The following is a 54,012-nucleotide window of genomic DNA, read 5'->3' as shown; positions in this document are numbered from 1 at the left end:
ACTGGCGACGCACCGCCATGCGCTACGACCGATGCGCCCACACCTTGTTCCCAGTCTTCACACTCGCCGCAAACCTACATTCTGACTCAATCAGCGAGTCCTGAGCTTAGGCACCCAAAACAGACATGCGCGCTCAACACACTGCTCGAACACACCAGCTAACGCACTTCCAATCCTTGGCCGTCGCGCTAGAGTATGTATGCTACACAATACTTGTTGGTTGACAACGATCGCAAGCGATATGAAAATTTATCCTTATACAAATCTACTTCATCGTACAGTCTTCATGCGGACTGCAGCTTGTGAGCAGGGTCGTAAAAACCGCGAACATAGCGCTTAGTAGAAAATTACAGTTTGGGCAGCCCGAGGAATGGTGCTGCTGGACAGGATTGAACTGTCGACCTCTCCCTTACCAAGGGAGTGCTCTACCACTGAGCTACAGCAGCACCCCAGAGGTTCCTGCCACAGCCCTGCCCCCCGTTCAAGGCCCGAGCTTCACACGTTACCACAGTCCGAAGTCAGGCGGCGCCCAAAAAGGCCGCGATGAAGCGCCATTCAGCCTCTCGGCATTGCGCACAGATCAGAAAGATGCAGCTTGACTGGTATACCTCGCCGGCGTGCACGTTAATGAATGTGCACAGGTCTGGAGACGACGGCACACGCCGGCATGGTCGCGCGAACCTGCATCTGAGCCAGCGTCGCCGCATATGCTCCCATCTCCGTGTCTCTTGTTGGCGCCGCAATGGGTAGGCTTTCTTACTGATTGATGGTTTGGAGCGACGCGGGTAGGTGTGATTTTGGGTATGTCGGCGGTGCTGCGACGGCCACCCGACACCGCCGTTCGTTCTGACGCTCGCTCAGAAGCGCCGCCTGTTGCCGTAGTTTCCGCCTTCGCACGGGATCCCGCGGGTGGACGATCGCCGCGTGTTGAGCGGCATCATCTACGTGGTCGGTCACGGCCTGCAGTGGCGCAAGGCGCCTGCGGCCTACGGCCCGCACAAGACGCTCTGCAACCGTTTCGTCCGATGGAGCCGGATGGGCGTATTCGCCCGGTTCTTCGCGGCGCTGGCCGCCGAGGGCGCCCCGCCAGCACCGCTGATGATCGATGCTCCCACCTCAAGGCGCATCGCACTGCCGCCGGCCTCCTCAAAAAAGGGGCTTGTCGCCGCTGCATCAGCCGAACCAAGGGCGGCCTGAACTCCAAGCCCCACGTCGTCGACGGTCAGGGGCGCCCGTAATCCTCCAACTGAGAGAGAGCTAGCCGAGCGCCACCGCGGAGCGCCGACGCTACCAAAACTCCCGCGCCCTCCGAGCCAAGGTGGACGTCCGCCGCCTCACCATACGTTACGGCCGATGCGCTCACAGTGGCGCGCGAACACAATGGCCGCAGCCAACACACGCTGGCTCAATCAGTGAGTCCTGAGGCTTACAATACAGGCTGCCGTGTCGAGGGAGGCAATGACGGGTCGTGGGCCGCGGCTAAAGAGTGCGTCTGATGGAAACTCGCTGGCCAGTGTGCACATATTAGTGTGCGCAACCAGGGCCTGACCCGGGACCGGACCAGGAGACGAAACCCATGCCCAGCGACCTCACGCGCCGCCCGCTCGCGCTTGCCGCCGCCCTGGCGACCGGCCTTCTCTTCAGCCCTTCCTGGGCGCCCGCCGCGGCCCAGGAGCGCGTCGTCAACGTCTACAACTGGACCGACTACATCGATCCGGCGGTGCTCGAGAAGTTCACGGCGGAGACCGGCATCCGCGTCCGCTACGACACGTTCGACAGCCTCGAGACGCTCGAGGCAAAGCTCTCTGCGGGACGCTCCGGCTATGACGTGATCGCGCCGACCAACGAGCCCACCTTCTCGCGCCTGATCGCCGCGGGCGCGCTGATGCCGCTCGACAAGGCGAAGATCCCCTCCGCCGCCGGGCTCGATCCGACGCTGATGCAGCGGCTTCGGAGCTCCGATCCCGACAACCGCCACGGCGTGATCTATCTCTGGGGAACGATCGGGCTCGGTCTGAATGTCGAGCGCATCCGCGCGCTCGCCCCCAACGCGCCGCTCGACAGCTGGGACCTTCTGTTCAAGCCCGAGCACGCGCGCGCCATCGCCCGCTGCGGCATCACCATCATGGACAGCCAGACCGACGTGATCCCCTCGGTGCTGCGCTATCTCGGCCTGAACCAGGACAGCACGGGCAGCGATGATCTCCGCCGCGTCGAGCAGACGCTGCTCGGCATCCGCCCGCATGTGCGCAGCTTCGCCTCGGGCGGCGCGCTCGAGCAGCTCGCAACCGGCGAGACCTGCCTCGCGCTGACCTACTCGGGCGATGTGATCCAGGCGAGCGCGCGCGCGGTGGAGGCGAACCGCGGCGTCGCGGTGCGCTACGTCGCGCCGAAGGAAGGCGCGCAGCTCTGGTTCGACGTGCTTGCCATCCCCCGCGACGCGCCGAACGCGGACAACGCGCATGCATTCATCAACTTCGTGCTGAAGCCGGAGAACATCGCCGCGATCACCAACGAGGTGCGCTACCCCAACGCCGTCCCGGCCTCGAAGCCGATGATCGACCAGGCCATTACCTCCGACCCGAACGTCTATCCGCGCGAGGAGGATTTCGAGCGGTTCTTCACCGTCTCCGGCGTGCCGCAGACGGCCGACCGCGCGCGCAACCGCACCTGGGCGAGATTCAAGGCGGGACGCTGAGCGTGGGGCGCCGTTAGGGGATCATGCCGCCGGGGAACGGTCCCGCGCCGCGGGGGCCGGGGGGGCAGAAAGGCACCGAGCCGTGGCGTGACCCCGAGGCGGAGCCGTATCTCCGCCTGCGCGGGCTGACGCGCCGCTTCGGCGAGGTCACCGCCGTCGCCGACATCGATCTCGACATCTATCGCGGCGAGCTCTTCGCCCTGCTCGGCGGTTCGGGCTCGGGCAAGTCGACGCTGCTCCGCATGCTCGCAGGGTTCGAGCGGCCCGATGCCGGGACGATCACGCTCGACGGGCAGGACCTCGCCGCCATGCCGCCCTATGAGCGGCCGGTGAACATGATGTTCCAGTCCTACGCGCTGTTCCCGCACATGACGGTTGCGCAGAACATCGGCTACGGGCTGAAGCAGGAGGGGCTCGGCCGGTCGGAGATCGCCGCGCGCGTGGCCGAGGCGCTCGAGCTCGTGCAGCTCAAGGGGCTCGACGCCCGCCGCCCGCATGCGCTCTCCGGCGGGCAGCGCCAGCGCGTCGCGCTCGCGCGAAGCCTGGTGAAGCGGCCCAAGCTCCTGCTTCTCGACGAGCCGCTCGGCGCGCTCGACAAGTCGCTTCGCGAGGCGACGCAGTTCGAGCTCGTCAACATCCAGGAGCGTACCGGCACGACCTTCATCATGGTCACGCATGACCAGGAGGAGGCGATGACGATGGCCACCCGCATCGCGGTGATGACCGACGGGCGGCTCGCGCAGGTGGGCACGCCGGCGGAGGTGTACGAATATCCGACGAGCCGCTTCGTCGCCTCCTTCCTCGGCACGGCGAACATCTTCGAGGGGCTGGTCAAGCGCGCCGATGCGACCGGCGCGCTCGTCGAAAGCACCGCCTTCGATGCCTGGTTCGAGAGCGACTCGGATCCGCCCAAGCCTGAAGGCGGGCGCGTCTTCGTCGCGGTGCGGCCGGAGAAGATGCGCATCGAGACGGCGGCTGCAGAGACCCAGCCGCACGGCGCCAACCGCCTCTCCGGCACGGTGCGCGACATCGCCTACTATGGCGACTTCGTCATGTACGTCGTTGCCTTGCCGGACGGTTCGGTCGTGCGCGTCTCTCGGCCGACGGAGACGCGCATCACGGAGCTGCCGATCACCTGGAATGACCCGGTGACGGTGACCTGGCCCTCCTTCGCGACCGTCGTGCTCGCGCAATGAACGGCGGGGGCGGCGCCAGCATCGCCTCGGGCCGGCTCGCGCGCCTCGTCGTGCTGGCGCTGCCGTATCTGTGGCTCCTGCTGTTCTTCCTCCTGCCGTTCCTGATCGTTGCGAAGATCGCGCTTTCCGAGATCGCTGTCGGCATCCCGCCCTACGCGCCGATCCTCCGCTGGACGGAGGAGAACGTCCTGACGGTGGTGCTGAACTTCGGCTCCTTCGCCACTCTGCTCGAGGACGGTTTCTACCTCGATGCCTATCTGCGCTCGCTTCGCGTGGCGGGCATCTCCGCGCTTCTCTGCCTGCTCGTTGGCTACCCCATGGCGTACGCGATCGCGCGCGCGCCCGAGCACCGGCGGAACCTGCTCCTCCTTCTGGTGGTGCTGCCGTTCTGGACGAGCTTCCTGCTTCGCGTCATGGCTTGGATCGGCATCCTGCAGGACCAGGGCGTTCTGAACGCGCTGCTTCTCTCGCTTGGGCTGATCTCCGAACCGTTGCGCCTGCTCTATACCGAAGGCGCCGTCTATGTCGGGATCGTCTACTGCTACCTGCCCTTCATGGTGCTCCCGCTCTACGCGACGCTCGCCAAGCTCGACCCCGTGCTGCTCGAGGCGGCGGCGGATCTGGGCGCGAGGCCCTTCCGCGCCTTCCTGACGGTGACGCTGCCGCTGTCGATGCCGGGAATCCTCGCCGGCTGCATGCTGGTGTTCATCCCCGCCGTCGGTGAGTTCGTGATCCCCGAGCTTCTTGGTGGCCCCGCGGCGCAGCTCGCCGGGCGGGTGCTTTGGGTCGAGTTCTTCCAGAACCGGGACTGGCCGATGGCCTCGGCCCTCGCGGTGGCGCTGCTCGTGCTGCTCGTGGTGCCGATCGCGGCGTTCCAGCGCCATGCCGCAAGGCGCGGCAGGGCATGAGCCGGCGTCTGCCCTGGCTCGGGCTCGCGCTCGGCGCGGGCTACGCCTTCCTCTACCTGCCGATCGCGCTTCTCGTTCTGCTCTCCTTCAACGACAGCCGCCTGGTGACGAGCTGGACCGGCTTCTCCTTCCGTTGGTACACCGCGCTCTGGAACAACGACCAGCTCGTCGGTGCCGCGATCCTGTCGCTCCGCATCGCCGCTGTCAGCGCCACCGGCGCGCTGGTGCTCGGAACGCTCGCCGGCTTCGCGCTCGCCCGGCTCGGCGCCTTCCGCGGGCGCACCCTGTTCGGGGCGATGGTCGCTTCACCCCTGGTGATGCCGGAGGTGATCACGGGGCTGTCCCTGCTTCTCCTCTTCGTCGCACTCGCCGCGGTGACCGGCTGGCCGGGCGAGCGCGGGGTGACGACGATCACCATCGCCCACATCACCTTCGCCACCGCCTATGTTGCCGTCGTCGTCCAGTCCCGGCTGGCGGATTTCGACGAGAGCCTCGAGGAGGCGGCGATGGACCTCGGCGCCAGGCCCTGGACCGTGTTCGCGACCATCACCCTGCCTCTGATCGCGCCTGCCCTGGCCTCTGGCTGGCTGCTTGCCTTCACCCTCTCGCTCGACGACCTGGTGATCGCCTCCTTCACCTCCGGGCCCGGGGCGACGACGCTGCCCATGGTGGTGTTCTCCGCGATGAGACTCGGTCTCACGCCGGAACTTTTTGCCCTGGCCACGATCATCATCGCGATGGTTTCCGTCTGCCTCGTTCTCGCCCTGCGTTTGGGGCGGGTTGCAAGCGCCGCGGCGCGCGTCTAGGAAATCGCCTGTCCTGAAAAATGTTGGGGCGGCGCCGGGGCGCTTGCCGCGGAGATCGAACATGTCCGTACCTGCCGCACCGTCGCTGACCGCTGAGCGTCTCGACCGCATCAGCCCGTCGCAGACGATCGCAATCAGCCAGAAGGCCCGCGCGCTCCAGGCCGCCGGCCGCAACGTGATCAGCCTGTCGGCCGGCGAGCCCGATTTCGATACGCCCGAGAACATCAAGCGTGCCGCCATCGCCGCGATCGAGAAGGGCGACACGAAGTACACCGACGTCGCCGGCACCAAGGCGCTGCGCGAGGCCGTCAGCCTCAAGTTCAAGCGCGACAACGGGCTCGACTACGCGCCCGACGAGATCATCGTCTCGACCGGCGGCAAGCAGGTCATCTTCAACGCCATGCTGGCGACGATGAACGCCGGCGACGAGGCCATCATCCCGACCCCCTGCTGGGTCAGCTACCCCGACATTGTTCAGCTTGCCGAAGGCAAGCCGGTGTTCGTGCCCTGCCCGCAGAACAACGGCTTCAAGCTGCGGGCGGAGGACCTCGAGGCGGCGATCACGCCGAGGACGCGCTGGTTCATCCTGAACAACCCCTGCAACCCGACGGGGGCCGCCTACTCGGCGGAGGAACTGAAGGCCATCACGGAAGTACTGATGCGCCATCCGCATGTCTGGATCTTCACCGACGACATCTACGAGCACCTCGCCTATGACGGGTTCAAGCCGGCCACCATCGTCGGCGTCGAGCCGCGGCTGAAGGACCGCACGCTCACGATGAACGGCTGCTCCAAGGGTTATGCGATGACCGGCTGGCGCATCGGCTTCGCCGGCGGCCCGAAGGCGCTGATCAAGGCGATGGACAAGCTGCAGAGCCAGTCCACCTCCTCGACCTCCTCGATCAGCCAGGCGGCCGCCGTCGAGGCCCTGACCGGGCAGCAGGACAGCATCAAGGTGATGGTCGAGGCCTACAAGGCGCGGCGCGACATGGTGGTCGACGCGCTGAACGCCTGCCCGGGCATCGTCTGCCGCAAGCCCGAAGGCGCGTTCTACGTGTTCGCCGGAATCCATGGCTGCCTCGGCAAGACCTCCGCCGGCGGCAGGACGATCGAGAATGACGAGGATTTCGTGACGGCGCTTCTCGAGGAGGAGGGGGTCGCTGCCGTGCACGGCTCGGCCTTCGTCGCGCCCGGACATTTCCGCATCAGCTACGCCACCGATACGGAGAGCCTTCGCGAGGCCTGCGCCCGCATCAAGCGCTTCTGTGAAGGGCTTCGCTGAGTACACCGCGTGCCCGGGCCACACCGGCCCGGGAACCGAACCGCCTGGAGACGACAGGATCATGGCCCACGCTGTGCCGGCGCTCGCCGAACGCCTGAAGGACGTCGAGGTCGCCGCGTCCGTCATCATGACGACGAAGGCCCGCGCGCTCACGGCCGCCGGCCATACCGTGATCAGCCTCGCCGTGGGCGAGCCGGACTTCGACACGCCCGCCCACGCGATCGAGGCGGCGCACAAGGCGGCGCTTGCCGGCGACACGCACTACCCGCCGCAGGACGGCGCGCCGGCGCTGAAGCAGGCGGTGCAGCGCAAGTTCAAGCGCGACAACGGGCTCGACTACGCGCTCGACGAGATCATGGTCGCCAATGGCGGCAAGCAGATCATCATGAACGCCTTCCTGGCCACGATCGACCAGGGCGACGAGGTGGTGATCCCGTCTCCGTACTGGATCAGCTACGCCGACCAGGCGAAGCTCGCAGGCGGCAAGCCCGTGTTCGTGCCCTGCCCGCAGAACAACGGTTTCAAGCTGCGCGCGGAGGACCTCGAGGCGGCGATCACGCCGCGCACCAAGTGGCTCGTGCTCAACAGCCCGAACAACCCCTCCGGCGCGGCGCTCTCTGCGGACGAGCTGCGCCAGATCGGCGCTGTGCTCGAGCGGCACCCGCAGGTGTGGGTGCTGTCTGACGACATGTATGAGCACATGGTCTATGGCGACTTCACCTTCTCGACGCTCGCCCAGGTGTGCCCGCAGCTCAAGGACCGGGTGCTGACGGTCAACGGCACCTCGAAGACCTACGCGATGACGGGTTGGCGCGTCGGCTTCTGCGGCGGGCCGAAGCCGCTCGTGAAGGCGATGGTGAACATGCAGGGACAGCTCACCAGCGGCATCTGCACGGTGGCGCAGGCTGCGGCGGCGGCGGCGCTCGATGGGCCGCAGGAGCTCGTGAAGGAACGCGCAGCGATGTATCTCGAACGGCGCGAGCTCGTCGTCGCCGAGCTGAACAAGGCCAGGGGCGTCGTCTGCCACCGCCCCGAGGGCGCGTTCTACGTCTATCCCAACATCGCCGGCTGCCTGGGCAAGACCTCGGCGGGGGGCAAGACCATCAGGACCGATCTCGACTTCGTCCTCACGCTGCTCGAGGAGCAGCACGTCGCGGCCGTGCATGGCGGCGCCTACGGGATGAGCCCCTATTTCCGCGTCTCCTACGCAACAGGCACCGAGCAGCTTCGCGAGGCATGCCGCCGCATCCAGGCCTTCTGTGCTGCACTTGCCTGACATGGTCGCGCCGACCAGCGTGATCCGCCCCGGCCGCGACGGCGACGCGGCCGGCTTTATCGCGCTGATCGGCGCCTGCTGGGGCGAGTATCCCGGCTGCGTGCTCGATGTCGACAACGAGGCGCCCGAGCTCCGCTCTCTCGCGAGCCATGTCGCGGCGCGCGGCGGGGCGCTCTGGACGGCGGAGATGTCCGGCGCCGTCGTCGGCATGGTCGCGACGGTGCCGCTGAACCACGACGAGTCGTGGGAAATCTCGCGCATGTACGTGGCGCAGAGCCACCGGGGCACGGGGCTCGCGAGCGAGCTTCTCCGGACCGCCGAGCGGCACGCCCGCGAGGCCGGCGCCAGGCGCATGATCCTCTGGACCGACACGCGGTTCGAGGCGGCGCACAAGTTCTATGAGAAGCACTCCTACGTGCGGGCGGGCTCGATCCGCGTGCTCGACGACCGTTCCCGCTCGCTCGAGTTCCGCTACGCCAAGCCGATCACCGGCACGATCGTCGAGATGCTCGACCCGGCCGCGGCCGTCTCGGCAGAGCGGCGGCTCGCCGAGGTTCTGAAGGCCTGCGTCGATGACGGGGCCGTGGTGGGCTTCCTCGCGCCTCTGCCGATCGAGAAGGCGCGAGCGTTCTGGCGCGAACGCGGCTCGGAGGTCGCGGCCGCCAAGCGCGTGATCCTCGCCGCCTGGGTGGATGGCGAGATCGGCGGGTGCCTGCAACTCGACCTCGACGTGCCGGAGAACCAGACGCACCGCGCCGAGGTGCGGCAGCTCCTCGTGCACCCGGAGTTCCGTCGTCGTGGCGTGGGGCGCGAGCTGATGGCGCGGATCGACCAGGCGGCGCTCGCGCATGGGCGGCGCATCCTCGTCCTCCGGACATGGCCCGGCGGGCCGGCCGAGACGATCGTCCGTTCCCTTGGCTGGGCCTTCGTCGGCGTGATCCCGGGCTACGCGATCCGCCCGACGGGCGAGCCGGTGGACGAAGGCTATTGGTGGAAGCGGATCGAGTAGTGGGGTTCGCTCAGCCGAAAAAGCGCGCGAAGGCCTCGAGCACCGCCTCTGGCGCCTCTTCGGCGAGGTAGTGGCCCGAGGCGACCGGTTCGGCGAGGCGGAGGTCGTTCGCGTAGCCGCGCCAGATCGCCGGCACGTCGTACCAGCCGCCGACGCGGCCCTTCGCACCCCAGAGCACGGCGAGCGGGGCGGTGATGCGGGCCCCAGCGGCGCGGCTCTCGCGGTCATGCACGAGGTCGATCGTCGCCGCGGCGCGGTAGTCCTCGCAAATCGCGGTGATCGTACCGGGGCGGTCGAGTGCCGCGAGATAGTCGGCCAATGCTTCCGGGCTGAAGAAATCCGGCGGCACGCCGTGCTTGCCGCTGTGGCTCAGGAGCCAGAAGCGCGGGTCGGCCGCGATCATCGTCTCTGGCAAGGGGGCAGGCTGGGCGAGGAAGAACCAGTGGTAGTAGCCCATGGCGAAGGCCATGTCGGTGTGCTCGAAATGCTCGAGCGTGGGGATGATGTCGAGCAGGGCGACCTTCTCGACCGCCTGCGGGTGGTCGAGGCAGAGGCGATGCGACACGCGCGCGCCCCGGTCATGCCCCGCGAGAAGGAAGCGGGGATGGCCGACCTGCCGCATCAGAGCGACCATGTCGGCGGCCATCGCCCGCTTGGCGTAGGCGGCATGGTCAGCCGAAGGCGGCGGCTTGGACGAGAAGCCATAGCCCCGCAGGTCGGGGCAGATGACGGTGAAGCGACGAGCAAGCGCCGGCGCGACGCGATGCCACATCGCATGCGTCTGCGGGTTGCCGTGCAGCAGGAGAAGCGGCGGGCCCGACCCACCGGTGCGGAGCCGCAGGGTGATGCCGGTCTCAACCGTGACGTCTTCCAGCCTGAAGCCTTCGAACACCCTGTTCCCTCCTGACTTGCCTGGCCGGAAGCGTATCGGCCAGCCGCAGGGCCGGCGAGGGGAAGAAAAGAAAGCCCCCGGTATCTATACCGGGGGCAAGTGATACAGGGAGGCTTCACGTCTGGGAGACGTAACGCCCGATAATTCATGACGGTTCGGGAGTGTTCGGGACCGCTCGGGGACCATGGGAAAGATCAGGAAAAGCCTGCTCTAGAGCGTTCACTCTCGTTCGTGACCATTCATGTTGATCCGGGGCGCGAATGGTCCCAAAATGGTCCCAGACATTCATGGGACCATCAACATGCGCGTTACCCCCCGTTCGGATACCCCCCTCAATGCCAATAGCGCCAATAACGCCAATAGGTTGACCGGGAGGCGCGCGTGAGCCTCACCGACCTGACGATCCGATCGCTGCGGCCCCGCGCGGCAGGGCACTACGAGGCCGCAGATGCCCGTGGGCTAGCCCTTCGGGTCCATCCCAACGGACGGATGGTTTGGGTGCTCCGTGCGACGGACGGGCGCACTGGGGAGCGAGTGCGGCGTGCTATCGGCGAGTACGGCGAGGGGGAGGGCAAGGTCGGTCTCAAAGCCGCCCGCAAGCTCGCCGACACGTGGCGAGCAAAACTTTCGTCTGGGCTCGACCCCGAGGGCGACATGACGGTTGCCGACGCGGTCGAGGGCTGGCTCAAGGATGCCGGGCTGCGGAGTGCCGAGCAGGTGCGCCGGCGGATGGCGCTGCATGTCCTGCCGAAGCTCGGCAAGCGGCCGATCGCCACGATCACGCTGAAGGACGTTGCCGCGCTGCTCCGTGAACTGCGGCATGACCGGGGGCTGACGGCCGAGGTGAACCGCGTTCGCTCGTCCATGTCGGCCGTGTTCGCCTGGGCGAAGCGACAGGGCGAGGTGGTGGCAAATCCGGTGCTTGAGACCGAGCGGGTGATCGAGCCCAGCCAGCGGCGCGAGAAGGAGGAGGCGCTGCGTGTTCTCGACATGGAGGAGATCGCCTGCGTGTGGCGCGCGGCCGAGGCTGACGGCTCGCGCGTCGTCTCTGCTCTCGTTCGGTTGCTGATCCTCGTCCCCCTGCGCCGTGAGGAGTGGACCGCGCTGCGATGGGACGAGATCGAGGAGACGGCTGTGGGGCTGACGCTGCGACTCCCTGCTGCGAGGATGAAGGGCAAGCGCCCCCACGCGGTCCCGCTGCCCGATGACGCTGCCGCGATCGTACGGTCAATGCCGCGACATGGGCCGTTCGTCTTCACGATCGACGGCAAGAAGCCATTCGCCGGGTGGCGCACTGCCGCCGATCGGCTGCGCGACGCGGTGGCGCTGGCGGCGCCTTGGGTGCTCCACGATCTACGCCGGAGCACGGCGACGCACATGGGCGAGGCGGGCATCAGCGAGGCGACCATTGCCGCACTGCTCGCACACTCGCGTCGGCGCATCGCCGGCATCACAGCGACCTATGACCGTAGCGAGCGGATCGAGGAGAAGCGCGCTGCGTTGGACCGATGGGCGCGTGTGCTGCACGCGCATCTCAATCCTGCAGCGGCAGAGAACGTGACACCCCTCCGCGCCACGGTGGGGTGAACGGTCGCGCAAGGGGGTGTGAGCCGCCGCCACCCCCACCCCCTCGCTTGCCGCATTGACCATCGCGTAGTCTGACAACGGCGGGGCTAGGTTGGCCGCCGAACGCCCGGACCTCCGAACCGGGTTGCCCCGCTCCCTTTTTTCGGAGCGCGCATCGGAGGCGCGGGATGGCAGCCCAGATCGATCGCTATGGCGAGCTGATCAAGATCATTCTAGACGGGCATCAGAAAATGCTTGGTCCCGAAGCATCGCGCTTAGATGCGGCCCGGGCTGCGCACGACCGCACTGCGGAAAACTATGGCAAGAGCTATGCGAAGTCGCAGAACCCAATTTGGGCTTGGCGATGCATCACTGCCCTCAGGACCCTCTGCGTCTATGCCTCTCGCGAGTGTCCGGAGCTTCGTGCCCAGACCTTCGTCCGGGAATTGCCTGACTGGTGCTTGGCGTATCTTGTCGAGTCCGCTTACCGCATTGAGTGTCTCTCCGGCCTGCGCGACTTTGAGAAGCCGGGTGCGATGGATGGTCATCGGATGCAATTCCAGGGACCCGTTGACCTGGAACCGGAGCACGCCGCCGCCATGGTCCCACGCGCCTTAGGCTTCGTGCGTGACGGATGGAATGCGTTCTCGCGCTACGCCGCAGATTTTCTCCCTCGGCTGTATCTGGACGTTCGCGAGGTAGAGAAACTTGCCGGGCGGAAACCGTCGTTCAAGCTGCGCGAACTGACGGAGATGCTTGGTGTGTCTGATGCGCGAGCGGCGCTGCGCCGGGTTGCCAAGGTCAAGAAAGGGGTGGCCAAACCTACCAAGTAGGATTTGCCATGGCCACACCACGACCCGTGGTTTGGCCAATTACGACGGCGCTGTGCATGCACTAGATCGATGGCCATCGCTATCATTCGCGAGGTGCCGTCGATGACAACTTCACCTGCCCCTGAGCCGCTTCTGCTGTCGCCGAAGTCAACGGCAAAGGCGCTTGGACTGGGGCTCACCAAGACCTGGGAGCTGATCGGAAAAGGCGAGCTTCGCGCCCGAAAGATCGGCCGGCTGACGATGGTGGAGCGCGCATCCATCGCCGCCTTTCTCGACCGCCTGCCGCCCGCGCGCCCCGAGAAGGTCGCCTGAATCCAAACCAGCCCGGAAGGGCAAAAACGCAGCCGGCTCGCGGGGGCAAACCGCGAGCCGAGCGCGAGACACCCGGCACAGGGACGTACCCCCATGCAGACCTTAATTAGTACCACATCCGCCGAAGAGCTACACGCCGCCGGCTGGCCGGAGGACCGAGCGTTCTTCGCGAGCCACCCGACCGTGACATATCGAATTCGCCCGTGCATTGGCGCGGAGCGTCACCTTTACGCGACGGACCACGTCCTGGTCATCGCGTTGCCGATGCCGGTTCGGGCGCGGGTGCCGCTCGCAGGCACCGAGACGCCTGAGGAGATCGCGGTATTCGTTGCCGACATCGTCGGCCACGTCTGGCAGCAGCAGCACGGTCGGGAGGTGCGAGCATGAGCGCGATCATCTCCGCCGCCCTCGCGCTCGCCCGGCAGGGGTTGCCGGTGGTGCCCTGGTCCGCCAGCAAGAAGCCCGTCACGCCGCATGGCTTCCTCGACGCCAGCACTGATCCGGTCGAGGTGCAGCGGCTCTTCTCCCGCCCCGGCGCTGCGCTCGTCGTGGTGCGGATGGGCGAGCCCTCGCGTCTGGTCGCGCTGGACTTCGACACCGAGGATACCGCCCGCGCCTGGTGGCGTGCACATCATCACCGCCTACCTGACACGCGCACACATCGCACACGCCGTGGCGGGCTTCATCTCCTCTTCGCCTGGCCGGGTGGCAAGGTGCCGAGCCCGGCGGGCAAGCTCGCGCTTGGTGTCGATGTGCGGGGCGACGGCTCTGCCCTCACTTGGTGGCCAGCGCACGGCGGCGACGTGGTGCGCGACATGCCGCTCGACGGGCTGCCGCTCTTCCCCGGCTGGGTGCTCGACGCGATCACGCCGCCACCGCCGCCGCCTCTGCCTCCCACACGGCTGGCCGTCTCCGATCGCTACGCCGCCGCTGCGCTGGAACGCGCCATCGTCGCCGTTGCGACGGCGGCAGAGGGCACCCGCAATAGCACGCTGAACAGGGAGGCGCACGGGCTTGCCCGGCTCGTCGGGCCAGTACTGACCGCGCGCGACATCGCCGCCGCGCTGATCCCCGCTGCGCAGGCTGCCGGGCTACAGCCGCACGAGACAATGCTCACTGTCTCGTCCGCTCTTCGCGCGCGAGGTGTCGCATGAACAGCATCGCCGCCATCGTCCGCGAGGCCGACGCCATCGCCGCCAAGGCCGCACAATCCCACGCTGATGCCCCATGGCCGGAGCCCGACTGGAACCTCGCCAACGACGACCCGTTGCCGCCGCCGGCGCTGCCTCTCGACCTGTTCCCCGCAGCATGGGGTGACTGGATGCGCGCCGCCGGCGAACGGCCGGGCGCACCTGTCGATTACGGCGCTGTTTCCGTATTGGCCGCGATCGGCGCAGCGATCGGCAATCGGCGCTGGGGCCAGGTGCGTGAGGAGTGGGAACACCCGCCTGTGCTCTTCGCTGCGCTGGTCGGTGAGCCGAGCTCGAACAAGTCGCCGGCAATGCGTGCGGTGACGAAGCCGATGGCCGAGATCGAGGCCGCGCTCAACGACGACTGGAAAGACCGCCAACGCGACCACGCGACGCACGTGAAGGCCGCGAAGCACGCGCGGGCCAAGTGGGAGAACGACGCGAACACGGCGTTGAACATGGGCAGTCCCCCACCCGTCATGCCTGAGGCTGCGCTCGATCCCGAGACGCTCGACCGCCGCCGGCTGCTCGTTGATAGCGTCACGACCGAACGACTTGCGCATATGGCCCGCAGCAATCCGGCCGGGCTGCTCGTCGCCTCTGACGAGCTCGCGCGCTTCCTCGGGTCGATGGACCGCTATGGCAACAAGGGCAGCAGCGGCGCGGATCGTGCTTTTTGGCTTGAAGCACACGGAGGAGGGCGGTTCAGCGTCGATCGCGTCGGTAAAGACGAGGTGATTCAGATCGTCGTGCCCAATCTCACGGTGGGCATTCTCGGGGGCATTCAGCCTGACCGCCTCGCCTCCGCGATGCTCGCCGGCGACGATGACGGCTTAGCGTCGCGGTTCCTATTCTCATGGCCAGGCAAGGTGCGACCCCAGCCGCCAATTGGTGCTTCACAGCGTGCGTTTATTGCGTCGGCACTGTCCCGCCTCATCGCGCTGCCTTGCGATAGCGCCAAGCCCGTCATGCTGCCCTTCACGCGCGAGGCTGAGCAGCGCATGGACGCTTGGCGCGTGGAGGTGTTTGGCATGGAGAACGATGCCGCCGGACTGTTCAAATCGTGGATCGGCAAACTGCCGGGGCAGGCGGTCCGGCTCGCGGTGATCTTCGCACACATGGAATGGATCGCAGGGCCGGAGCATCTGCCGCCACCCGCCGCCATTCGGGTGGAGGATGTCGAGGCCGCGATCGCGCTGCTGGTCGCGTACTTCACGCCGATGGCGCGGAGAGTGTTCGGCGCCTCTGCGCTGCCGCGCGCAGAGCGTGATGCACGCACCTTGGCCGCGTGGATGCTTCGGCAGCGATGCATGCCGCAGACGCTGAATGCGCGCGCCCTGCACCGACAGGCGGCCGGCCCGGCGATCCCCGACCCGGCTCGGATCACGGCAGCGCTCGCCGAGCTCAACGAGGCCGGATGGGTGCGCCCTGCTCCGGCTCGTGAAGGCGATCACCCCGGCAAGCCCCGCGCCGACTTCGCCGTAAACCCTGCGCTTCGCGCTGGCCGAGCATGACATGGCAGCCGGTACAGACCCCCTTCTGCGACGTGCGTGCAGCCCTGCGCCGTCATCGGCATCTGAACGAGGTGACGAAATGAGCCGAGTGAACCGGCATCGAGATTTCAACCGCGCCATCGGGCCGCTTCGGCACGCGGCACGAGTCGCTGCCGACGCGCTTGCAATTGCTATCCCCGACGCGCCGCCCCCACCCGCTCTGCCCCCGCTCCCCATGTCGATCCGCGAGGCGCGATGGATGCAGGCTGTTCTCCACGCCGCCGACGCTGCCGACCTGCCGGACACGATGCAGCAGCGGCAGAACCTGCGCGAGATGCTCGTGAAGATCGCTGCGCTGATGGCGAGCGTCCCACCACACCCGCTCATGCGAAACACCCTCCGGGCGCTCTACGTCGCCGTGCCTGCGATAATGGACTCCAAGCGGCCCGTGGGAGAGTGCCTGCATGACGCAGTGGTAGCCGGGCTGTTGACCCCGTCACAGGCCGAGCAGTGGCGCTACAGGCTTGGGCTCTAGGCGCCATGCAGGGGCGGTTGACAATCGAGGAGATAGAAACGCTGCCGGAGAGGCGTGCGCCGACTGCAATCGTGCGGTTCCACCTCGACGGCGTGCGCCTTGCGTACACCATCAGGCATAAGCGACGTGGGCAACTCCTGCTCGCACCCCCTGAGGCCGCCGATCGTGGCCCCGGCGCGGCGCTCCCTGCCGACGCCCTGGCCGCGCTACGCGATGCGATCGAGGCGACGCCCGCGGCTGATCCGGAGTTGCGGCGCGCCATGGCGCGCTCTTGGACGCCCGCGCCACGTGCGCTGACGCGGCTTGCGTGGTGACAGACGAGGGCCGACCGGACGCGCGCGCGGTGCGCGCGCTCGCGCGTCATGCTGACCGCGAGCCATTTGTCTTACGGGCTATCGCCGGTGACGATCCTTTAGCTGATGTGGACGCGGCTCGGCCAATGGTTGCGGGAGCTGATCGTTAAACAGCGCAAATTCTTCGTTGTTCTGCATCTTTAACGGGAGCAGCTCATGGACATACGATCATAACGCGCATTACCTCTCGCCCATCGGTTGAGCGACCGAGGGAAATGGAGGCCACTTGATGCGTATCCTGCTCGTTGAGGACGAACTGGTTGTTGCACGCTCGGTTGCCGCGCTTCTCAGCGGGCATCGGATCACGACCGACATCGCCGGAAGCGGCGAGGACGGCCTCGACCATCTTCGCACCTACAGCTACGACGCCGTGGTGCTGGACAGGATGCTGCCGGGTATGGACGGGCTCGAGTTCGTCCGCCGCGTCCGCACCGCCCGGATCACCACGCCCATCCTGATGCTCTCGGGCCATGGCGACATCGCCACCCGGATCAAGGGCATCACCCTCGGCGCCGACGACTTCCTGACCAAGCCCTTCGAGCCGCCCGAGCTGGTGGCCAGGCTTCTCGCCATCGTCCGCCGCGCCTCGGGCTTCGCCGACCATACGCTCCGCGCCGGGCCGGTCGAGATGGATCTCAAGTCGCACGACTGCACGGTGAACGGCCGCAAAGTGCACCTGACAGGCAAGGAGCAGGCGATCCTACAGCTCATGATGACCCGCAAGGGCACGGTGCTGTCCAAGGAGGCGATCCTGACCCACCTCTACGGCGGCATGGACGAGCCAGAGATCAAGATCATCGACGTGTTCGTCTGCAAGCTCCGGAAGAAGCTCGCCACGGCCGGCAGCCCGAACCTGATCGGAACCGTCTGGGGCAGCGGCTACATCCTACGCGAGCCCGAGCATGCCGCCGCAGGACCGGTATCCTAGAGGGTTCGATCGCGATCCGACCGATACTCACTTGCAATCTCCGCGCGGTAATTGAAGAATCTTGAAACAAAATCTTCCGACATTTGCCACAATTTGTTGTCGGAGAAGATCATGAGCCGTAGTTGCTTCTCGTGCGTCGTTAGTTGTCTTGATTCCAAAGACAAATCCAGCGCATTCGATACCACTAGATATGCCTCAAGCGCTTCTTCGTCACTCGCCTCTCTGAGTGCGCTTTTCGGGTCGTCTATGAGATCGAGCATTTCGTCGCATCCTCCGTCGCCCCTCTCCTGCCGACGTATGCTTTGGGCCAAAGGTTAACGAACCCTTAACTTCGCAGGCACATGTATGGCCGTGGTAGCGAGCCCTGAGCTTAGAGCGTTGATAACAGGCGATTAAGCGATCGATAACGATGCGTTGAACGAAATCGACGGGTTTCCACTGGGTCCGCAGTTCGACGGCTACCGGTGCCCGTCAGCGGTCCCTACGACGCCGCTCCCACTGCGGATCAAGGAACGGCTCAGACCAGACGCGCGCGTTGTGCGCGCTCGCGCGCGACGCAGGGCGACTACAGTCGCGTGCTCGCCTAGGGACGGAAACACGCTCGCTCTGGACGTGCACCAGCTTAAATTGTGGACCACAGCGGAGGCTGTTGCGCTTCGCGAAGACCTGTTCCGGCACGTTGGTCCGGCCTCGGCCCGGAAAGCAAACGATCCGCCTCAGGGCGGCGCCGCGACCAGAACGGCCGGCGCCGGTCAACCGCCAGCGCCAAAAGCGCGACGGCACCGACAGGCGTTTGGCTAGTGTTGCCCGCCCCGAGAGCGAGAGGCCGCCGAGGCGGCATGGCCAAAGCTTCCAAGCGGGCTCCTACGCATCCAATCGCCCTATGCGCTGGCGGAGAGCTAGGCGCTGTCGAACTGACGCCGACGGTAGGTAACGACAACGGCCACGATCGCTGTAAGCAACAAGCCAACGCTCGCGGGTTCCGGGATAGTTGAAAATCCTACCGCAAAGCGATCAAGCGTACCGGCCTGAACGTGAAATATGAGATCCGTATCAACACTGATCGCGCTAGCAGCGCGCGGACCGGCAAAGTCAGTGCGACGCAAACACGTGGCGCCCGGCTCACAGGAAAATATAACTGATGATTGCAATGGGTGGGGAAAGGGCGGCGAGTTCTGATTGAATATTGCAGCGGACTGGGTCGGGGAAAGAGCGCCGCTCGAAACGGTTACACCTTCCACCAGAAAACCAAAAGGTTTAAGAACTGCGTCAGGATCAACGAACGCAGTGAAGGTGACTAGCATCTGAATGCTGGTGTTCTCCCCAACAGAAAAAATAGGAACACGCGCTCCATTCACGTATCTCTCGAAAAATAGATCAGCGTACCCCCCGAACTCAAACGGCCTCACGAGAATATTTTGGCTATCATACACCTCCGCATAAAAGTCTCCAAATACTATGCCTTGAGAGACGATTGAGCCACCAGATGTCATCTCGCGTAGGCTACAGCTGTCGGCGAAGTCGCCGCCTTGGCATCCAATTAGATTAGCTGCGTTCGCTTTGGCCGCGCCCCCGAGCAGCCCCACCGCTAGGGCTCCGGCTACTGCTATGCGTGCACAAGAGCCCCCGCGCATCCGACCCTCCTTTTTTCGCTAAGGTTTATGGTCCTTTATCGTATCAATTCCAAAGTTGCATTGATCTGACGCAATGGACGATGAAGGCTCGGGACTGGGAGTAGCGCGGCTTGCGGTTTGATAGGCGCCTGTCTCCAACCCATCAGGCAGCCGGGCACTGCTTTACTCCGATCGCGCGGCGCACGGCCTCTCCATGACCGCGAACCGAAGCGAGCTCGGCAGCCTCGATCCCGTCGCCCTGTCCGACACCGATCCAAAAGGCTTGAACTTGGCTGGTGCGATAACGTTGGTCCTGCGCCGTTGCGAGCATGGTTTCTCGACGGTTCAGACTGTCCAACTCTGTGCACGCAGCCGAGTGCAATCGAACGACTCGTAAGGGAGCGTTGAAACCGTCATCCCAGCAATTTGTGCTGGCGGAGTGGCATGTTGAAGCACCCACCCAACAACACCGCCGCGCCAATTCCGATTACGGCTGATCGAAAGGACTTCATCAATCACCTCACCATTAGCGTATCCGTCTGCGAGCCACGCATGCGCAGACCACGCAGGCTCGGCCCGAACCATCTGCCAAGGACATGAATACAAAGTTTGCGCCAGGCGGCAGGCGAGGTTCCGCCCGGCGCGTGATGCGCCTGCTGCGGGCGGCTGGAGAAGCGAGGGGGCGATGGTTGCGCGAGCGGTGGCAGACCAGAAGGGTGTGCACGTAGGGTACACACCCGACGAAACGGCGCGACACGACACGTCAGGTCACTGACGGAAGCCTAGCGCCCCCGTTACCCTGGTGCAGGTGACGAGCGTGACCGAGCTACACCCGCCATTAGCAGCGCGGCAAGGCCGGTCGCTAAAAGCCCAATCACAGGCGGTTCCGCGACCGCGACGAGCATGTACCCATTGAACTGGAGCGAAATGCCAGCATCGATGCTCTGGCCTTCGTAGAACGTCAGGGCGAACTCGCTCATCGGCGCAAGGATGCCAAAGAATCCGTCGTAGCCGAAGTGAGGGCCGATATAACCGAGCGTTCCGTCGAAGAACGGGAGGACCCGTGCCGGGTCATCAGCGTATGTCTCCCACGTCTCGTAGGACAGCGTACCCCCAAACCCATAGACAGGCTGCTCGAAAGCCAGCGTGACGCGCCAGGAGCCAAGGCATGGATAGGCGTACGAGACACAACCTAGACTTCCTCCAAACCCTCCCGGATACGTGCTAATCGAATGTGATCTCCCGGCGATGCCTCGGGGTTCTCCCTGATCCCAAAAGACTATCGGAACATACGGATCGGTGAACGTTCCGTAGCCGTCCTCATACGACACGACGTGCACCGCGATCGGCACATAACGAATGCCAGGACCGGGCAGCATTGATGTGTTGAGATCGAGCACCGCATTGTGCCACGCCGCTTGGTCCAGATACGTCGCGCCGTGAGCGCCAGGCCCCATCGCCGTGGCGAGTAGAGCCGCTCCTGCGATCAATGCCCTCATTTCGATCCCCCGTTGCACAAATCTAATCAGCGTTTCGATTACGATCATGCCGGCTGACCAAGACCGCAATGAGAATCTGCGGACGCTGCGTGAACTAGGTCACACAACATACCTTTGCACCCGGATGTGCGTTGATCGGGACACCAAATCGGCGCCTGACAACACGCTTGAGCACGTTAGATGCGGGAGGACCGCTAGCTCGACATCCTCCGCGCGTTACCCTAGCCGCCACTAGGTTCCGAAATTCTCGCACAACCGTCCGCGTTCGCTGAGGAGTGACAGCGATCTCCATGTCATCGGGCGGCGCACCCTCGGCGGGATCTGAGCGGTTGCGTGTTGCGAGAGGGATGGGCCTGAGTGCTCCAGAGGTGGCTGGACTACGAGGCTGAGCAAGCGGACGCGGCGCGGGAGCGGGGTGGTGTTCGGGCGGGCCAACTTGATTGCCCGTGGGATTGAGAGTCGGCGAGGCGCGGTACGACGGCAGAGTGACGAGCGCACCTTGCTTCGCCTAGTCCGTCTGCTCGGCGGCCTTAGTGGGGTTCGTTAACGCGGTCGAAGGCGGCAGCGTCGTATTCCGGCGCATCACCACCCATCCCGACCTCTCAAGGTGCTCAGCTAGCAACTCGGCTACGATGAACGAGGCTAGCTCGTGAGCGTCGCGGTGTGCCCTGCCGTTGGCTCTGAACCGGAGCGCATACGCCAGCGCCCCTGTGAGGGTGACGCGATCGACAGGGACGCGCGGTTCATCAGCCATAGTGTAAGCCTAAAGGCACAGAACGAACAGAACAAGAACACGACAGCTTCGACCTGTCCGCACCCGACCGGACGCGCGCGCGCTGTGCGCGCGCGTATCGCCTTAGCTGCTCTACGTCGCAGGCGGTCGCTGGCGCGACCACGAATGAGAGGACGGACGTCGTGCCGGGGCGGGATTAGCCTCGGGGCTAGCAACTGCCCTGAAAGGGCATTTGAACGGTGCCTGAGCCGCCTTGGGGGAACTTGGCGAACAACGTCTCGATAAGGGCGGGGGCGACAACGGAGAGCAGCCCGCAGCTTCCTTCTGAGATTCCTCGTGCCTGAAACACTGGCGCGGCGCTGGGGCCAGCAGAGCGCCGAAACACCGACAGTACTCCCTCGCGAGTGAAGACCTGTCGAGATACGACCGACGTCGTGTAGCCGGTAACGCCATAGGTGGGCGTCAGCGTCGTTGTCCCCGAGTAGCTGGCAACATTACCGAAACGCGAGACCGTGCCGAACGATTGCGCGCCACTGTAGCCTGTGACGCCCCATTGCGGTATTGAAATGGGCTCGTTGACCGTCTGTCCTCTGTCCATCCCAAGCCCGACGACGGCGACGTAATCCGCCGACTCTAGGGACGGAGCAAGCTGGAAACGCCGTTTGGCAAGCTGCGCTGCCGTCAGGGAGACCCATTGCTGTGATTCAAGCGAGGCTGCCTGCTCGCGTGAGCCAGCGAGGACAAAAAAACTCGACGTCGCGGCGGGGGGTGGAGGAGCCGAAAATGACTCCAAACGCGTTTGGAGCTGTGGGGCACAGGCGGACAGGCATGCCAGAAGAGCCAGTGCTTTGCAGAAGCGCATGATTCAGCCCTTGGAAATCTGACGTCGGTCGACGATGCGAAGGAGCGTCAATCGTGACACGGCGAGCGTCAAGCCCTGCGCTGCGCATCATCCCGCCCCCGATGGCACGCTTGAGCTTCGCGTGTCGGGGGGCAACGCCAGCGCGCACGGGGTGTTCCTCGACCTGCTCGGCACCGTCGCCGCCGGCTAAACCGACGCTAACGCGTTGATGCGATTGCCCGGTCGTCAATCCGAGAAAGCAAACCGCCTTGCCGTCAATTGCGCGTCCTGCATCGCCTTGCGAATTTGCGAACGATACTTCCCGCGCTGGGCGGGCGACGCCTCAGGCGCTGGCTGAGCATGCGGCGTCGCTTCCGACTTGCGAACAGCTTCGCGCACAGCTTCCTTGCGAGAGCGTGGGGTTTCATCACGCGGGCGATCTGCGAAGGCTAGCGACCAATTTGCGTCACTCATCACGGCCTCCCTGCATGCGCGCAACGCGATGTGCGTAGCGCGGATTGAGCGCGGCATCAAAGTAGAGCTTCCGCCTTATCCACACAAAGCCTTCCGATTTGGTGATCGCGGCCACGTCCACCGGCCCACCAACGGTCTCTGTGGATCGCGTCATCTTCTCTTTCAACGATTCCAACGACACCAAGTTCTCCGCGAGGTGCGCCATCTCCTCGATAGAGAGCATGGAAACGACGTTGGTCAGCGGGCCGTGGTGGTTCTGGATCGTTCGCCCAACCCAATCGCTCATGAAGTCCTTCCGACACTGGGCGATAATCTGTGCACGGTCTTTTGGCGGCACGGTGGCACTAAGCTTCCCTTCAACCTCACGAATGATAGCCTCTGCTGAAGGGCCATAGCACCGAAGAACATTGGCATACACCTCTTCGCCTACACCACTAGCAAAAGTCTCTACCATGGCGTTTGATGCAAAGGAATTGATGTATCCCGGTTGTTGTGGCGTGATGACGGATTCTTCCTCGCGATCCCAGATCAGCTTATCCAGCTGAAAGCCTCGCACGCGATATTGGAAGCAAGCGGGGAATATATGGTCGTCGCCGTATCCTGCGACAACAATCCCACTCGGGCTTGTGCCATCGCCAAGCTCGCGGAATGCGAGTTGGACTGCCACCTCGATTAGCTCGACTTCGCGGCCCGCTGCTACAAGTGCGATGGGGGTTCCTAGAAAGAAGGAATCGCAATCAGCCTTTGCTGTGGAGTTGGCCCGCGCGACAGCCGGAGCAACATCAGCTTCAGTGAAAGGGGCTGTTACCGGATTGCTCACGATCCGCGCTCGCCACTCGGCGATGGCCGCGTCTATCGCAGGTGCGTCATTTGAGCCGCCAACCTTCGCAAAGATCTCGTGCGCTATCCGGCCTGCTAAGCCCAACACACGATACGCGAAGGCGCTCTCACGCAAGTCAGTGGTAAACACTGCGTGGTTCTGCTCAACGTAATCGAAGAACGCCTTTGCATACCCCTCGACAGTGGGAAATGACCGGTTGCCGAGTTCGCGCCGAAACAGCTTCACGATAATATCCCACGGCACCTGTAGGACGTGTGCGTTGCCGAAGGTCATCAGTCCCATGGGGTGATGCTCGGAAAGCTGGAAGACCTTGTTTTCGCCCTTGAAGTAGCGCGTCTCGGCTTTGCCGTTGGCGAAGCTAGTGACAGTGCCGGCGCTGTCCGCTGCGAGCACCGCAGCGCGACGATTCATGATTACGACTTCGGTCGTCACAGCGCGCCTCGCCCCCCGTATCCTTGAGATGCGTCGGTTCTCGAGATAGAGGGCGAGTGCTCCGCCTTTGCTCTGTCGGCGACGGCGGCGAGGGAAAGTCGGCGGGAAAGCAATGCGGCACGTGCCGTCGTTTCATCCCCCTTATTCGTTGCGCCCATTCGTGCCCATCCGCCCCGCCGCGATTCGCTCGAAATAATGCCAGCGGAGTGCCTGCGCGGACAGCACGAACGGACAGTGACGCGGGGTCGTGAGGCGGCCATCGGTGCCATTAGGCGGCTTCGTCAGCGACCGGGGTCGGCGGCCGTGCGATCTCCTGACCGAGCACTGAAGGCACAGCACCACGCGCCGCCGCCGTCTTGCGTCAGGTTCGGGCGCATGGAGGAGTTTTGGCACTACTGACACTATTGGCACTGTCGCAGAAACGGCTTAGAGAACCGAAATTTGAGTATCATTATACATACCACGTCTCGTGGAGAGGGATAGTAGGGCCCCTGGCCGAGCGTGGCCGGTCCCAGAACGGTCCCAGCCCTCCTGGCCGCTGCTGGCGAGGAAGCATCGATGAAGATCTAACCCATTGAAAAAGAAGGGCCCCGGTGTTTCCACCGGGGCCAAGTGATACAGGGAGGCTTCACGTCTGGGAGACGATGGGGTCCGAAGACCCCGGTTTCCGGCTGGGAGCCGGAACTGGTGCGGCAAAGGCCGCGAATCGTTCAACACAGAAACGAATACACCATTTCCAAGAATTCGTGTGTGATCACGATCACTCAATGATGCTGACGATATAGGCCGCACTTGCCTCTGTTGCAGCGCGAAATGGCCGGGGCCGCCATGCGGCGACCGCATACCGATGGCAGGATTGTGTTCCAGGCCATTGTTTCGAAACGGTTTCTAGGCGCACGCCGGTTTGGGGGCGTCGCGAGTGGCTGCCGCGGTCAGCCCTTCTCGGCGAGCCGCGCGAGAAGGAAGTCGCGGAACACGGCCACGCGCTTGGAATTCCTGAGCTCTTCCGGATAGACGAAATAGGCGTCCACCTTCGGGGCCTTCACCTCCGGCAGCACGCGCACCAGCCCCTCCGTCTCCTCGACCATGTAGTCGGGCAGCGCGGCGATGCCGAGGCCGCTCCGGGCGGCCCGCAGCATGCCGAAGATCGAGTTCATCTCGAGTGCGGGCTTGCGCGTCACGCCCGCCCGCTTGCCGGCTTCGGCGAGCCAGTTGATGTCGGGCACGGGGGGGCGATACTCGCCGTAGAGCACGAGCTTGTGGTCGGCGAGGTCCTCGATGCGCTGCGGCGTGCCGTGCTTAGCGAGGTACTCCTCCGAGGCGTAGACCACCCAGGAGATCGTCAGAAGGTGGCGCTGCACGAGATCAGGCTGCCGGGGCGGGTGCATCCGGATCGCGACGTCCGCCTCGCGCATGGCGAGGTCGAGCTCCGCGTCGTCGAGCACGACCGACAGCGTGATCTCGGGATAGTGGTCGAGGAAGTCCTTCAGCCGCGGCGCGAGCCAGGTCGAGCCGAAGGCGACGGTGGTCGTCACCTTCAGCCGGCCCGTGGGCTTCTCCTTGCTCTCCGTGAGCAGCGTCTCGGTCATCGCGAGCTTGGCGAACACCTCGCGCACGGTGCGGTTCAGCGTCTCGCCCTGCTCGGTGAGGATCAGCCCGCGCGCGTGCCGGTGGAACAGTGGCACGGCGAGCGCCTCCTCGAGCGCCGAGATCTGCCGGCTCACCGCCGACTGGGAGAGGTTCAGCGTCTCCCCCGCATGGGTGAAGCTTCCCGCCTCCGCCACAGCGTGGAAAACCCGCAGCTTGTCCCAGTCCATCTCTCGCTCCCGCTCCGACCGCGCACGCGGGATGTCCATGCCGCGCCGGAGCGGCGGCGTCCTCCCATCGTGCTGGCCATTCTTCTGGCCTGCGCCCCGCGGGCGCGGCCCCAGCCAACCTGCCTCTCGACTACTCCGCCGCCAGCGCCGTGGCGCCAGCGTTCGCCGCCAGGAACTTCTCGGCCTCGAGCGCGGCCATGCAGCCCGTGCCGGCGGCCGTCACGGCCTGGCGGAACACCTTGTCCTGAACATCGCCGGCGGCGAACACACCGGGAACCGAGGTGCGCGTGCTGTCGGCCTCCGTCACGATATACCCTTCCGCGTCCATTTCGACCTGCCCACGGAACAGCGCCGTCGTGGGCGAGTGGCCGATCGCGATGAACACCCCTTCGGTGGCGAGCGTGCTCTCCGCGCCGGTGAGCGTGTCGCGCAGGCGCACGCCGCTGACGGCGGGAGGGCTGCCTTCGCCAAGGATCTCCTCGACCACCTTGTTCCACACCACCGTCACCTTCGGGTGGGCGAACAGGCGCTGCTGGAGGATCTTCTCCGCCCGAAGCGAGTCGCGCCGGTGCACCAGCGTCACCTTCGCGGCGATGTTGGCGAGATAGAGCGACTCCTCGACGGCGGAGTTGCCCCCGCCGACGACGACGACCTCGCGGCCACGGAAGAAGAACCCGTCGCACGTCGCGCAGGCGGAGACGCCGGCGCCGGACAGGCGCTTCTCGCTCTCGAGGCCGAGCCAGCGCGCCTGCGCGCCTGTGGCGATGATCACCGTCTCGGCAACGAAGCGCGTGCCCGAATCGGCCTTGGCACGGAACGGGCGCCGCGAGAGATCGACCTCGGTGATCACGTCCTCGATCACCTGCGTGCCGACATGCTCGGCCTGCTTGCGCATCTGCTCCATGAGCCAGGGGCCCTGGATCACGTCGGCGAAGCCGGGATAGTTCTCCACGTCGGTCGTGATGGTGAGCTGCCCGCCAGGCTGGAGCCCGGCCACCAGGACGGGCCTGAGCGCCGCGCGCGCCGCGTAGATCGCCGCCGTGTAGCCTGCCGGCCCGGCGCCGATGATCAGCACCGGCGTGGTGATCTCCTCGGCCATCGCGTCTGTGTCCTTCCTTGCAGGCCAGAATATTGCCGAGCATGGGCCGTGAGCAAGGTCTGCGATGCACGCATGACACCGTTCGCGCCCTTCCGGCACCGGCCCGAGCATGCAATATTCTTTCGCGCTGGGAAGCTTCATCGTTACGGGGATTGCGTCCATGCGGAAAACCGCCGGCGAGGCGCCGGTGCTCGACCAGATCGACAGGCGGATCATCGCAGAGCTGCAGGACGACGGCCGGATGACCAATGTCGAGCTCGCCAAGCGTGTCGGCATCTCCGCCCCGCCCTGCCTCAGGCGCGTGCGCAGGCTCGAGGAGGCCGGCGTCATCCGCGGGTACCATGCCGACACCGAGCCCTCGCATCTCGGCTACGACGTGATGTTCTTCGCACTCGTCGGCCTCGACAGCCAGCGCCAGACCGTGCTCGACGCCTTCGAGGAGATGGTTTCCGCCTGGCCGGAGGTGCGCGAGTGCCACATGATCCGCGGCGGGGGGGACTTCATGCTGAAGCTCGTCGCGCGCGACACGGCGCACGAGAACGAGCTGACCCGCAGGCTCACCGGCGCCCCGAACGTCACCCGCGTGCAGACGCTGCAGACGATCCGCACCGGCAAGGACAAGGCCGGCGTGCCGATCGCCGAGGGTTAGCCGCCTGGCGGCAGCCGCTTCACGACGAACGCGGCACCGGAGAGCGCGTCGAGGATCGCCTGGCCGTGCGCCGCATCGCGCGCCTCGACGATGAGGTCGAGCGCGGCGGCCTTCACGCTTTCCGAGGCGAACAGCCTTTGGTGCGTCACCTCGATGATATTGCCGCCTGCCTGGGCGATCCGGCCGGCCACTTCTGCGAGCACACCCGGCCGGTCGGCGATGTCGACGGCAAGCCGCAGCATCCTGCCATCCCGCACCAGACCGCGCAGGAGCACGTTGGCAAGGATGCGCGTGTCGATGTTTCCGCCGCAGAGGATCGCGCCGACGCGGCGGCCGGCAAAGCGCTCCGGATAGGCGAGCATCGCCGCGATTCCCGCCGCCCCCGCCCCCTCGGCGACGAGCTTCGCCTCCTCGGCAAGCAGCACGATCGCCTTCTCGATCATCGCCTCGGAGACGACGAGAACCTCGGCGACCTGCTCGCGGATGATCGCGAAAGGCCGCTCGCCCACGTCGTTGACGGCGATGCCCTCGGCGATCGTTGCACCGCGCGTGCGCACGGGCTCGCCGGCGAGCCTCTGCGCGGCAGAGGTCCAGCCCTCGACCTCGACGCCGATGACGCGGATGCCGCGGTTCGCCGCGTGCGCGGCGAGCGCGCAGCCCGCGATCAGCCCACCGCCGCCGACGGGGATGACGAGGCTGTCGAGCCCGGGCTCGTCCTCGAGCATCTCGAGCCCGGCGGTGCCCTGGCCGGCGATGACCAGATCGTCATCGTAGGGGTGGATGATGGTGAGCCCACGTTCGGCGGCGAGCGTGCGCGCATGCGTTCCCGAATCGCCGAGCGTCTCGCCCTCGAGCACGACGGAGGCGCCGTGCGCGGCCGTGCGCGCGACCTTCGCGTTCGGCGTGAAGCGCGGCATCACCACGGTCGCGGCGATGCCGAGGCGCGCGGCGTGATAGGCCACCGCCTGCGCGTGGTTGCCAGCCGACATGGTGATGACGCCGCGCGCGCGCTCGTCCTCCGAGAGGGCGAGAAGTCGGTTCAGCGCGCCACGCTCCTTGAAGCTTCCGGTGCGGTGCAGCGTCTCGAGCTTGATGAACAGCTCCGCCCCGAGGCGCCGCGACATCGCATGCGCGGGGACGAGCGGGGTGCGGAGAACCTGGCCGGCGATGCGCGCCGATGCGGCCGCGACGTCGGCGGCCGTGGCTGGCATTAGCCGAAGGCGACCTGGGTGATCTCGTACTGCTTCGAGCCGCCGGGGGCGGCAACCTCCACCACGTCGCCCTTCTTCTTGCCGAGTATGGCGCGCGCGACGGGGCTCGAGATGGACAGAAGGCCCTTGGTGATGTCGGCCTCGTGCGCGCCGACGATCTGGTAGGTCTTCTCCTCCTCCGTGTCCTCGTCGATCAGCGTCACCTTCGCGCCGAACGCGACATGGCTACCGGAGAGCTTGGAGATGTCGATAACCTCGGCCGAGGCGATGATCGTCTCGAGCTCGGCCACGCGCCCCTCGATGAAGGACTGGCGCTCGCGCGCGGCGTGATACTCGGCGTTCTCCGACAGGTCGCCATGCGAGCGGGCCTCGGCGATCGCGCGGATCACCGCCGGGCGCTCGACGGACTTGAGCTGGCGGAGCTCCTCCTCCAACCGGCTCAGGCCTTCTGCGGTCATCGGGAACTTCTGCACGACACGCTTCCTCGATACACAATGGAAACCCGGCGCAAGGCTTCGCCGGACACCGCCCGGTGCACTGTGCGACGCCCGCGCGGCCGGATACGAAGCGACGCGCCCGCGGGCAGGACCTCTCTCTCAGGCCAGCCCGGGCGGCGCGCCGCGCCTAGAACGAACCCCGAAAATACGACTGCAAGGGGGCCACTTCAAGGGTTCCTGCCTTCAGCGCCGTGATGGCATGCACGGCGGCCCGTGCCCCGGCGAGCGTGGTGTAGTGGGGAACGTTGTGCGTCAAGGCACTGCGGCGAATGTCGAAACTGTCCGATACGCTCTGCCCGCCCGAGGACGTGTTGATGACGAGTTGGAACGCGCCGGACTTGATCGCGTCCACGCAATGCGGCCGTCCCTCGAGCACCTTGTTGACGAGGGTGACGGGCAGGCCCGCCTCGCGGATGGCCGAGGCGGTGCCGCGCGTCGCCACCACCGAGAATCCCATGTCGGCAAGCCGCCGCGCGAGCGACACCGCCGCGCCCTTGTCGCCGTCCTTGACGCTGATAAAGGCGGTGCCGGCGAGCGGCAGCTTCACCCCCGCGCCAAGCTGGCTCTTGGCGAAGGCGCGCTCGAAGGAGGCATCGAGCCCCATCACCTCGCCGGTCGACTTCATCTCGGGGCCGAGAAGAACGTCCACATTGGGGAAGCGGGCGAAGGGGAACACGCTCTCCTTCACCGCGACATGGCGGCTCACCGCGTCGTCGTCGAGCCGGAAATCGGAGAGCCGGGCGCCTGCCATGACGCGCGCGCCGATCTTGGCGACCGGCACGCCCGTCGCCTTGGCCACGAACGGCACCGTGCGCGAGGCGCGCGGGTTCACCTCGAGAACGTAGATCGCATCGTCCTTGATCGCGTACTGCACGTTCATCAGGCCGACGACCTTCAGCGCCTTGGCAAGCGCCTCGGTCTCGGCACGGAGCTCTGCCACCAGCGCGGGGGCGAGAGAGTAGGGCGGGAGCGAGCAGGCGCTGTCGCCGGAATGGATGCCCGCCTCCTCGATGTGCTCCATGACGCCCGCGACATAGACGGTCTCGCCGTCGGCGATGCAGTCGACATCCACCTCGATCGCGTCGTTGAGGTAACGGTCGATCAGCACCGGGTTGTCGCCCGAGACGCGCACGGCCTCGCGCATGTAGCGGTGGAGCTGCGCTCGGTCATGCACGATCTCCATCGCGCGGCCGCCGAGCACGTAGGAGGGGCGGATGACCACCGGGTAGCCGATCCGCTCCGCGATCGCCTCCGCCTCCTCGGCAGAGCGCGCTGTGCCGTTCTCAGGCTGGCGAAGCCCGAGCTTCTTGAGCAGCTCCTGGAAGCGCTCGCGGTCCTCGGCGACGTCGATCGCATCGGCCGAGGTGCCGAGAAGCGGGATGTTCGCCGCAGCGAGCGCCTGGCTGAGCCTGAGCGGCGTCTGCCCGCCATACTGCACGATGCAGCCGAGCACCTCGCCGTTCTCCTGCTCGCGGCGGACGAGCGCGATGACGTCCTCGGCTGTCAGGGGCTCGAAGTAGAGGCGGTCCGAGGTGTCGTAGTCGGTCGAGACGGTCTCGGGGTTGCAGTTGACCATGATGGTCTCGAACCCCGCCTCCTTCAGCGCGTAGGCCGCGTGCACGCAGCAATAGTCGAACTCGATTCCCTGGCCGATGCGGTTCGGTCCACCGCCGAGGATGACGACCTTCTTCTTGTCGGTCGGGTCGGCCTCGCACTCGGCGGGCTCGATGCCGTTGCCCTCATAGGTCGAGTACATGTAGGGCGTTTCGGACGCGAACTCTGCCGCGCAGGTGTCGATGCGCTTGAACACCGGCCGGATGCCGAGCTTCGCCCGGAGCGTGGCGACCTCGCCTTCCTTCATCCCCGCGATGGTGGCGAGGCGGCGGTCGGAGAAGCCCATCGCCTTCAGCCGCTGCAGCCCGGCCGCCTCGCGCGGCAGGCCGGCTGCGCGCACCATGTCCTCGGCCTGGACGATCGCCTCGATCTCGCGCAGGAACCACGGGTCGAACCGGCAGGCCTCGTGGATCTCCTCGACCGTCAGCCCCTCACGGAAGGCCTGGGCGACGACGAGCGCACGGTCTGGCTTCGGGGTGGAGAGAGCGGCGAGCACGGCACCCTTGCCCGCGCCCTCGAGCTCGGCCACCTCGTCGAGGCCGGATAGGCCGGTCTCGAGGCTGCGCAGGCCCTTCTGCAGCGCTTCGGCGAAGGTCCGCCCGATCGCCATCGCCTCGCCGACCGACTTCATGGAAGTGGTCAGGAGTGCTGGCGTGCCGGGGAACTTCTCGAAGGTGAAGCGCGGCATCTTCACGACGACATAGTCGATCGTCGGCTCGAAGCTCGCGGGCGTGACCTTGGTGATGTCGTTGGCGAGTTCGTCGAGCGTGTAGCCCACGGCGAGCTTGGCCGCGACCTTGGCGATCGGGAAGCCGGTCGCCTTCGAGGCCAGCGCCGAGGACCGCGAGACGCGCGGGTTCATCTCGATGATGGTCATCCGCCCGTCGGCCGGGTTGATGGCGAACTGCACGTTCGAGCCACCGGTGTCGACGCCGATCTCGCGCAGGCACGCGATCGAGGCATCGCGCATCCGCTGGTATTCCTTGTCGGTGAGCGTGAGCGCCGGGGCGATGGTCACGCTGTCGCCGGTGTGCACGCCCATCGGGTCGAGGTTCTCGATGGAGCAGACGATGATGCAGTTGTCGGCGCGGTCGCGCACGACCTCCATCTCGTACTCCTTCCAGCCGAGCACGCTCTCCTCGATCAGCACCTCTGTGGTCGGCGAGGCGTCGAGGCCGCCGGAGACGATCGCCTCGAACTCCTCGCGGTTGTATGCGATGCCGCCGCCCGTGCCGCCGAGGGTGAAGGAGGGGCGGATCACGGCGGGGAGGCCCACGAGCTTCAGCGCCTCGCGCGCCTCCTCCATCGTGTGCGCGATGGCGCTCTTCGGGCTCTCGATGCCGATCGCCGCCATCGCGTCGCGGAACTTGAGCCTGTCCTCGGCCTTCTCGATCGCCTCGCGCTTGGCGCCGATCAGCTCGACGCCGTAGCGCTCGAGCACGCCCATGTCGGCGAGCTTCATCGCCGTGTTCAGCGCCGTCTGCCCGCCCATGGTGGGCAGGAGCGCATCGGGCCGCTCCTTGGCGATGATCTTCTCGACCATCTCCGGCGTGATCGGCTCGATATAGGTCGCGTCCGCGAGCCCCGGGTCGGTCATGATCGTCGCGGGGTTCGAGTTGACGAGGATGACGCGGTACCCCTCCGCCCGGAGCGCCTTGCAGGCCTGCGCGCCGGAATAGTCGAACTCGCAGGCCTGGCCGATGACGATCGGGCCCGCCCCGATGATCAGGATCGAGGCGATGTCGGTGCGCTTAGGCATCGTTGTTGTCTCGTTTCAGATGGTAGAGGAATATCCGCCATCGACCGGGATGGCCGTGCCGGTGACGAAGTCGGAGGCGGAGGAGGCGAGGAACACGGCGATGCCGGCGAAGTCCTCGCCCGAGCCCCAACGGCCTGCCGGCGTGCGGGCGAGCACGCGCTCGTTGAGCCCTGGCACGTCCTTGCGCGCTTGGCGCGTCAGGTCGGTGTCGATCCAGCCCGGCAGGATGGCGTTGCACTGGATGTTGTCCGGCGCCCAGGCCGCGGCGATCGAGCGGGTGAACTGCACGATGCCGCCCTTCGATGCGCTGTAGGCTGGCGCGAAGGCCGCGCCGAACAGCGAGGTCATCGAGCCCGTGGTGATGACCTTGCCGCGGCCGGATGTCTTGAGCGCCGGGTAGGCGGCCTTGGCGGTGAGGAAGGCCGCGTCGAGATTGGCGGAAAGAACCGCGTGCCACTCCTCGAAGCTCGCCTCGTGCGCGGGCTTGCGGATGTTGATGCCGGCATTGATGACGAGGATGTCGATGGCCCCGAAGCGATCGACGGTCGCCTTCACCATTGCCTCGACCTCGTCGGCCTTCGTGACATCCACCTCGACGGACGCGGCCTTGGCGCCGCAGGCCTTCGCGGCGGCGGCGCTCTTCTCCTTGTTCCGCCCGGCGACCATCACCGACGCGCCGGCATCGGCCATCCCCTTGGCCATGCCGAGGCCGATGCCGCCATTGCCGCCGGTGACGAGCGCGACGCGCCCGGTGAGATCGAACAGGGTCATGGCCGTCCTCCCGCTATTGCCTGCTGCCCGTTACTGCCTGCTCTCGGTCGCGAGCTTCACCGCGATCAGCGCGAGCGCCGCGCCGAGAACCCAGCGCTGCGCGGCCATCCACATCGGGCGTGCGTTCAGGAAGCGGGCCACGCCGCCCGCGCCGGTGACGAGCACGGCATCGCCCAGGGTGCAGACGCCGACCTGGATCGAGCCGAGGACGATCGCCTGCAGGAACAGGCTGCCCGCTTCGGGGTTCATGAAGGGCGGCAGCACCGCGACGTAGAACAGCGCCACCTTCGGGTTCAGCACCGCCGTCGCGAGCCCGATGGAGAAGAGCCTGAGGTCGCCCTCCTTCGGCATTGGCCGCGGCGAGAACAGCGGCACGCCGCCCGGCCGGACCGACTGCCACGCAAGCCACGCGAGATAGGCAGCGCCGCCGAGGCGCAGCACGTCATAGGCGTAGGGGATCGCGAGCAGTGCCGCGGTGATGCCCGCAGCCGCGCCGAGCATGATCAGCGCCGAGCCTGCCTGGCAACCGAGCAGCGACACCATCCCCGCCCGGTTGCCCTGCGCGAGCGAGCGCGAGACGAGATAGAGCATGTTCGGCCCCGGCGTGATCCAGAGGCCGAAGGAGAGGGCCGCAAAGGTCAGCAGGGTGGCGGTGTCGGGCATCAGGAGCGGCCGTCCGTCGCCATCCGCGCCGCGAGGGCGGCGAGCACCGTGCCCATCAGCCAGCGCTGCACGCGGGCGAAGAGAGGCCGCGTCGCGAGCAGCACCGCGACCTGCACCGCCCCGAGGATGATCAGCGCGTTGACCGCCATGCTGATGGCGATCTGCGTCGTGCCCAGCGCGATGGACTGGGTGAGCACGCTTCCCGCGGACGGGTCTATGAACTGGGGCAGGAGCGAGAGGTACATCACCGCGATCTTGGGATTCAGGAGGTTGGTGACGAACCCCATTGCGAAAAGCCGCCGGGCGTCGTGGCGCGGCAGGCGCTTCGGCGCGAAGGGCGTGGCCCTGCCGGTGAAGGCCTGCCAGGCGAGCCAGGCGAGATAGGCCGCACCCGCGAGCCGCAGCGCGTCATAGGCGTAGGGCACGGCCATCACCAGCGCGGTGATGCCGAGCGCGGCGGCGACCATGTAAAACACGAAGCCGAGCGCGACGCCGAGAAGCGAGATCAGCCCTGCCGCGCGCCCCTGCGCGATCGAGCGGCTGATCAGATAGATCATGTTCGGTCCGGGTGTAAGCACCATCCCCAGAGAGATGGCGGCGAAGGCGAGCAGGGCTGCGGTGTCGGGCATGGCGCCCTCACGCCGCCTTCGCCCGGTCGATCATCTCCACGAAGCGGTGGAACAGGTAGTGGCTGTCGGTCGGGCCCGGGCTCGCTTCGGGGTGGTACTGAACCGAAAAGGCGGGCCTGTCGACCGCGGCGATGCCCTCGTTCGTCCCGTCGAACAGGGAGGTGTGCGTCACCGAGACGCCCTCGGGCAGGGTCTCGGGGATCACCGCGAAGCCGTGGTTCTGGCTGGTGATCTCCACCTTGCCGGTGGTCAGGTCCTTCACCGGGTGGTTGGCGCCGCGATGGCCGCGCTCGAGCTTGCGCGTCTTCGCCCCCAGCGCCAGGGCAAGAAGCTGGTGGCCGAGGCAGATGCCGAACACCGGCACCCTCTTCTCGAGCACCGCGCGGATGGCGGGAACGGCATAGGCACCGGTCGCTGCCGGGTCGCCCGGGCCGTTGGAGAGGAACACGCCGTCCGGTTCGTGGCGGAGGATGTCCTCTGCCGTCGCGGCCGCGGGCACCACCGTTACGCGGCAGCCGGCGGCGGCCAGGCAGCGGAGGATGTTGCGCTTGGCGCCGTAGTCGATGGCGACGACATGGCGCCGCGGCGCCTCCTGCCGCGCATACCCCGTGGGCCAGGTCCAGGTCGCCTCGTCCCAGGTGTAGGTCTGCCGTGCGGTGACCTCGCGGGCGAGGTCCATCCCCTCGAGGCCGGGCCATGCGCGCGCCTGCTCGACGAGCGCGGGAAGGTCGAACCGGCCATCGGCGGGGTAGGCGAGCACGCCCGTCGGCGCTCCAGCGTCGCGGATGCGCCGCGTCAGACGCCGCGTGTCTATGCCCGCGAGGCCGGGGAGGCCATGGCTCAGCAGCCAGGCGGGCAGCCCCCGATCGCTCCGCCAGTTCGAGGGTTCGGTCGGGTCGTCGCGCACGATCAGGCCGCGGGCTGCGGGCGTGGTCGTCTCGATGTCCTCGGCGTTGGTGCCGACGTTCCCGACATGGGGGAAGGTGAAGGTGATGATCTGCCCGGCGTAGGACGGGTCTGTCAGGATTTCCTGGTAGCCGGTGATCGATGTGTTGAAGCACACCTCGCCGACGGTGGTGGCATGCGCGCCGAAGCCGCGGCCCCAGAGCACCGTGCCGTCGGCCAGGACCACGGCGGCAGTCGCACCGGGCGGGCGGCCATCGGCGCTCGGTGCCTCGGCGGCGGCTGCGCCTGGCATGTCGGCCAGCGTCAGACCGGTCTCCTTGAGGATCACCGGCCAGTGGCGGGCAGGAATCGCCTTGCCCTGGCGCCACTTGCGAATGGCTTCGGTTCCGACGGCGGTGAGCTGGGCTGCCCGCTCCGGGCCGCCAAGCCGATCGATGATCTCGTCCACGCTGGCCATGACGCGGACACCTATGGGAAATCGCTTCCCGTTTCAAGCGCGATCGCCGCATGGGAAGTTTCTTCCCGCCCTCGCCGGGCTGCGCGCGATTCCCTATAATAGGGGGCTATCGTTCGAAAGGAGTGGCGCATGGGCCTGCGCGAGCAGTTCACCGAGGCGATGAAGGCCTCGATGAAGGCAGGGGACAGCGCGACGACATCCACCATCCGGATGGTCATCGCGAAGCTGAAGGACACCGACATCGCCACGCGCGACCTCACCAACCCCGAGGTTCCCCAGCAGGCCGATGACGAGGCGATCGCCTCGATGCTGCGCTCGATGATCAAGAGCAGGCGCGAGAGCGTGTCGATGTACCGCCAGGGCGGGCGGGAGGACCTCGCCGCGAAGGAGGAGGCGGAGATCGCGGTGATCAGCCGCTTCCTGCCGCGCGAGATGGACGAGGAGGAGATCAAGGCCGCCATCGCCGTCGCGATCGTCGAGGCGAATGCCAAGACGCCGAAGGACATGGGCAAGGTCATGGGCGTGCTGAAGGTCAAGCACGGCGCCTCGCTCGACCTCGGCAAGGCGGGGCCGCTGGTGAAGGCGGCGCTCGCGGGCTGAGCGGCGCGCCGCGGTGGCGATCCCCGAAAGCTTCCTCGACGAGCTCCGGGCGCGGCTGCCGCTTGCTGCCGTGGTCGGCCGCCGGGTGCAGCTCCGCCGCGTGGGGCGCGACCTCAAGGGCCTCTGCCCGTTCCACGCGGAGAAGACGCCGTCGTTCCACGTGCGCGAGGACAAGGGCTTCTACCACTGCTTCGGCTGCGGCGCGCATGGCGACGCGATCCGCTTCGTCATGAACACCGAGAATCTCGGCTTCCTCGATGCGGTGGAGAAGCTTGCCTCCGAGGCAGGCCTCGCGGTGCCGAAACCGACCCCCGAGGCAGCGGCGGCGGCAGCGCGGCAGACGACGCTCGCCTCCGTGGCCGAGCGGGCGGCGCGGCACTTCGCGGAGGCGTTGTGGCGGCGCGAGGGTGCGGCGGCGCTGGCCTATCTCCGCGGGCGAGGACTTTCCGACGACACGATCACCACCTTCGGCCTTGGCTGGTCGGGCGAGGGGCGCGGCGCGCTCGCCCAGGCGCTGAAGGGCGACGGCATCACCGAGGACCAGCTCATCGCCGTCGGGCTGATGAAGCAGGATGACGCCTCACGCCCCCCGGTCGACCTCTTCTTCAACAGGGTGATGTTCCCGATCCATGACCGGCGGGGCAGGGTGATCGGCTTCGGCGGGCGCATCCTCGGCGACGGGCAGCCGAAGTACCTCAACGGCCCGGAGACGGCGCTGTTCAGCAAGCGCCGCACCCTCTACGGCCTGCACCATGCCCGGGCGGCGTCGTCGTTGGGCAAGGAGATCATCGCCGTCGAGGGCTACATGGACGTCATCGCCCTGCACCAGGCCGGGTTCGGCGGCGCCGTCGCCCCGCTCGGAACGGCGTTGACGGAGGACCATCTCGCCGAGCTCTGGCGGCTTTCGCCCGCGCCGATCCTCTGTTTCGACGGCGATGCGGCAGGCGCGCGCGCGGCGCTGCGCACGGCGGAGCTCGCCCTGCCGAAGGTGGGGGCCGGACGGACGCTGAGGCTCGCCACGCTTCCCGCCGGGGAGGACCCCGACACGCTCGCCCGCCGCGGAGCGGAGCCGGTGCGCGCCGTGCTCGGTGCCGCGCAGGGGCTGGCCGATGCGCTGTTCGAGGCGGCAGCCGGCAGCCGTGCAAGCACGCCCGAGGCCCGCGCGGCGCAGCGGCGGCGTCTCGAGGATCTCGCCGGCCTGGTGGGCGACCCGACGCTCAGGGAGGAGTATCGCAGGCATTGGCGCGACCGCTGGTTCGCCGCCGGCCGTGCCGCCCAGGTACAATCGGGATCAGGCCAGCGTGGGTCAGGCCAGCGTGGGTCAGGCCAGCGTGGTTATGGCCAGGGCAACTCCGGCGCGCAGCGCGCGCCTCGGCCGGGGCTCGTGCCCGAGCGTGCCGGGGCGGTACGGGAGCGTGATGTTCTCGCCCTCATCCTCAGCCACCCCTCGCTTCTGCCCGAGGCGGAGGAGGCGCTGGCGAATCTCCAGTTCCGCACGGCGGCATGCGAGCGGCTCAGGGCAGCCCTCGTGGCCCAGGCCGAGCAGGCCTTCGGCCTTGACTCGGCTGCGTTGATCGACCACCTGCGCCAGATGGACCTGCGCGAGCCGCTGGATGCCGTGCTTGGCACGCGCCTTTCCGCCCTTCCTGCCTGCACGCTCCCCGGCGCCGCCCCCGCCGAGGCACGGGAAGCGTTCTTCCAGGCGCTGGGGCAGCTCGATCCGGGCCGCCTTGCTGCGGAGATTGCCGAGGCCCGCGCGCAGCTCGCGGCCGATTTCACCGAGGCGAACGAGCGCAGGCTCGTTGCCCTGGTGCAGGCCCAGAGCGTGATCGATGCCTCCGCAGGCGGCGGCGGCGATGACGCTCCGCACAGCACGCGGCGCCGCGTGACGCATACATAGGGTAGGGGGACGTTCTCGCGTCCCGGACCATGAGCTGGAGAGGTGATGCCGATGGCGAAACCCGCGACCGCTGCCCCGACCGACCAGGCGGCCGAAGACCTCGCCGATGGCGCGCTGCTCGACGTCCAGTCGATCGCCGTCAAGAAGCTGATCGCGCGCGGCAACGAGCGCGGCTACGTCACCTATGACGAGGTGAACGCCGCCCTGCCTCAGGGCCAGGTCTCGTCGGAGCAGATCGAGGACACCATGGCCATGCTGTCGGAGCGTGGCATCAACGTCGTCGAGAGCGAGGAGACCGAGGACCCCGACGCCGCGCCGGCCGCCAAGGCCGAGGCCGAGGAGGAGGGCGAGGGCTCGACGGGCAATGTCGACGAGGCCGAGATGGGCCGCACGGACGACCCCGTGCGGATGTACCTGCGCGAGATGGGCACGGTGGAGCTCCTCTCCCGCGAGGGCGAGATCGCCATCGCCAAGCGCATCGAGGCCGGCCGCGACATGATGATCGGCGGGCTCTGCGAGAGCCCGCTCACGTTCCGCGCCATCATCGCCTGGCACGACGCGCTGCAGGCGGGGAAGATGCTGCTTCGCGACATCATCGACCTCGAGGCGACCAATTCCGGCGGCGCGCCCGGCGAGGCCGCGGCGCTTCCCGCCGAGACCGAGGAGGTCTCCGAGGAGCCAGCAGCCGGCGAGGAAGGCTTCGATGACGACGAGGGCGCGCAGATGTCGCTCTCCGCCCTCGAGGAGAAGCTGAAGCCCGAGGTCCTGCAGACCTTCGAGGAGATCGCGGCCAGCTACAAGAAGCTCGCCAAGCTGCAGGAGGCCCGGCTCAAGCTGCTCTCCGAAGGCACGCAGCCGACGAAGCAGGCCGAGGCAAAGTACGAGAAGACCAAGGAGGAGGTGACCAAGCTCGTCGAGCAGGTGCACCTCAACAACGCCCGCATCGAGCAGCTCGTCGAGCAGCTGCGCGAGTTCAACTCGCGCCTGAACGCGCTCGAGGGCCAGCTCCTGCGCGTTGCCGACAGCGCCAAGGTCAAACGCGACGACTTCCTCTCGCAGTATCGCGGCCATGAGCTCGACCCGGGCTGGATCGAGCGCGTCGGCGCGCTTCCGGGGAAGGCGTGGAAGACCTTCGCGGCCAAGCATGCCGACGAGGTTGCCGAGATCCGCGCGCGGATCGGCGCGATCGCGACCGAGGTGCACCTGCCGGTCGGCGAGTTCCGCCGCGTGGTGCAGACGGTTCAGAAGGGCGAGCGCGACGCCGCGCGGGCGAAGAAGGAGATGATCGAGGCAAACCTCCGCCTCGTGATCTCGATCGCCAAGAAGTACACGAACCGCGGCCTGCAGTTCCTCGACCTGATCCAGGAAGGCAACATCGGCCTGATGAAGGCGGTGGACAAGTTCGAGTACCGCCGCGGCTACAAGTTCTCGACCTACGCGACGTGGTGGATCCGCCAAGCGATCACCCGCTCGATCGCCGACCAGGCGCGCACCATCCGCATCCCCGTGCACATGATCGAGACAATCAACAAGCTGGTGCGCACCTCGCGCCAGATGCTGCACGAGATCGGCCGCGAGCCGACGCCGGAGGAGCTGGCCGAGAAGCTCGGCATGCCGCTCGAGAAGGTGCGAAAGGTGCTGAAGATCGCCAAGGAGCCGATCTCGCTCGAGACGCCGATCGGCGACGAGGAGGACAGCCACCTCGGCGACTTCATCGAGGACAAGAACGCCGTGATCCCGCTCGACGCAGCGATCCAGGCCAACCTCCGCGAGGCCACGACGCGTGTTCTCGGCAGCCTCACGCCGCGCGAGGAGCGTGTGCTGCGCATGCGCTTCGGCATCGGCATGAACACCGACCATACGCTCGAGGAAGTGGGCCAGCAGTTCAGTGTGACGCGCGAGCGCATTCGCCAGATCGAGGCGAAGGCGCTGCGCAAGCTGAAGCACCCGAGCCGGTCGAGGAAGTTGAGGAGCTTCCTCGAGGATTGACGCCAGTCGACCCGTGGCGATCCCGGATTTTCAGACGCTGATGCTGCCTGTCCTCAGGCTAGCCGCAGCGGGCGACATCGAAGTAAAGGATGCCATCTCTCGGCTTGCCGATCAGTTCGAGCTGTCGCCTGGTGAGCGAAGCCTTCTGAACCCCGCCAGTTCCAACACCGTATTCGGAAACCGTGTGCATTGGGCAAAGACATTTCTGAAAGCTGCAGGCCTCGTTGAGCAGCCGAAACGTGCCTGGTTCCGAATAACTCCACGAGGACGTGACGTATTGGGAACGGGCCCTCAACGCATCGACGTCAAGTTTCTCATGCAGTTCCCCGAGTTCCGAGAATTTCGAACTAGAAGCAGGCGTGGGGATGCCGAGACGCTGCCATCAAATGCCGTGGAGACGACCAACGAGTTGTCAGAGGCGCTTTCAGGGCCTGCCAATCCCGACGAGGCGATCGCTCAGGCCCAGGCGGCGCTGATTGCCGTCCTGACGACGGAATTGCTCTCGAAGTTGCGAGCGATGACGCCTGGCGCCTTTGAAAAGCTTGTAATCGAACTGCTGCTCGCGATGGGGTACGGCGGCTCCCGGAGAGAGGCCGCGCGCGCTTTGGGGCGTTCCGGTGACGACGGTGTGGATGGCGTTATTGATGAAGACGCACTCGGGCTCGATAGGGTATTCGTGCAGGCGAAGCGCTATGCGGCCGGCAATGACGTCGGGCCAGCCGCGATACGCGAGTTCTTTGGTAGCTTGAACCTTAAGAAGGCTAGCAAGGGTCTGTTCGTAACAACGAGCGCCTTTTCGCGTGCCGCGCGCGATACCGCGGAGCAACTCGGAACTCGTATCGTCCTTGTCGACGGCGAACAACTCGCTGCGTTGATGATTCGCTTCGGTGTCGGCTGTCGAGTGGTCGAGCGTATCGAAATCAAGCGCCTCGACGAGGACTTCTTCGAAGACCTCGATACCTAAGTAAACCGGGCGGTGGCATGCCACCGCCCGATCTAAGTCACCCCTCGAAGATCGGTTCGGGCAGCCAGATGAAGCCGTTGGCATGGCGCGCGATCGAGCCAACGCCCGGGAAGGGGAAGTGATAGACGACCGCCCGCGTGCCGCTCGCGGCGAGCTCGCCGGCCACGCGCTGGCGGGTCGCTGCCCCCTGCGCCTTGTCGCTGTCGAAGATGTTGTGCCACTGCGGATTCTGCAGAAGCAGGACGTGGTGGTGGAACACGTCGCCGATGTTGACGAGGCGCTTGCCCTCGCTCTCGATCACGTAGGAATGGTGGCCGATCGTGTGGCCGGCTGACGCCATCGCCGTGATCCCGGGCACGACCTCGGTCCCGTCGCGCACCGGAATGATCCTGTCCCGCACCGGCAGCAGGTTCGTGCGCGTATAGAGCACGAAGTCGCGCGCTGCCGGATCGTTCAGAAGCGACTCCTGCGTCCAGAACTCGTAGTCGTTCATCGCGATCGCCACGCGGGCATTGGGGAAGTTCAGCCTGTCGCGGGCGTCGACGATGTCCCAGCAATGGTCGATATGGGCGTGCGTGATCGCAACGACGTCGATCGCCGCGGGGTCAATGCCCGCCAGCGCGAGGTTTCGGATGAGATGCCCGTTGTCCGGCCCGAGCGCCTTCGACCGGTCGCCCATGCCAGTGTCGATGAGCACCAAGTGCCGGCCCGTGTTGACCACGACGACGTTCTGCGGGCCGATCCACTTGTCTGTCGGCATCCGGTTCTCGCGGAGGATGCGCTCGACATCCGCCTTCGGTGCGTTCTCGAGCACGACATCGAGCGTCGGCAGAACGAGCGGGCCGTCGCTCACCACCGTGATCTCGAACACGCCGTGCCGGAACCGGTAGAAGGGCGGGGCGTTGGTGTTGAGGAATGGTGCTGCGGCATCGGCGGCGCGCATGCCGAGAAGCGGCGCGGTCGCGGCGGCGGCCAGCATCAGGCGGCGGCTGACCGACGGGGGGGGGGCGTTGTCAGACATGGTGTCTCCCATCACGGGCCGCGCGACCGAGTGTTCGCGGCGGCGATGACAGGAGACCCCGATCGTCGCCGCATGCGCAAGCCGCCAGTGCGGAACGACTACTCCACGGACTCCACCGTCAGACCCTCGCCGCGTCTTGGCGCGCGTCGTGTCGCGGCGGCGGCGAGTTTCCTACGCCTCTGTCCGCCCAGTACGGCGGCACGCGATATCATCCGGATCGGCGTCACGCGGCGCGCCTCGCCGAGGCCGTGATCGCCTTCGGCTGCCCAATCGGAGAACGCAACGGTGCGAAAGGCAGGCAGCGCGATCAGCGTCGTGCCGTCCATCTTCATGGGCCGTTCGACGATCCATTGCGCCGACTTCCCGGCGACCGGGAACTCGGCGGGATCCGGCGCGGCAAGGCGGTAGGCGACGAGGACCGATCTGGTCTCGTTGGCGATGTGGATCTCGACGGCCCTGCCATCATCCACGCGGTGTAGGCAGGCGAGCATGCTGTCGCCCGGCGCAACGGGAAGCCGTGCGATGACGACAGGTGGGTGGTGCTTGCCGCGCACCCACCACTGGTGCCACGCATAGTTGACCCATTGTCCCTTCTCGTCGAAGCCGTGCATGGTCCCGACCTGGGGCATCGACGGCGCATTGCGACGATACCCGTCGAGGCCGACCCAGACGGAGCAGAGCTGCGGCAGGGCCGTGTCGGGCCGTTTCTCCGCCATCGGCGCGGTCCATGCGCCCCAGACTTCCTCGAAGCGCTCGCCGTAGCGCGGCAGCGTCACCGCACCTGACCAGTTCCAGCTCGTGTTGCTCGCCCGTCGACGGCGCAACGGCATGACCTGCTCGGCCGGCCGCCGATCGGGCTGTGTGGCGTTCCGCACGCGTGGCCGGTCGGCAGGGCTCGCGGCTGCTGCCGGCGGAAAGTTCGGATCCGGCGCGAAATCCTTCGGTGCGAGCGGTGCGGGCGCGGCTTGCGCGTTCGACACGGCCTCCATCCGCGCACGCATGGCAGCGATCCTTGGCAGGCCTGGCGACGGCACCGGCGGCACCAGGCCACCCGCGAGTGCCGAGACGCCGATCTCCTGGAGTGTCGTGAAGGTCATGACCATTCCGCCTTCGCCGTGGCGAAGAGCTTGTGCGAGGTCCGCGGGTGGGCCCCATGCTCGGTGAGCACCGCTACGAGCTTCGGCTTGAGGTGCCCGGCGAGGATCTCGCCGGCGATGGTGTCGCTTCGGAAATGCAAGCCGGCGATCTCGCGATTGCGGCCGATCCTTCTCGCCAGGGTGTGCAGCGGCGACGGCCGCGTTCCGGCTCCGCTCGCGATGCCGGCATAGGGTGTGCCGGTGACGATCTCCTCGATGCAGAGCGCCATCAGCGTCGCCTGCGTCGCGTGCCCGCTGGGATAGGAGGCATGTCCCGGCACGGGGATGGGTGGGCAGAGGGCCGGGCAAACCTGGGACGGGCGCGGCCTGTTGTAGATGGCCTTCAGGTGCATCACCGCGGCCGTTGCGACCGCGCACGCAGTCTGGAGCACCAGGTAGGTGCAGGGGTGCGAGCTCGGCGTGATGGTGAGCAGGCACATGAACTCGGAGAGGAACTCGGCGTCCTGGCCGAAGATCTCGGCCAGCGCGTCCGCCCTCTCATCCTCTGCAAGGCGGATCAGCGGTTCGATCTCGTCGGCCGGGATAGGCTTGCCAGTGATCGGATCATTGATGCCGAGCTGGTCCCAGCGCTTCACCGTGGCAATCAGGCCGATTTTCCAGTCCGTTTCGAGGAAGCGGACGAGGATGGGCCAGGCCAGCCATTGCGCGGACCATGCCTTGAACCCGTCGTTCGGGAGGTTGAGCGTGCTCGTCGCGGCTTCACTGACGAAGGGGAAGTCCACTCGGTCGGCGAAGATCGCGCCGCCGGAGCCCCCGAGAATGCCGGCATGGCCTGTGTTGGCGGTGTTTGCCGTGTTGGCGGTATTCGCTGTGTTCGCACCCATGATTTCCCCCTGGTGTGTGGCACGCCGATCGTGCCGTTTCAGAAACCTGCGGCGCGGAACCTCGATACGAAGCTCTCGAGCAGGCGGCCGCGCAGCGGAGTTCGGGCAATGAACCGTTCGAGCGTGAACTCGGGTTCCGTCTCGCGGATGCGCTCCGCGGTCTCGGATGCTTCCTGCATCCGACCGAGCGCCACGAGGCTGACGAGGATGGTCCGGAGGTTCGGGGTGTGGCGCGGGTTCAGTGCGGCCGACCGCCTGCCCCACGCCACCGCCCTCTCGTAGTCGCCATTCACATAGTACGATTGCGAAAGGTAATGGTAGTAGAGGAAGCCGATCGGGTCGTAGGGCGCGAGGCGCACGCCGCGCAGGCAATGCGCGACCGCCTGGGGCCCATCCTCCATCCATCCGTGGTTCACCCCGCTGAACCCCCACGCCGGCGCACAGTTCGGACCGACGGCGATTGCCCGTTCGAGCAGACCGCCGGCGGTCTCGAAATCCCTCAGCGTGTAGCCGATCGCATAGCCGCTGACGGCGAGCGCAAGCGCGTCGTTGCCGTTTCGCTGGATGGCGGACACGGCAGCCCTGCGCCCCTCCTCCGCGTCCTCTGCGATGTCGGGAGACCACCCCATCGCGATGCGCAGGATGTGCCACCACGCCATGTAGGCGAAAGCCGTCCCGTAGGTCGGATCCTCGAGCTGCGCCTGGCCGAGAAGCGCGCGCGCCGTCGCGAAGGAGGCGGGCTCGAGCCGCTGCAGGTGGGCGAGTGCCTGAAGGACGAGATCATAGGCATCGAGGCTGTCGGGATGCCGGCGCATCGCCCGGCGGATCTCACGCTCGCGCAGTTCCGGCGCGAGCGTGGTCGCCACCTGCAACGAGATGCGGTCCTGCAGCGTGAAGAGGTCGCTGGCCTGCCCGTCGTGACGGTCTGTCCGGATGAGCTCGCCCGTCCGCGCGTCGCTGAGCTCGACCGTGATCCTGAGGCGGTCACCGGACCGACGCAGGCTGCCGCCGAGCACGTACTGCACGCCGAGCGCCTCGCCGACATCCAGCGGCGAGGCTTCCGGGCCATAGGCGTGGGTCGAGCCGCGGGAGATCACGGTCAGCCCGTCGAGGCCGGAGAGTACGTGGAGGATTCCCTCGATCATCCCTCCTGCAAAATAGTCATCGCCCTCCGGCGCAGCGGTGTCGCGGAACGGCAGGACCGCGACGGAGGGGCCGGGGTCGCGCCTGCCGGAGCGCCGGCCGGCTTCCGATGCCACGGCGGCGATGTCGAGCGCCTGCGGCCGCGCCAAACGAACGCTCAACGCGCGCACCGGCTCGGCGATATGGCGGAGATGCAGCGGCCCGAGGTCGGTCACCCGGCCGGGCAGGGGCGAGCGCGCCTGGTCGGCCGCGGCGCGCGACACCACGATGCTTCCGGGTTCGGCATAGCACTGGAGCCGCTGCGCGGTGTGGATGTCGGCGCCGTGGATGTCGCCCTGCGTACCCTCGAGGACCTGGCCGAAATGGACCGCGATCCTAACCGGGAGAGACGCGTCCTGCGATTCCTCGCCGAGCGCCTTCTGGACGGAAGCCGCCCAATCGATCGCGTCATCGGCGGAAGGGAACGCAAGCAGAAGCCCGTCGCCCGCCCGGTCCACCACCCGGCCGCGATAGGCGTCGACAAGCGGCTCGATGACGCCGCGCCGCACGCTGCTCCACCGCCGGACCGTTCCTTCCTCGTCACGCTCGGTCAGTCGGGCGTAGCCGGCGACATCGAGGAAGGCGAGCGCCGTCGCGCGGCGTGTCAGGATGTCCTGCGGCTCGTGCACACCAACGGCTGTCATTACCTTTCGCCTGTCTGGAATGTGGTCGTCCAAGAGGGACGGCGGGAGTCCAGCCCCTGCGGCGTCCCCTGCTGTCCTAGCCAACCTTAATGCAGCGCGTGTTCGTTTTGCGTGCGAAATCGCACCGATCGGCGTGGCCGCCCCGCGGGAACGTCCGCTCCGCCGGCCTGGCTACCCCCGCAGTGCCTTCGTCTCGGCGAGATCGTCCTCGAGGAAGGCGCGCACCAGAGCCTCGAGACCTTCATGCGCGCGGAACCCAAGCGCCTTCGCCCGGGCGTCGCGGAAGCGGGCCGGCCAGGTGCCGACGATCGCCTCCACCTCCTTGTCCTCCACCCGGCTGACCAGCCGCATCGCCGCGTGGCCGCCGACCGATTGCAGCACCTCCATCATGTCGCGCACCGTCACGGTCAGCCCGGGCGGGTTGATGCCGCGGTCGAGGCCGAGCGCCTTGCCGTCGAGCGTTGCGGCGTGGATCAGCCAGTCGGTCGCGGCGCGCGGCGAGGCGATCCAGAGCGCGAAGCTCTCCGGCACCGGCAGGAACGCCTCCTCGCCGAGGAAGGGCTCGCGCAGGATCGAGCTCGCGAAGCTGCTCGCCGCCCGGTTCGGCCGCCCCGGCCGCACCACCACCGTGGGCAGGCGGAGCGAGACCCCGTCGATATAGCCCTTGCGCGAATAGTCGTGGATCAGAAGCTCTCCGGCAGCCTTCTGCGCCCCGTAGCTGTTGCCCGGAACCGGCCGCGTCGCCTCGTCGATCACCGCCTCCTGCCCGCCGGAGAAGGTCGCGACCGAGGAGGTGAACACGACACGGGGCTTCGCGCCCGAGGCACGGCAGGCCTCGAGCAGGGTGCGGGTGCCGTCGAGGTTCACGTGCCAGCCGAGGTCGAAATCCGCCTCAGCCTGGGCCGAGACCACGGCGGCGAGATGGATGACCACACCGGTTCCGGCATCGACGAGGCGCGCGGCATCGGCAGGGTCGGCGATATCCCCGGTCAGGCAGGCGACGGGGAAGGCGGCGCCGGCGGGGGGCTTCGGCTCAGCCACGTCGAACAGCGTCATCGCGGTGATGTCGCGCTTGCCGAGCTTGCCCATGGTTGCGAGGCGCCCGGCGACCTTGCGGCCGAGGAACCCCGCTCCTCCCGTGATCGTCACCCGCATCGGCGTTGCCTCCCCCGCTATGATCGCCACGTTCATCGCTCGCACTGCGCCCGGGCGCAAGCGCCGAGGGGAGGCGCCGCCCCGGCTTCGGCGAGCCGTTTCAGGGAGAGGGATCGATGCTGAGGGCATTTGCCGCGCTCGCGATGATGGTCGCAGCCACGGCCGCGCAGGCGGCGGATCTCGGCGCGCTGAACCGCGCCTGGCCGAACGGCGATGGGCTGCCGGAGGGAAGGGAGGTGACGTGGCCGAGCACGAGCCCGTTCACCCCGCAGGAAGCACTCTGGAAAAGCGCCCCCGAGACGGAGGCGACCGGCACGCTCTTTCCGGCCCGCCGCGCCGCTGGCGCCCCACCGCCGCCGGCCGTCATCCTCCTTCACGGATCGGGCGGCGTGCTGTGGGCGCGCGAACGCACCTATGGCCGGCAGTTCGCGGCGATGGGAATCACTGCGCTCGTGGTCGATGCCTTCGCCGCGCGCCGTGACCGCGGCACGTCCTTCACCGAGCGGCTGCTGAACATCACCGAGAGTATGATGCTGGCCGATGCCTATGCCGGCTTCCGCTGGCTCGTCGAACGCGGCGAGGCGGACCCGAAGCGCATTGCCCTGATCGGCTTCAGCTATGGTGCGATGGCGACGATGTACGCGCTCAACGAGAACGCCGCCCGCGCCTTCGCTCCGAACGGCGAGCGTTTCGCCGCGCATGCCGCCTTCTACGGCCCCTGCATCGCCCGCTTCGAGGATCCGCGCACCACCGGCGCGCCGCTCCTCATGCTCTATGGCACGGATGACGAGTTGATCGACCCCGCGCGCTGCAACGAGACCGCGCGGACGTTCCGCGAGGGCGGCAGCCGCGTGGAGGTCATCGCCTACGAAGGCGCGGCGCACCAGTGGGACGGCGGCTGGGGCCCGCGGCGGATCGGGCGGCTGCTCAATGGCTGCAACATCCAGCTCGCGCGAGACGGCGCGGTGCGTGACCTCAACAGCGGGCTCGAGATGTCGGGCCGGCTGTCGCGGATGATGATCCTGGGCCTCTGCGTCGAGAACAAGCCGTACCTGATCAACGCCGACCCGGCGGTCCGCGCCCGCAGCAACGCCGATCTCGGCCGCTTCCTCGCAGGCGTGTTCGGCGCGGGGTGACGGCCGCCCTCAGGCGTGGTGCGCGAGCGCGGCGGCCAGCAAGTCGCGAAGCTGGCTGCGCAGCCCATCCGGGCTGAGGATTTCGACCGATCGTCCCCAGGTGAAGATGTGCCAGCACATCTCCTGCGCGCCGCCTGCTCGGAAGCGCACGATGAGGCGCCCGTCGCCGTCGCGCTCGGCTGACTGCGTCGGGTGGAAGCGCCACTGCGCGGCCTCGTCCGCCGTGTCGGCAGCGAAGCGAAGAGTGACCTCGAACGGCTCCTCCTGGAACGTGCCGAAGGCGCGGGTGGCGAAATCCTGCAGCGAGAAATCCCGCCGGCGCAGGAAGGGGATGTTGCCGAGCTCGAGGCTGCTCATGCGGTCGAGCCGGTAGAGCCTCGGCTCCGTCCACGGTTCCGGCGCGGCCACCAGCAGGGGCCGACTGCCGTAGAGCAGGCCGTAAGGGTGCACGGTGATGCGCGAGGCCGCCGCGGCGCTGCGCGAGCGGTAGTCCATTGAGACAGGCAGGCAGGCGAGGATGGCACGGCGGAGCTGGCCGATCAGCCCGTCCGGCAAGCTCGGCCGCGGCCCCGGGCGGAGGGCAGAACCTTCCGCCTCCATCAGCACCTCGAGATCGGGCTCGACGCGGCGCAGATGCTCCGGCCGCGCCATGGCGCGCAGCTTCGCCGCCGCCTGGTCGAGCGCCACGGCGCGTTCGTCGAGCCCGCGGCCGCGCCATTCCGCTGCCGCTGCCTCGATCGAGGCAAGCTCCTCCGCGCCGAGCGCGACGAGGCCGCCGAGCGTTCCCTGCGGCAGCCGCCAGCGGCGGACGCGCTCGCCCTGGTCGCACCGCTCGAACTGCGGGAAGACGCGCGCGACGGCGTCGCGCATCCGCTCCGCCGTGCGGCGGCCGACCGAGAACTCCCTCTGGATGTCGCCGAGCGAGAGGCCTTCGCGCGTCCCCTGGAATGCCAGCGCGAGGCGCAGAATTGTTTCGAGTTTGAGATAGTGCATCGCTGTCGAATTCCCCCCTTGCTCAATAGGGTTCCATTATGACCGTCCGGCGACGGAGGCAACAGCGCTCATCCGGCCAACCGGAAGCCGATCGGTTCCGCAGCGCCACGGCCGGCCGCCTCCTGACGAAGCAGGGCGAGAACCGAGGCATCGTCGTCCTCCTCTCCCATCAGCCGCGCCTTCCGCGCGGCGAGTGCGAAATCGGCCGGAACCAGCGGAGGCAGGGCGGCGAGTGCCGCCGGCGCGGGCCGGCCGAAGAAGCGCGCGAAGGCGAGCGCCGCGCGCGACGCCTCGAGCGGCGCGAAGCCGATCTTGACGAGGAAGCGCCTCTGGCATGCCGGGTCGAGCCTGTCGGGCAGATTGGTCGTGCAGGCGAACGGAAGCGGGTGATGCTCCATCCAGGTCAGCAGTTCGTTGACCTGTGTCACTTCCCAGGCCTGCGTGGCCGACCGCCTGTCTGCCAGCAGTCCGTCCGCCTCGTCGAGGATCAGGAAGCCGCCGCGCTCGCGGGCCTCGGTGAAGGCCGCGGCGATCGCCTTCTCGCTTCCGCCGACATAGCAGGAGAGGAGGTCGGAGGCGCGCTTGAGCATCGGCTTCAGGCCGAGCCGCGTGGCGAGGTGGCGGGCGAAGGCGCTCTTGCCCGTGCCGGGCGGGCCGGAGAGAAGCAGCGACACCGCGCGCGGCGCGCCGGGACGCGCGAGCCTCGACGCGAGCTGCTCGAGGTCATGGTCCGCCGCGGTCAGAGCGGGGTCGAACTCCTGTTCCGTCTCGGCTTCGGCAGGAGGCAGGGCGCCGCCCGCCATCGCCCGGCTGACGCTGAGCGCGCCGAGCCGCACCGCTTCCGCGCCGCCGCCCGTCATCGCCGCCGCGGCGACGGCGGAGACAGCGATCGCCGGTGCCGCCGGAACCTCGCGCGCGAGCCTCGCGATCTCCCGGCCCTCCATCTCGATGCCGGAACGGGCGAGCTCGCGCGTCCACAGCGCCGTGCGCACCGAGGCCTCCGGTACGCGCATCTCGAGCGCGAAGGTCATCCGCCGCACGACGGCCGGGCCCAGCGCCTCGACGCTGTTGGTGGTCCATAGCATCGGCACGGGCGTGCCCTCGAGCAGGCGGAGCAGGTGCGCGCGCGAGCGCTCGCCGCCGAACAGCCCGCCGAAGCCGCCGTCGAACAGGTCCTCCGCCTCGTCGAACATCAGGAGCGCGGGCGAGCCTGCGGAGAGAAGGCGCTGGGCGAAGCGCATCTCCGCCAGGCGCTCGGTTCGGCCTGGCTCGTTGCCCTCCTCGTCCGCCTCGGCGACGGCGAAGAGCGGCACGCCGACGGCCGAGGCGAGCGTCTTGCAGAACTCCGTCTTGCCCGTACCGGGCGGGCCGTAGAGGAGGATGTGCGTGCCGGCCCGGCGGGTGCGCAGGGCGGCGCGGAGAAGCTGCGCGGCGTGCGCGACACCGGGGCCGAGATGCTCGAACTCGGCAAGGCCGAGGCTCGGCGCCATCGCCGGCCCGAGAAGCCCGGCGGCGGCGGCGCGGGCGGAGGCGGGAGGGATGTCGAGCGGGTCACCGAGCCGCCGGCGCAGCCGCTCGAGCACCCTGAGGCCGCCATCGGGCTCGACGCCGACCAGCCCGGCCGCGCGAAGCGGCGCTCCAGGCCCAAGCCTGCGCTCGACCACCGAGGGAGGCAGGCCGAGCAGAAGGGAGATGAGCGGAATGTCGGCCGAGAGCCGCATCTCCCCGCCCATCGCCTCCGACAGCACGTCGTACAGCCGCTCCACAGGGCGGTGGATGCGATAGCGCAGCACGAGGCCGAGGATCGCCGTCTCGTGCGCATCGAGCCCTGCGGCGGAGGCGAGCGTCTCTAGCCGGGCGGAGAGAGGCGAGCGCGGCTGGCGGGCAAGCATCGACGCACGGCGGGAGAGGCGCTCGCCCAGGCGCTTGACGGCGGCAGCATCGGCTTCGGAGCGGTCGCCGGCGAAGAGGTCGGCCTGCGCGGCCTTGGCGCGTCCCCCGGCGCGCGTGGCGAGCCCGAGCGCATCCTCGAAGCTCGCGGCCCAGGCGGCAAGCGCGGCGGCCCGGCGCGACTTCCTCGGCAGGTCCGCAAGTGCTGCGAGCCCATAGCCGATGATCACCTTTTGTTCGCCTGCATCCATGACTGCCTCCTGCACGTGACGGTTGCGACCGTAGGGGCTTCATACGACAGAGATGGACGCATCTTCCCTCGTGCCGGCAGTCGCGGAACTCTCTCCCCATGTCGCTCCTCCCCAGCCTGCCCTTCCGCCTCCAGCTCAACGCGGCGCGTGACCGTGCCGGCGAACCGGTTCTGGACCTCGTCGGCCGTGCCGATGCGCTTACCGAGATCCGCTCCTGGCCAGGTTATGAGCCGACGCCGCTCGTCGCGCTTCCCGGCCTCGCGGCGGAAGCCGGGGTCGGCGCGCTCGCCTTCAAGGACGAGAGCGGCCGGTTCGGTCTCGGCAGCTTCAAGGCGCTCGGCGGCGCCTATGCCGTAGCGCGCCACCTCTCGCGCAGCCTCGCCGCGCGCGGCATCCACGCAAGCTCGGCCGACCTTGCCTCCGGCCGGTTCGCGGAACTGACGCGCGGGATCACCGTCACCTGCGCGACCGACGGCAACCACGGCCGCTCCGTCGCCTGGGGGGCGGAGCGGTTTCACTGCCGCGCGGTGATCTACATCCACGAGACCGTCAGCGCCGGGCGCGAGCAGGCGATCGCCCGCTACGGTGCCGAGGTGCGGCGCGTGCCTGGCAACTACGACGACGCCGTGCGTCGCGCCGCCGAGGATGCCGCGCGCGAGGGCTGGACCGTCGTCTCCGACACCTCCTACCCCGGCTACACCGACATTCCGCGCGACGTCATGCAGGGCTACCGCGTGATGGCAGAGGAGGCGATCGGCCAGTGGCGCGCGGCCTTCGGCGCGGCGCCGACGCACGTCTTCGCGCCTGGCGGCGTGGGCGGGGTCGCCGCCGCGGTGGCAGCCGAGCTCGCGCTCGCCTTCGGCCAGCGCGACATGCCGCGCCTCGTCGTCGTCGAGCCGGACCGGGCGGACTGCCTGCTTCGAAGCGCCGAGGCGGGGCGGCCCGTCGCGGTGGAGGGCGACCTCGACACGATGATGGCCGGGCTCGCCTGCGGCGAGGTCTCGATCCTCGCCTTCGACGAGCTGCTCTGGCGCGCGCATGCCTTCATGGCCGTGCCGGACGATGCGGTTGCCCCCTGCATGCGCCTTCTCGCCGAAGGCCGCGGCGGCGACCGGCGCCTCGTCGCGGGCGAGAGCGCAGTCGCCGTGCTCGCCGGGATGATCCTTCTTCGCAATGATCCCGGCGCCGCCGCTTCGCTCGCGCTTGGGCCGGATAGCCGCGTGCTCCTCTTCGGCACCGAGGGCGCGACCGACCCCGCTCTCTATCGCGAGATCGTGGGCCGGGCAGCCGAGGAGGTTGCGGCCGGTTGACTGGCGCCACCATCCGTATCATCTCGCGGGGGACAGTCACGTCCCGGGAGACGTCCATGCTGAAGCTCGACCGCCGCACCCTTCTCGCCGCATCCGCCGGCGCAGCCCTCGCGCCACGTGTCGCCCGCGCCCAGGACTGGCCGACCGCGCCCGTTCGGATGATCGTTCCCTTCGCCGCTGGCGGGCCGACGGACGTTCCCGCCCGCCTCATCGCCGACAAGCTGAGCGAGAAGCTGCCGCAGCGCGTCGTCGTCGAGAACCGCACGGGCGCGGGCGTCGTCGTCGGCACCGAGCTCGTCGCCCGCGCGCCGAAGGATGGGCAGACGATCCTCTACTCGACCATCGCGCATGCGGTGCTGCCGCCGCTGTTCCCGCGCCTCACCTTCAACCCGCTCGAGGATTTCCAGCAGGTCGCCCTCGTCGCGGTCGTGCCGATGATCATGATCGTGAACAAGGACCTGCCGGTGAACACGCTTCCGGAGCTGATCGAGCTCCTGAAGAAGGAGCCGGGCAAGTACGACTATGGCTCGTCGGGCAATGGCGGCGCGGTGCATCTCGCCTGCGAGCTGTTCCTCGCTCTTGCGGGCGTGAAGGCGAACCACATCCCCTATCGCGGTTCTTCCGCGCTGATGCCCGACCTTCTCGCCGGCCGCCTCGCCTTCACGATCGATGTCGCCGCCTCCGGCATCACCTATGTGCGCTCGAACCAGGTGAAGGGGCTCGCCATCAGTTCCGCCCGACGGTCGTCGGTCGCGCCCGACATGCCGACCTTCCAGGAGCTCGGCGTCGCCGGCTACGAGGCCTATACGTGGCACATGATGCATGTTCCGGCAGGCACCCCGCGCCCGATCGTCGACCGGATCAATCGGGTGACCAACGAGGTGATGGCAATGCCCGACATCAGGGCGCGGCTCGCCGAGCTGACGGCCGAGACTGTGTCGGACAGCACGCCCGAAAGCGCGCGCGAGTTTTTGCTCTCCGAGAACCGGAAGTGGAGCGACATCGTTCGCCGCGCAAACATCACCGTCAACTAGCCGGGCCGGCACGGCCGGCCGCGATCAGGGGGGCGCGCTCGTTGGCGCGCCCCTCGCACGTAAGCGGCTGCTCTTCAAGGCCGCGAACGCGGCCCGCCGCTGATGCGGCGAGCCAAGCCGCCGGAGGCGGCGCCCGGCGATTGAGGGCGAGAACAAACTTGATACCAGCGGTCGGCGACC

Annotated in this window: 46 protein-coding genes, 1 tRNA gene and 1 pseudogene; 25 read left to right on the top strand and 23 right to left on the bottom strand. The window is 67.4% G+C overall.

What is annotated here, in order from left to right; translation table 11 throughout:
• Positions 1–371: 371 nt before the first annotated feature.
• Positions 372–446: transfer RNA gene (locus tag FIF60_RS09135), tRNA-Thr, on the bottom strand.
• 400 nt (positions 447–846) lie between these two features.
• Here FIF60_RS09135 and FIF60_RS09130 point away from each other — a divergent pair.
• The 8 genes and pseudogenes from FIF60_RS09130 to FIF60_RS09095 form a co-directional block, all read left to right on the top strand.
• Positions 847–1,235 (top strand): annotated as a pseudogene (locus FIF60_RS09130) (IS5 family transposase); the annotation flags it as partial.
• A gap of 341 nt (positions 1,236–1,576) precedes the next feature.
• A complete protein-coding gene (locus FIF60_RS09125; RefSeq protein ID WP_144185762.1) occupies positions 1,577–2,698 on the top strand; it encodes a polyamine ABC transporter substrate-binding protein in 1,122 nt (373 codons plus the stop codon).
• Between the two features lie 23 nt (positions 2,699–2,721).
• A complete protein-coding gene (locus FIF60_RS09120; RefSeq protein ID WP_144185761.1) occupies positions 2,722–3,894 on the top strand; it encodes an ABC transporter ATP-binding protein in 1,173 nt (390 codons plus the stop codon).
• Entirely contained in the window at positions 3,891–4,802 is a 912-nt protein-coding gene (locus tag FIF60_RS09115; protein WP_144185760.1) for an ABC transporter permease subunit, read from the top strand. The genes FIF60_RS09120 and FIF60_RS09115 overlap by 4 nt, the downstream gene beginning before the upstream one ends.
• Complete coding sequence (locus tag FIF60_RS09110; RefSeq protein WP_144185759.1) at positions 4,799–5,608, top strand: ABC transporter permease subunit; 810 nt, start codon at positions 4,799–4,801, stop codon at positions 5,606–5,608. Before FIF60_RS09115 ends, FIF60_RS09110 begins: the two co-directional genes overlap by 4 nt.
• 61 nt (positions 5,609–5,669) lie before the next feature.
• Positions 5,670–6,890, top strand: a complete 1,221-nt coding sequence (locus FIF60_RS09105) for a pyridoxal phosphate-dependent aminotransferase (RefSeq protein ID WP_144185758.1) — start codon at positions 5,670–5,672, stop codon at positions 6,888–6,890.
• Between the two features lie 61 nt (positions 6,891–6,951).
• Positions 6,952–8,166: a pyridoxal phosphate-dependent aminotransferase gene (locus FIF60_RS09100; protein ID WP_239451563.1), complete on the top strand. Its 1,215-nt coding sequence runs from the start codon at positions 6,952–6,954 to the stop codon at positions 8,164–8,166.
• A 1-nt stretch (position 8,167) separates the two neighbouring features.
• A complete protein-coding gene (locus FIF60_RS09095; RefSeq protein WP_144185757.1) occupies positions 8,168–9,175 on the top strand; it encodes a GNAT family N-acetyltransferase in 1,008 nt (335 codons plus the stop codon).
• A gap of 10 nt (positions 9,176–9,185) precedes the next feature.
• Here FIF60_RS09095 and FIF60_RS09090 read toward each other — a convergent pair whose 3' ends face one another.
• Complete coding sequence (locus tag FIF60_RS09090) at positions 9,186–10,067, bottom strand: alpha/beta fold hydrolase (protein WP_144185756.1); 882 nt, start codon at positions 10,065–10,067, stop codon at positions 9,186–9,188.
• A gap of 381 nt (positions 10,068–10,448) precedes the next feature.
• On the opposite strand from FIF60_RS09090, the gene FIF60_RS09085 reads away from it, so the two are divergent.
• From FIF60_RS09085 to FIF60_RS09050, 8 genes are all read left to right on the top strand, one after another.
• On the top strand, positions 10,449–11,654 hold the full coding sequence (locus FIF60_RS09085) for a tyrosine-type recombinase/integrase (protein ID WP_144185755.1): 1,206 nt from the start codon (positions 10,449–10,451) through the stop codon (positions 11,652–11,654).
• A gap of 167 nt (positions 11,655–11,821) precedes the next feature.
• Positions 11,822–12,466 carry a hypothetical protein gene (locus FIF60_RS09080; protein ID WP_144185754.1) on the top strand — a complete coding sequence of 215 codons (645 nt, stop codon included), beginning with the start codon at positions 11,822–11,824 and terminating at the stop codon, positions 12,464–12,466.
• Between the two features lie 69 nt (positions 12,467–12,535).
• Entirely contained in the window at positions 12,536–12,778 is a 243-nt protein-coding gene (locus FIF60_RS09075) for a helix-turn-helix domain-containing protein (protein WP_144185753.1), read from the top strand.
• Positions 12,779–12,871: 93 nt separating this feature from the next.
• The gene (locus FIF60_RS09070) at positions 12,872–13,165 is read left to right on the top strand and encodes a hypothetical protein (RefSeq protein ID WP_144185752.1); all 294 of its coding nucleotides are present in this window, start codon (positions 12,872–12,874) and stop codon (positions 13,163–13,165) included.
• A complete protein-coding gene (locus FIF60_RS09065; RefSeq protein ID WP_144185751.1) occupies positions 13,162–13,932 on the top strand; it encodes a bifunctional DNA primase/polymerase in 771 nt (256 codons plus the stop codon). Before FIF60_RS09070 ends, FIF60_RS09065 begins: the two co-directional genes overlap by 4 nt.
• Positions 13,929–15,482, top strand: a complete 1,554-nt coding sequence (locus FIF60_RS09060; protein ID WP_144185750.1) for a YfjI family protein — start codon at positions 13,929–13,931, stop codon at positions 15,480–15,482. Before FIF60_RS09065 ends, FIF60_RS09060 begins: the two co-directional genes overlap by 4 nt.
• A 238-nt stretch (positions 15,483–15,720) precedes the next feature.
• The gene (locus FIF60_RS09055) at positions 15,721–15,996 is read left to right on the top strand and encodes a hypothetical protein (RefSeq protein WP_144185749.1); all 276 of its coding nucleotides are present in this window, start codon (positions 15,721–15,723) and stop codon (positions 15,994–15,996) included.
• 582 nt (positions 15,997–16,578) lie between these two features.
• Complete coding sequence (locus FIF60_RS09050) at positions 16,579–17,277, top strand: response regulator transcription factor (RefSeq protein ID WP_144185748.1); 699 nt, start codon at positions 16,579–16,581, stop codon at positions 17,275–17,277.
• Here the strand turns inward: FIF60_RS09050 and FIF60_RS09045 are convergent.
• The 3 genes from FIF60_RS09045 to FIF60_RS09035 all read right to left on the bottom strand — a co-directional run bounded on the left by FIF60_RS09045 (position 17,274) and on the right by FIF60_RS09035 (position 20,437).
• Positions 17,274–17,537, bottom strand: a complete 264-nt coding sequence (locus FIF60_RS09045; RefSeq protein ID WP_144185747.1) for a hypothetical protein — start codon at positions 17,535–17,537, stop codon at positions 17,274–17,276. The genes FIF60_RS09050 and FIF60_RS09045 overlap by 4 nt on opposite strands.
• A 639-nt stretch (positions 17,538–18,176) precedes the next feature.
• Positions 18,177–18,863, bottom strand: coding sequence for a PEP-CTERM sorting domain-containing protein (locus FIF60_RS09040; RefSeq protein ID WP_158639132.1), 687 nt, complete (start codon positions 18,861–18,863; stop codon positions 18,177–18,179).
• An 821-nt stretch (positions 18,864–19,684) separates the two neighbouring features.
• Complete coding sequence (locus FIF60_RS09035; RefSeq protein ID WP_144185745.1) at positions 19,685–20,437, bottom strand: hypothetical protein; 753 nt, start codon at positions 20,435–20,437, stop codon at positions 19,685–19,687.
• Positions 20,438–22,018: 1,581 nt separating this feature from the next.
• On the opposite strand from FIF60_RS09035, the gene FIF60_RS21555 reads away from it, so the two are divergent.
• Complete coding sequence (locus tag FIF60_RS21555; RefSeq protein WP_158639131.1) at positions 22,019–22,174, top strand: hypothetical protein; 156 nt, start codon at positions 22,019–22,021, stop codon at positions 22,172–22,174.
• A gap of 35 nt (positions 22,175–22,209) precedes the next feature.
• Here FIF60_RS21555 and FIF60_RS09030 read toward each other — a convergent pair whose 3' ends face one another.
• From FIF60_RS09030 to trxB, 4 genes are all read right to left on the bottom strand, one after another.
• Positions 22,210–22,437: a hypothetical protein gene (locus FIF60_RS09030; RefSeq protein WP_144185744.1), complete on the bottom strand. Its 228-nt coding sequence runs from the start codon at positions 22,435–22,437 to the stop codon at positions 22,210–22,212.
• Positions 22,430–23,710, bottom strand: a complete 1,281-nt coding sequence (locus FIF60_RS09025) for a hypothetical protein (protein WP_144185743.1) — start codon at positions 23,708–23,710, stop codon at positions 22,430–22,432. Before FIF60_RS09025 ends, FIF60_RS09030 begins: the two co-directional genes overlap by 8 nt.
• A 932-nt stretch (positions 23,711–24,642) precedes the next feature.
• Positions 24,643–25,527, bottom strand: a complete 885-nt coding sequence (locus tag FIF60_RS09020; protein ID WP_144185742.1) for a LysR family transcriptional regulator — start codon at positions 25,525–25,527, stop codon at positions 24,643–24,645.
• A gap of 130 nt (positions 25,528–25,657) precedes the next feature.
• Positions 25,658–26,626, bottom strand: a complete 969-nt coding sequence (gene trxB / locus FIF60_RS09015; RefSeq protein WP_144185741.1) for a thioredoxin-disulfide reductase — start codon at positions 26,624–26,626, stop codon at positions 25,658–25,660.
• Positions 26,627–26,786: 160 nt separating this feature from the next.
• Between trxB and FIF60_RS09010 the strand changes: the two genes are divergently transcribed.
• Positions 26,787–27,275 carry an Lrp/AsnC family transcriptional regulator gene (locus FIF60_RS09010; protein WP_144185740.1) on the top strand — a complete coding sequence of 163 codons (489 nt, stop codon included), beginning with the start codon at positions 26,787–26,789 and terminating at the stop codon, positions 27,273–27,275.
• On the opposite strand, the gene FIF60_RS09005 is transcribed toward FIF60_RS09010, so the two are convergent.
• The 7 genes from FIF60_RS09005 to carA form a co-directional block, all read right to left on the bottom strand.
• Positions 27,272–28,486 carry a threonine ammonia-lyase gene (locus tag FIF60_RS09005; protein ID WP_144185739.1) on the bottom strand — a complete coding sequence of 405 codons (1,215 nt, stop codon included), beginning with the start codon at positions 28,484–28,486 and terminating at the stop codon, positions 27,272–27,274. The genes FIF60_RS09010 and FIF60_RS09005 overlap by 4 nt on opposite strands.
• The gene (gene greA / locus FIF60_RS09000; RefSeq protein WP_144185738.1) at positions 28,486–28,959 is read right to left on the bottom strand and encodes a transcription elongation factor GreA; all 474 of its coding nucleotides are present in this window, start codon (positions 28,957–28,959) and stop codon (positions 28,486–28,488) included. Before greA ends, FIF60_RS09005 begins: the two co-directional genes overlap by 1 nt.
• A gap of 151 nt (positions 28,960–29,110) precedes the next feature.
• The gene (gene carB / locus FIF60_RS08995) at positions 29,111–32,356 is read right to left on the bottom strand and encodes a carbamoyl-phosphate synthase large subunit (protein ID WP_144185737.1); all 3,246 of its coding nucleotides are present in this window, start codon (positions 32,354–32,356) and stop codon (positions 29,111–29,113) included.
• Positions 32,357–32,371: 15 nt separating this feature from the next.
• Entirely contained in the window at positions 32,372–33,127 is a 756-nt protein-coding gene (locus FIF60_RS08990) for an SDR family NAD(P)-dependent oxidoreductase (RefSeq protein WP_144185736.1), read from the bottom strand.
• A gap of 30 nt (positions 33,128–33,157) precedes the next feature.
• The gene (locus FIF60_RS08985) at positions 33,158–33,790 is read right to left on the bottom strand and encodes a LysE family translocator (RefSeq protein WP_144185735.1); all 633 of its coding nucleotides are present in this window, start codon (positions 33,788–33,790) and stop codon (positions 33,158–33,160) included.
• Positions 33,790–34,419 (bottom strand): LysE family translocator, encoded by a 630-nt coding sequence (locus FIF60_RS08980; protein ID WP_144185734.1) that lies wholly within the window; start codon positions 34,417–34,419, stop codon positions 33,790–33,792. Before FIF60_RS08980 ends, FIF60_RS08985 begins: the two co-directional genes overlap by 1 nt.
• 7 nt (positions 34,420–34,426) lie before the next feature.
• Positions 34,427–35,782: a glutamine-hydrolyzing carbamoyl-phosphate synthase small subunit gene (gene carA / locus FIF60_RS08975; RefSeq protein ID WP_144185733.1), complete on the bottom strand. Its 1,356-nt coding sequence runs from the start codon at positions 35,780–35,782 to the stop codon at positions 34,427–34,429.
• Between the two features lie 129 nt (positions 35,783–35,911).
• Here carA and FIF60_RS08970 point away from each other — a divergent pair, with 129 nt between their 5' ends.
• Genes FIF60_RS08970 through FIF60_RS08955 form a run of 4 tightly spaced genes read left to right on the top strand, consistent with a single transcriptional unit; the run spans position 35,912 to position 41,235 of the window.
• Entirely contained in the window at positions 35,912–36,382 is a 471-nt protein-coding gene (locus FIF60_RS08970) for a GatB/YqeY domain-containing protein (protein WP_144185732.1), read from the top strand.
• A 13-nt stretch (positions 36,383–36,395) separates the two neighbouring features.
• The gene (gene dnaG, locus FIF60_RS08965; RefSeq protein ID WP_144185731.1) at positions 36,396–38,282 is read left to right on the top strand and encodes a DNA primase; all 1,887 of its coding nucleotides are present in this window, start codon (positions 36,396–36,398) and stop codon (positions 38,280–38,282) included.
• A 51-nt stretch (positions 38,283–38,333) separates the two neighbouring features.
• A complete protein-coding gene (rpoD, locus tag FIF60_RS08960; RefSeq protein ID WP_144185730.1) occupies positions 38,334–40,271 on the top strand; it encodes an RNA polymerase sigma factor RpoD in 1,938 nt (645 codons plus the stop codon).
• A 13-nt stretch (positions 40,272–40,284) separates the two neighbouring features.
• The gene (locus FIF60_RS08955) at positions 40,285–41,235 is read left to right on the top strand and encodes a restriction endonuclease (RefSeq protein ID WP_144185729.1); all 951 of its coding nucleotides are present in this window, start codon (positions 40,285–40,287) and stop codon (positions 41,233–41,235) included.
• Positions 41,236–41,272: 37 nt separating this feature from the next.
• Here the strand turns inward: FIF60_RS08955 and FIF60_RS08950 are convergent, their stop codons facing one another.
• From FIF60_RS08950 to denD, 5 genes are all read right to left on the bottom strand, one after another.
• Positions 41,273–42,256: an MBL fold metallo-hydrolase gene (locus FIF60_RS08950; protein WP_144185728.1), complete on the bottom strand. Its 984-nt coding sequence runs from the start codon at positions 42,254–42,256 to the stop codon at positions 41,273–41,275.
• Positions 42,257–42,354: 98 nt separating this feature from the next.
• Positions 42,355–43,353, bottom strand: coding sequence for a G1 family glutamic endopeptidase (locus tag FIF60_RS08945; RefSeq protein ID WP_158639130.1), 999 nt, complete (start codon positions 43,351–43,353; stop codon positions 42,355–42,357).
• Entirely contained in the window at positions 43,350–44,237 is an 888-nt protein-coding gene (locus FIF60_RS08940) for a phosphatase PAP2 family protein (RefSeq protein ID WP_158639129.1), read from the bottom strand. Before FIF60_RS08940 ends, FIF60_RS08945 begins: the two co-directional genes overlap by 4 nt.
• 38 nt (positions 44,238–44,275) lie before the next feature.
• Positions 44,276–46,063, bottom strand: coding sequence for an adenylate/guanylate cyclase domain-containing protein (locus FIF60_RS08935; RefSeq protein ID WP_144185725.1), 1,788 nt, complete (start codon positions 46,061–46,063; stop codon positions 44,276–44,278).
• A 171-nt stretch (positions 46,064–46,234) separates the two neighbouring features.
• Positions 46,235–47,218 carry a D-erythronate dehydrogenase gene (gene denD / locus FIF60_RS08930; protein WP_144185724.1) on the bottom strand — a complete coding sequence of 328 codons (984 nt, stop codon included), beginning with the start codon at positions 47,216–47,218 and terminating at the stop codon, positions 46,235–46,237.
• Positions 47,219–47,334: 116 nt separating this feature from the next.
• Between denD and FIF60_RS08925 the strand changes: the two genes are divergently transcribed.
• Positions 47,335–48,354, top strand: a complete 1,020-nt coding sequence (locus FIF60_RS08925; protein WP_239451562.1) for a dienelactone hydrolase family protein — start codon at positions 47,335–47,337, stop codon at positions 48,352–48,354.
• Between the two features lie 9 nt (positions 48,355–48,363).
• Here FIF60_RS08925 and FIF60_RS08920 read toward each other — a convergent pair whose 3' ends face one another.
• The gene (locus tag FIF60_RS08920; protein WP_144185723.1) at positions 48,364–49,347 is read right to left on the bottom strand and encodes a helix-turn-helix transcriptional regulator; all 984 of its coding nucleotides are present in this window, start codon (positions 49,345–49,347) and stop codon (positions 48,364–48,366) included.
• A 68-nt stretch (positions 49,348–49,415) separates the two neighbouring features.
• A complete protein-coding gene (locus FIF60_RS08915; RefSeq protein WP_144185722.1) occupies positions 49,416–51,488 on the bottom strand; it encodes an ATP-binding protein in 2,073 nt (690 codons plus the stop codon).
• 98 nt (positions 51,489–51,586) lie between these two features.
• Between FIF60_RS08915 and FIF60_RS08910 the strand changes: the two genes are divergently transcribed.
• On the top strand, positions 51,587–52,798 hold the full coding sequence (locus FIF60_RS08910) for a diaminopropionate ammonia-lyase (RefSeq protein WP_144185721.1): 1,212 nt from the start codon (positions 51,587–51,589) through the stop codon (positions 52,796–52,798).
• 56 nt (positions 52,799–52,854) lie between these two features.
• Complete coding sequence (locus FIF60_RS08905) at positions 52,855–53,832, top strand: Bug family tripartite tricarboxylate transporter substrate binding protein (protein WP_144185720.1); 978 nt, start codon at positions 52,855–52,857, stop codon at positions 53,830–53,832.
• Positions 53,833–54,012: the final 180 nt, after the last annotated feature.

The organism is Elioraea rosea, assembly GCF_007644105.1.
GTDB lineage: Bacteria > Pseudomonadota > Alphaproteobacteria > Acetobacterales > Acetobacteraceae > Elioraea_A > Elioraea_A rosea.
The sequence above is the reverse complement of the archived record's forward strand: the minus strand, read 5'-3'. Positions and strand labels throughout refer to the sequence as shown.

Excerpts from the sequence above, each read along its gene's own strand:
- FIF60_RS09065 (WP_144185751.1), top strand. The coding sequence starts at position 13,162 with ATGAGCGCGATCATCTCCGCCGCCCTCGCGCTCGCCCGGCAGGGGTTG.
- FIF60_RS09100 (WP_239451563.1), top strand. The coding sequence starts at position 6,952 with ATGGCCCACGCTGTGCCGGCGCTCGCCGAACGCCTGAAGGACGTCGAG.
- rpoD (WP_144185730.1), top strand. The coding sequence starts at position 38,334 with ATGGCGAAACCCGCGACCGCTGCCCCGACCGACCAGGCGGCCGAAGAC.
- trxB (WP_144185741.1), bottom strand. The coding sequence starts at position 26,626 with ATGGCCGAGGAGATCACCACGCCGGTGCTGATCATCGGCGCCGGGCCG.
- FIF60_RS09125 (WP_144185762.1), top strand. The coding sequence starts at position 1,577 with ATGCCCAGCGACCTCACGCGCCGCCCGCTCGCGCTTGCCGCCGCCCTG.
- FIF60_RS08910 (WP_144185721.1), top strand. The coding sequence starts at position 51,587 with ATGTCGCTCCTCCCCAGCCTGCCCTTCCGCCTCCAGCTCAACGCGGCG.
- FIF60_RS08970 (WP_144185732.1), top strand. The coding sequence starts at position 35,912 with ATGGGCCTGCGCGAGCAGTTCACCGAGGCGATGAAGGCCTCGATGAAG.
- FIF60_RS09105 (WP_144185758.1), top strand. The coding sequence starts at position 5,670 with ATGTCCGTACCTGCCGCACCGTCGCTGACCGCTGAGCGTCTCGACCGC.
- FIF60_RS09050 (WP_144185748.1), top strand. The coding sequence starts at position 16,579 with ATGCGTATCCTGCTCGTTGAGGACGAACTGGTTGTTGCACGCTCGGTT.
- FIF60_RS08945 (WP_158639130.1), bottom strand. The coding sequence starts at position 43,353 with ATGACCTTCACGACACTCCAGGAGATCGGCGTCTCGGCACTCGCGGGT.
- FIF60_RS09070 (WP_144185752.1), top strand. The coding sequence starts at position 12,872 with ATGCAGACCTTAATTAGTACCACATCCGCCGAAGAGCTACACGCCGCC.
- FIF60_RS09115 (WP_144185760.1), top strand. The coding sequence starts at position 3,891 with ATGAACGGCGGGGGCGGCGCCAGCATCGCCTCGGGCCGGCTCGCGCGC.
- FIF60_RS08915 (WP_144185722.1), bottom strand. The coding sequence starts at position 51,488 with ATGGATGCAGGCGAACAAAAGGTGATCATCGGCTATGGGCTCGCAGCA.
- FIF60_RS09080 (WP_144185754.1), top strand. The coding sequence starts at position 11,822 with ATGGCAGCCCAGATCGATCGCTATGGCGAGCTGATCAAGATCATTCTA.
- FIF60_RS09055 (WP_144185749.1), top strand. The coding sequence starts at position 15,721 with ATGCAGGCTGTTCTCCACGCCGCCGACGCTGCCGACCTGCCGGACACG.
- carA (WP_144185733.1), bottom strand. The coding sequence starts at position 35,782 with ATGGCCAGCGTGGACGAGATCATCGATCGGCTTGGCGGCCCGGAGCGG.
- FIF60_RS08980 (WP_144185734.1), bottom strand. The coding sequence starts at position 34,419 with ATGCCCGACACCGCAGCCCTGCTCGCCTTCGCCGCCATCTCTCTGGGG.
- FIF60_RS08905 (WP_144185720.1), top strand. The coding sequence starts at position 52,855 with ATGCTGAAGCTCGACCGCCGCACCCTTCTCGCCGCATCCGCCGGCGCA.
- FIF60_RS09035 (WP_144185745.1), bottom strand. The coding sequence starts at position 20,437 with ATGATCGTAATCGAAACGCTGATTAGATTTGTGCAACGGGGGATCGAA.
- FIF60_RS09005 (WP_144185739.1), bottom strand. The coding sequence starts at position 28,486 with ATGCCAGCCACGGCCGCCGACGTCGCGGCCGCATCGGCGCGCATCGCC.
- FIF60_RS08920 (WP_144185723.1), bottom strand. The coding sequence starts at position 49,347 with ATGCACTATCTCAAACTCGAAACAATTCTGCGCCTCGCGCTGGCATTC.
- FIF60_RS09060 (WP_144185750.1), top strand. The coding sequence starts at position 13,929 with ATGAACAGCATCGCCGCCATCGTCCGCGAGGCCGACGCCATCGCCGCC.
- FIF60_RS09010 (WP_144185740.1), top strand. The coding sequence starts at position 26,787 with ATGCGGAAAACCGCCGGCGAGGCGCCGGTGCTCGACCAGATCGACAGG.
- FIF60_RS09020 (WP_144185742.1), bottom strand. The coding sequence starts at position 25,527 with ATGGACTGGGACAAGCTGCGGGTTTTCCACGCTGTGGCGGAGGCGGGA.
- FIF60_RS09045 (WP_144185747.1), bottom strand. The coding sequence starts at position 17,537 with ATGCTCGATCTCATAGACGACCCGAAAAGCGCACTCAGAGAGGCGAGT.
- FIF60_RS08950 (WP_144185728.1), bottom strand. The coding sequence starts at position 42,256 with ATGTCTGACAACGCCCCCCCCCCGTCGGTCAGCCGCCGCCTGATGCTG.
- FIF60_RS09095 (WP_144185757.1), top strand. The coding sequence starts at position 8,168 with ATGGTCGCGCCGACCAGCGTGATCCGCCCCGGCCGCGACGGCGACGCG.
- FIF60_RS09075 (WP_144185753.1), top strand. The coding sequence starts at position 12,536 with ATGGCCATCGCTATCATTCGCGAGGTGCCGTCGATGACAACTTCACCT.
- FIF60_RS08925 (WP_239451562.1), top strand. The coding sequence starts at position 47,335 with ATGCTGAGGGCATTTGCCGCGCTCGCGATGATGGTCGCAGCCACGGCC.
- FIF60_RS08940 (WP_158639129.1), bottom strand. The coding sequence starts at position 44,237 with ATGGGTGCGAACACAGCGAATACCGCCAACACGGCAAACACCGCCAAC.
- denD (WP_144185724.1), bottom strand. The coding sequence starts at position 47,218 with ATGCGGGTGACGATCACGGGAGGAGCGGGGTTCCTCGGCCGCAAGGTC.
- FIF60_RS09110 (WP_144185759.1), top strand. The coding sequence starts at position 4,799 with ATGAGCCGGCGTCTGCCCTGGCTCGGGCTCGCGCTCGGCGCGGGCTAC.
- carB (WP_144185737.1), bottom strand. The coding sequence starts at position 32,356 with ATGCCTAAGCGCACCGACATCGCCTCGATCCTGATCATCGGGGCGGGC.
- FIF60_RS09030 (WP_144185744.1), bottom strand. The coding sequence starts at position 22,437 with ATGAGTGACGCAAATTGGTCGCTAGCCTTCGCAGATCGCCCGCGTGAT.
- FIF60_RS08935 (WP_144185725.1), bottom strand. The coding sequence starts at position 46,063 with ATGACAGCCGTTGGTGTGCACGAGCCGCAGGACATCCTGACACGCCGC.
- FIF60_RS08990 (WP_144185736.1), bottom strand. The coding sequence starts at position 33,127 with ATGACCCTGTTCGATCTCACCGGGCGCGTCGCGCTCGTCACCGGCGGC.
- FIF60_RS09120 (WP_144185761.1), top strand. The coding sequence starts at position 2,722 with ATGCCGCCGGGGAACGGTCCCGCGCCGCGGGGGCCGGGGGGGCAGAAA.
- FIF60_RS08985 (WP_144185735.1), bottom strand. The coding sequence starts at position 33,790 with ATGCCCGACACCGCCACCCTGCTGACCTTTGCGGCCCTCTCCTTCGGC.
- FIF60_RS21555 (WP_158639131.1), top strand. The coding sequence starts at position 22,019 with ATGCGAAGGAGCGTCAATCGTGACACGGCGAGCGTCAAGCCCTGCGCT.